The organism is Halorubrum marinum, assembly GCF_048381195.1.
Taxonomy (GTDB): domain Archaea; phylum Halobacteriota; class Halobacteria; order Halobacteriales; family Haloferacaceae; genus Halorubrum.
The window spans coordinates 497919-551870 of sequence record NZ_JBLWMM010000006.1 but is presented as its reverse complement, the minus strand read 5'-3'; the positions used below and the strand labels follow the sequence as shown (position 1 = coordinate 551870).

The following is a 53952-nucleotide window of genomic DNA, read 5'->3' as shown; positions in this document are numbered from 1 at the left end:
CGGCGCGAACACGCGGGAGCGACCCCGATATCGACACTCTCATCTGTTGCAGCCACGCGTTCGAGCGCTGCTCGATGTTCGCCGACGCCGCGTTGGTTCGCATCGCACTCCGTCAAAAATCACCGAATTCCGCACGCTTCCGGAGCAAACGGTATGCGCGGCTCAGCTACGTCTCTTCGTCGGACGGCGGACGCTTCGAGAGCCGATCGAATCGGTCCTGCGCCGCCTCCGATCGGGTCGCCGTCCGCTCGGGCTCGTACGAGGCGGACTCGATGCGCCCACCGCCGAGTGTCACCGAGAGAATAGCGTCGGCGTGCCGCGCGTTCGACGGGAGCCGAGAGTCCTCCAGAACCGCGTTCCCGACCTCCTCGCCGTCGCGTTCGAAGAACACGGTCGCGAGCCCGTCTTCGACGGTGTCGACGACCGCGGTGTACTCGCCGTCCGGGAGTTCGATATCAGTCATTCGTAGCGCACCTCGATCACGCGTTCTCCGTCGGCGTTCGAGAGTATCACTGTGTCGCCGTCGTTGTTCCAGACCGGCGAGCCCGATCCCCAGTACAGCTCGGTGTCGGTGTCGGTTCCGCTCCCGGTTCGCAGCGTCACCGTCGCGCCCGGATCGAGCGTGAACCCGTGCGGGAACTCGTAGCTCCGGGCCGCCTCGTCCTCGACGGTCCAGCCGGACAGATCGATCGGCTCGTCGCCCGCGTTTTCGAAGACGACGTACTCGTCGTTGAGGTTCTCCCAGTCGTTGCCCTCGGCGTCCGCGTTGATCGCGGCGATCGCCGGCACCCCGTCCGACTCCGTCGACGTCGTCTCGTTCCCCCCGGCGGTGTCGCCCGTCTCGTCGCCGTCGGCCGCAGTCTCGTCGTCGCCCCCACGCCCCTCATCGTCGGCCGCGAAATCGCTCTCGACCGGACCGCCGCCGAGCCGAGCGCGCTCGACGACGTCGCCGCTCGTGCCCGGCGCGATCGGGTCGCCGTCGCGGATCGCGAGCGCGTCGGTCGGCGCGTCACGCTGCGTCCGTACGGAGACGCCGCTCCCGTCGCTCACGAGCACGGTATCGCCGTGCGTCGCGGTCCAATACATCGGGATCGACCGATCCGAAAGCCGCCGTAGGACCTCGTCGTGCGGGTGTCCGTACTGCGAGTCGTACGCGCTCGAAACGACAACCGCCTGCGGCTGCACCGCGTCGACGAACGGCTCGCTCGACGAGCTCGACGAGCCGTGGTGGCCCGCCTTCAGCACGGTCGACCGGAGGTCACTGCCGTACGCGTCGACGAGGTACCGCTCTTGGTCGTCCTCGGCGTCCCCGGAGAGCAGGAAGCTCGTCTCCCCGTGCGTGAGCCTGAGGACGATGCTGTTCTCGTTTCGGGCTTCGTTTTCGAGGTACGGCTCGGGCGGCCCGAGCACGTCGACGTCGACGTCCCCGAACGAGATCGGGTCCCCCTCCCGCGTCTCGTACAGCGTCACGTCGTGTTCCTCGACGGCGTCGAGGTACTCGGCGTAGGTCCGCGTACTCGCGGCGATCCCCGGGTCGTATATCGCGCCGATCCCCTCCGCTTCCGTCTCGTAGTACTCGATGACCGCCGCGTTGCCGCCGATGTGATCCGCGTCGTTGTGCGAGGTGACGAGATGATCGATCCGGGTGATGCCGTGCCGCTGTAAGTACCGTAACACGCGCTCGCCGTCGTCGTTGTAATGGCCCGTGTCGACGAGCATCGTCTCCCCCTCCGGACCGACGACGAGCGTGCTGTCCGACTGCCCGACGTTGATGTAGTGAATCTCGACGGTCCCGTTCGCCGTTTCAACCGTCGATTCGTCGCTCGTGTTCGGTTCCGTCGGTGCTTGATCGGCGGGTACTGCGCCCGCACAGCCCGCGAGGAAGAGGATCCCCACTACCAGGAGAAGCTGTAACACACCTCCTGTTAGTTTCATATTCTGTTACTATTCTATACGGGCAAAGAGATACGGATCTGTTAACAACTCACATTCGGCCAGTTCGCGACCGGGTCTTCGAGCCGTGCCACGCTGTCCAGGGTGACGGGGCGATTACAAGCGCAGGAGTGTACCGACGCGAAGTGAGACACAGACGAGATCCCTCGCTCGCTTTGCTCGCTCGTTGAGGAAGGGGCCTTAGCACCTCAAGTCAGGTAAAAACGGATGCGGGAGAAGTGGGCCGGCACGAATGTTGAATCACGCGAGACTCGCTCCGCTCGTCTCGCTTGCTCTCGTTCGCTCCGCTCACGAGAACGTGGTACGGCCACCCGAAGGCCGTGGCTGGTCAGCGTAAAAACGGATGCGGGAGAAGTGGGCCGGCACGAATTTGAATCGTGGTTACGGCCACCCGAAGGCCGAAGGATACCAAGCTACCCCACCGGCCCGCATCTCACAGAAGGCCGCTCGTTCTTTTAATCCTTCCGAAAGCAGGGTCGACTCACTCGCCCGCGGCACGGCCAATCGCCCGAACGCGCCTTCGTGCCGCGCTCGATAGCGCCCTCCCGACGCACCCGATTCGCCCTCACGCCTCGAAGTACCGGTCCCGGTGCGCCCGACAGCCGGGGTTGAACGCGGCGCCGCACTCCGGGCACGCGTCGTCGTCGGGCTTCGCCCGGTGACAGTCGGGCGAGGCCCGGTTGCCAGAGGGACTCTGTCCCTCGCTGTCGTCGGACTGCGTCCGACTGCGAGAGGCGCGTTGGACCTCTCCGTCGCCGTCGAGGTACGCGGTCGCGGTCAGCGTCGCCCCGCAGCCCCCGCACAGCACCGCCGGCTCGTCGAACCGCTCGCGGGGCCACGGCTCCGGCTCGTGGCCCGTCGCGGCGTCGTGACACGCGTCACAGGGGTAGTAGACCTCACAGCAGCCGAACCGCAGCGCAATCACGTCGACCGGCGCGTCCCAGTGGGCACACCGCGTCTCGGGGTCGACGTCGACGCCGCGGAGGGGGACGACGAACCGGTCGTCAGTCGCCGGCGCGGTCGTGGTGCGGCGGTCGACCGACTCGGAGTCCGCGGTCGCGTCGACGTCGTCCGCCGGAGTGTCGGACATCGCCTGTCGCCCCCGTATCAGTACGACTCGTAGCCGTCGGTGTCGAGCCAGTTGTGGACGACCGCGATCGTGTCGTCGGCGTGGAGGAGTTCCGGCCCGACCCGCACCCGTCGGTCCGCGGCCGCCGACAGCGACGACTCCTCGTCCGCGGTGAAGTCGTTGTGATCGGAGAGGACGAACACCGGGTCCGCGGGCGGTTCGGCGTCCACGAGCGGGTCGCCCGCCTCGTGCAGTTGGACGAGCGTCGGGTCCGCGGGCCCGCCGTCGGCCCCGGCGTCGTCGCCGACCAGTCGGTCTAGCGTGGCCTCTAGTCCCATCCGTCGGAGCTCCACGCCGGGAGAGACGTCGGCCGGCATGTGGCCGATCGCGTCCGCTTTCGCGTCGATGGCGTCTCGGACGCGGGCGGCGACGTTGCGCTCGTCGGGGTGGAGATGTCGGAGCGTGTCCGCGTCGAAGGTGACGGTGAACGCGTCGGCGATCACGAGGTGAACCCGCACGCGTTCGCGGATGCCGTGCGAGAGGAACACCCCGGTCGAGACGCACCGACAGAGGAGGTCGAGCCGGCCCGCCCCGGGGATGTCCGACAGCGAGATCGCGTCCGGATCCGTCGGGACGTCGTGGCCGATGACGACGAACTGGCGCATACGGTGGGGTCGACCCGGGTCCTGATAAGGGACCCGACCGTAGAACGAGCATGAGCGTAACCGGACTCTGTCACGTCTGTGAGGCGGCGGTGGCGCGTCACAGCTGCTCGCAGTGCGGCCGGGCCGTCTGCGACGACCACTGGAACGACGGGGTGGGCGCCTGCACGGCGTGCGTCGGCGGACCGCGTCAGTGACACTGCGGGGCGAGAAACGGACCGGTCATCGCGGCCGAGCAGCGCGGCGACCGATCCGCTCTCAACGGAACTGATTCAGACGCTTTTTGAGGCGCTTCGCCGCGTCGCCGGCGGCACCGATATACGTGGCTTCCTCGGCCGGTCGGCTCGACTCCTCGCCCGCGAAGATGATCCCCCGAGAGGAGTTGACGAGCCCGACGTCGACGGCCGTGTCGGGATGCGGCGCGAGCCCGTGCTCGACGGCGGCCTCCGCGTCGCCGCCTTGCGCGCCCACGCCGGGAACGAGGAACGGGATCTCGGGCACGACCTCGCGCACGTCGGCGAGCTCGTCGGTCGTCGTCGCGCCGACGACGAGCCCGACGTTCGCGTTGGCGTTCCACACGTCCGCGAGCGCCGCGACCCGTTCGTACAGCGGCTCTCCCGAGGCGAGTTCGAGGTCCTGAAGGTCGCTCCCGCCCGGATTCGACGTCCGACAGAGGATGAACACGCCCTTGTCCTCGCGGTCGAGGAACGGCTGAAGCGAGTCCCGTCCGAGATACGGGTTCACCGTGATCGCGTCCGCGTCGTCGAGGGCCGCGGCGTACTGCCGGGTCGTGTTGCCGATGTCGGCGCGTTTCGCGTCGAGGAGGACGGGAACGCCCTTGCCGTGGGCGTACGCGATGGTCTCCCGAAGCGCGCGCCAGCCGTCCGCGTCCTCGTAGAAGGCCGCGTTGGGCTTGTAGCAGGCCGCGTGCTCGTGGGTCGCGTCGATGATCCGGCGGTTGAACGCCCACCGCGGCAGGTCCGCGTCGGCGACGAACTCTGGCAACCGGCTCGGGTCGGGGTCGAGGCCGACCGAGACGACGCTGTCGACGGCCTCGATCCGGTCCCCGAGCGTCTCGAAGAAGCTCATGGACGATGCTGCGAACGGGGGCGCGCTAAACGTTGCGTTCCGCGGGCGGAGCGTTCCGGGAGCGGTCACCCCCGGAACCCCCAGCGCCGCCGTCGCCGATCCGATGACCCGCACACACCGAGATCGTTCCGAAGAGGCGTCGCTCCCGTTCGACCGCAGACAGCCGGTCCTCGAGGGCCCGACACGACGCGGCCGTCCGCTCCGCGAGCCGATCGAGCGGATCCCGCGAGCCGGCGTCGAACAACCGACCGTTCAGGCGGGCGAACGCCCACAGCCCCGCGTTCGCCGCTCGGTTGCTTCCGGGGGCGAACCCGGCCACGACCACGTCGCTCGCCAGCTCGCACCACTCGCTCACGACCGCGTACGGGTCGGGGAACAGCGACGTGACGAACGTCGCCAGCACCCCGTCGACGGACCGGACCGGGGGATCCGTGGCGTCGCCACAGACCAGCGAGACGTTCTCCCACCCCCGTCGCTCGACCAGCCCGCTCGCCCGATCGAGCATCGCGGGCGTGAGGTCGACGCCGACGACGCGTCCCTCGGGGCCGACCGCCTCCCGGAGCGCCGGGAGGTTGGCTCCGGAACCACAGCCGAACTCGACGACGGTGTCGCCCGCCTCCAAACCGAGGGCGTCGACGCAGCCCGCCCGGACGCCCCCGACGGAGGCGGTCGCCCGCGCGAACCAGTCGTAGACGCGGGCCCACGCCGCGTAGCTTCTCCGAACGCGGTTCGCACGGTCGCTTTCCGGCCCGGCGGGTCGTTTCGGGTCGGTCGATCGTCTCGGCCCGCTCCGGCGTCCCGGGGTCACGGCCCTACGTCGATCGCCGCCGGTGAGGTCTTCGGCCACCACTGTTCCGGGCCGTCCCGCGCCACGGTGGAGTAGCACCGCTCGGTGTCGCCGCAGTCCCGCGGGCGCTGGTAGTCGATGCCTCGTTCTTGTAGGTAGGTCACGTAGCCGTCGTCGACCCGGTCGAGTTTCTCGTGGCACACCCACTTCTCGCCGCAGACGCGCGCCCCGACGTTTCGGTACGGGCAGGTGAACGTGGTCCGCTCCGCGCCGCCCTCGCTCGCGGTGTCGTCGATGTCGACGCCGACCGACCGATAGGCCAGCCGGAGCCGGCGGACGACGTCCTCCGGCGACGACGCGCCGAGGAAGAGCCCGTGTGCGAACACGTAGCCGAAGTCGTGAAGCGCACGCTCGAACCGGGTCAGTCCGGCGGGGTCGTCGTCGACGAGCGACCGGAGGGTGGCGTACCAGTCGGACACCGCCCGCACCTCGTCGGCCAAGTCCGCGGCCGTCGCCAGCGCTCGACGATTCTCCGGGAGCGGGGCCGCGCCGTCCGAGAGCCGGAACGAGGGCACCCCCTCGACGTGTTCGAGCACGTCCTCGCGCAGGCAGTCACCCGCGGCGAACGCCTCGGTCACGTCCCTGAGTTCGGGGTACCATTTCGTCGCCATCGTGCCGTAGGTCCCGTCGAGGAGGTCGTCGACGCGGTTGAGGCGATCAGCATCGCTCTCGTCGGGGAGGGACGGGAACCCGACGACGACGTGGCGGAGTTCGTCCGGATCGGGGCCTGCCATGGGTGTACATGGCATTCGATGCTCTTCAATCCGCAGGCAAATTACCGCAGTCGATCAGCGAGACCGAATCCGCAGTCGATCAGCGAGACCGAATCCGCAGTCGATCAGCGACCGAGTCGCTTTCGCAACCGACGCACCGCTCGACTCGCGCGCCGTCCGAGTTTCGTCGCCGCGAACGCCCCGCGAACGAACCAGTCGGTGGGGATCCGGTCCGGGAACGCGAGGGGACCGACGCGCGAGACGCCGACGGTCCTGGATTCGACGTACCGCTCGATCCCCTCGCGGCCGTGTCGTCGCCCGAGTCCGGAGTCGCCGAAGCCGCCCATCGGGGCGTCGGTCGCCCCCCACGTCGCGAGGAAGCCGTCGTTCACGTTCACCGTGCCGCAGTCGATCTCGCGGGCGATTTTTGCCCCTCGCTCGCGGTCGGCCGTCCAGACGCTCGCGTTGAGCCCGTACGGCGAGTCGTTCGCGGCCGCGACCGCGGCGTCGACGTCCCGGACCGGCGTCACGGCGACGACGGGGCCGAACGTCTCCTCGCAGGCGAGCGTCGAGTCCGGATCGACGTCGGTCAGCACCGTCGGCTCGTAGCAGTACGGGGCCACGTCGGGGCGGCCGCGACCGCCCGTTAACACCGTCGCGCCCGCCTCTCGCGCCCCGTCCACGTGGCTCTGAACCCGCTCCAGCTGGTCGGCGTCGATCAGCGAGCCGAGGTCGGCGTCGAAGTCGTAGCCGGTTCCGAGCGAGAGCCGTTCGGTCTCAGCCACGAACGCGTCACAGAAGGCCTCGAAGGCGGGTTCGACGACGTAGATCCGCTCTGCGGACAGACAGAGCTGGCCGGCGTTCGCGAAGCAGGCCTGGACCGCGCCGCGGGCCGCCTCCGCGACGTCCGCGTCGTCGAGCACGACGAGGGGGTTGTTGCCGCCGAGCTCCAGCGAGCAGTCGATCAGGTTCCGCCCGGCCCGCTCGGCCACGGTCCGACCGGTCGCCGTGCTCCCCGTGAACGCGACGTAGTCGACCCGATCGATCAGCGCCGGTCCGACGGTCGGCCCCTCGCCCGTGACGACCTGAAAGAGGTCGTCCGGCAGCCCGGCGACTTCGAGCAGCTCGGCGAGCGCGAGTGCGCCGTACGGCGTCTTCTCGTCCGGTTTCAGGACGACCGCGTTGCCCGCGACGAGCGCCGGAAGCGCGTCCGCCATCGACAGCGTGAGCGGGTAGTTCCACGGGGAGATGACGCCGACGACGCCCCGCGGCTCGTAGGTGACGGTCGCGGTCGTGATCCCGGGAGCCACCGGTCGCCGTCGCTCCTCGGCGAGGACGCCCGGGGCCGCGGTCGCGAGCGACGAGCACCCCATCGGTACGTCGAACAGCTCCTCGACGGCGGTCAGTCGCGATTTCCCCGTCTCCAGCTGTAGCAGATCGAGAAGCTCCGCTCGGCGACCCAGAACGAGGTCGCCGAACCGGTCGATGACGGCCGCGCGCTCGGCGACGGGCGTCTCCGCCCACGCCGACTGCGCCTCTCGCGCGCGCTCGACCGCGGCGTTGACATCGGGGGTGTCGCAGGCGGGTACTGACCCGATCCGTTCGTCGGTGGCTGGCGCGAACACGTCGAGCGTGTCGCCAGATTCGGCGGGGGTAACGCGGTCGGCGAGGTCTGCGAGTCGCCGGGCCGGGAGGTGGGGTGCGTCGCCGAGGGCGGCGGGCGTGTCCGTGGGGGACATCGGTTGTCAGGAATAACGGCGACAGCGGGAAAGCCGTACCGGTGGCGGCGCCGGGACCGAGCGCCCGCAGTCACTCGGGTGGTGACGGGAATCAACCGGTCGGCTCGAAGTCAGTCAGTCGCTGCGAAATCAGCTACCGGGCTCGCGGTCAGCCCCCCGACCCGGATCCGCCCTCGACATGCTCGGGGAGATCGTCGCGCTCCGAGAGGAGTTCGATGACCTCGATCAACAGCGACACGGTGAGGGGCCCGACGATGAGGCCGATCGGCCCGACGGTGAGGATCCCCCCGACGAACCCGACGAAATACAGTCCCGGCGAGATCTCTCCCGTCCGATCGGCGAGCTGGGTGCGGATCACCGCGTCGGGAACGAACGAGACGAGGACGAGTCCGAGCACCAACACCGCGACGGCCCGCGTCGTGGCACCGACGAGCAGATCGCTCGCGGCCAGCGTGACGACGAGCACGCTCGGCCCGACGACCGGAACGAACTGTAAGATTCCGGCGATCACCGCCAACGTGAACGGCGACCGGTATCCGAGCAGGGAGAACACGGCGAACCCGAGGACGAACGTCGCCGCGGCCGTCGCCGCTTGGAGGACGTAGATCGAGTACAGCGTCGTTCGCGTCCGAACGTGTAACCGCGTCGGGATATCGTGGTACGCCGGCGGGATCACGCGGAAGACGGCGGTCTCGACGGCACCCGGCCGATAGAGGAGCCCGTACACCAGAAAGGTGAACACGGCGAGTTCGAGGACGAGCCGCGGTGTCGCGGCGCTGGCGGCGATCGCGACCTCCCGGATCGCCGCCTGTGCGGACGTCACCAGCGGGGCCACCTCGATGGCCAGTTCGAACCCCCCGACGCTGATCGGGACGGTCTCGGGAACGCGTCCGAGGGCGTCTATCAGCTGCATTCGTTGCCGGTAGAGGACGAAGAAGACGGGCGCAATTAACGCGACGGCAGCGAGGAACGCGCACGCGGTGGCGGCAGCGCTGGCGATCCGGTGTGAAACCCCCCGGCGGACGAGCTGTTGTCGAAGTGGGTAGAGGACGTACGCGACCGTGATCGCGAAGACGACTGTCTGCAGGACGTCGGCGAGGACGACCGCCGTGAGCGCGGCCACAGCGACGAGCAGCGCGGCGAGGACTCGCTGGCGAGAATAGACCATGTCGCCGCCTCACAACCGCGAGTGAAAATCGTTCCGGCAGCGGAATTAACGCGTTCTTCCGGCACTCCCGCACGCGGCCGTTTCGGTCTCCCCGCACGCAGCCGCTTCGGCCTCCCCGAACGCGGTCCCGGACACTCGCTGACCGCCACGCGGAGGGACGAGACCGCAGCATCTAACGTCGCGCCGCTCCGAGTCGGCGTATGCACATCGACCCGTTCGGCCTCGAACGCTGGTTCGCGGAGTACGAGCACGAGGCCGACATCATGTTGGCCGAGAGCGGTATCCGGTCGCTCGACGCGAGCCGCTTCGACCTCGACCCGGGCCGACTCGACTACGTGATCCCGACGAACGGCGACCCCGAGTTCCGCGCCGCCGTCGGCGACCGCTACGGCCGGAGCGCCGACGAGGTCCTCTTCACCTGCGGGACCCAGGAGGCGAACTTCCTCGCGTTCCTCTCGCTTCTGGGCGACGAGGGGGGAGTGGACGAATCCGATACCGTCGGCTCCGGCACCCACGCCGTCGTCGTCACGCCCACCTATCAGGCCCTCCACGCGGTGCCCGACGCCTTCGGCGAGGTCACCCGCGTCGAGCTGGAGCCCCCCGAGTGGAAGCTCGATCCCGACGCGATCGCCGACGCCGCCCGCGACGACACCGCCGTCGTCGTCGTCAACAACCCGAACAACCCCACCGGACGGTATCACGACGAATCGGCGATGCGGGCGGTCTACGACGTGGCCGTCGAGCACGACGCCTACCTGCTGTGTGACGAGGTGTACCGCCTGCTGGCCGAGGAGCCACAGCCGCCGGTCGCGAGCTTCGGCGCGCACGGCATCTCCACGACGAGCCTCACGAAGGCGTACGGGCTCGCCGGGCTCCGCTTCGGCTGGATCGCCGGCCCGGAGGCGGTCGTCGAGCGCGCGTGGCGGTGGAAGGACTACACCACCATCTCGCCGAGCCTGTTCGGGCAACACGTCGCCGAGCAGGCGCTCGGTCGGCGCGAGACGCGGATCTTGCAGGAGAATCGCGAACTCGCTCGCGAGCACCGTCGCACGGTCGCCGACTGGGTCGACCGCCACGACCTCGACTGGTACGACCCCGTCGGCGTCAACGGCTTCGTGACGATTCCCGACGAGTTCGACGACGCCGAAGCGTTCTGTCGCACCGTCGTCGAGGCGGAGAGCGTCGTGCTCGCGCCGGGGACGCTGTTCGGCTTCCCCGACCGCTTCCGGATAGGGTTCGGGCTTCCCACCGAGGAGTTGGAGGAGGGGCTCAGCCGAGTGAGCCGGGTGATCGAAGCCGGTCCCGCGGATGGGACTGACCGCGGCAGCGCGGCCGACGGGGGTACCTGAGATGGGCCTGCTCGACGGGCTACAAGACGATGTCGTCGGATTCATCCGTAACCCGACGGACGAGCAGAAGATACTGTTCGTCGCCATCGTCGCGATGATCGTCGCCGACCGGTACTTCTGGTGGATCGACTTCCCGTTCGTCGTTCGGACGACGGCCGCCGTCGGGGTCGGCTTTCTCGTCATGTTCATCGTGAGCTACCTCCTCACCGGCGGGTTCGTCCCGCCGGACGGGAACGCAGACGACGAGGACGAGCCCGAGGAGTACGAAGACGAGTTCCACCCCTAACGCGCTCGCGTGCCGCTCTCGGCGAGGTCAACGACGCCGTCGCCGTCGTTCCAAACCGTTTATACCCGCGCCTCTGAAAGTAGCGCGTATGCCGCGAGAGCAGAAGCAGGTTCGCGAACTGCAAGAGGGCAGCTACGTCATGATGGACAGCTCGCCTTGCAAGATCAACCACTACAGCACAGCAAAGCCCGGCAAACACGGGAGCGCGAAGGCGCGCGTTGAGGGCAAAGGCGTCTTCGACGAGAAGAAGCGCTCGCTCTCGCAGCCCGTCGACGCGAAGGTCTGGGTCCCGATCATCGAGCGGAAGCAGGGCCAGGTCGTCTCCGTCTCCGGAAACGACGCGCAGGTCATGGATCTGGACACCTACGAGACGTTCACCATGCGCATCCCCGAGGGCGAGGACTTCACCTCCGACGACACCATCGAGTACCTGGAGTACGAAGGCCAGCGCAAGGTCGTCGGGTAGTCGAGGCCATGTTCCCCGGAGCGACGACGGACCGCGAGGCTGCTTCGTACGTGGTCGTCGGCGCTCCCCTCGACGCCACGACCACGTTTCAGCCGGGCACCCGGTTCGGACCGGACCGGATCCGGCGATTCGCGCACACCTACGACGATTACGACAACCGAACCGAGAGCGACTTCTCCGCGCTCGGCGTCTGTGACGCCGGCGACGTTCAGCCGTGGGACGACGTCGAGGCGTATCTCGACCACCTCGCCGCCGAGCTCCGGAGCGTCACGTACGACGGCGCGGTCCCGCTCACCCTCGGCGGCGAGCACACGGTCACGTACGCGGGCGTCGAGGCGGTCGATCCCGACGTGCTCGTCGTCTGTGACGCCCACCTCGACTTACGCGATACCTACGACGGGAACCCGTGGAATCACGCCTGCGTGACGCGCCGGTGTCTCGACGATCTCGGCGTCGACCGCGCCGTGATCGTCGGTGCGCGCACCGGCTCGAAGGCGGAGTGGGACCGCGCAGCGGAGGCCGACGTTGAGGTCGTTCCGCCGGAACGTGCCAGAGAGTGGCTCGACGAGATCGACGCGGACACCTTCACAACTGAGTCGGTGTACTGTTCCATCGATATCGACGGCCTCGACCCCGGCTTCGCGCCGGGAACGGGGACCATGGAGCCGTTCGGGCTCGACCCCCGCGAGGCCCGCGATCTCGTCCGGGCGGTCGCACCGCACGCGGACGGGTTCGATGTCGTCGAAGTGAACGACCGCGACGACGGGCAGGCGGCGGCGCTAGCGGGTAAGCTCCTCCGAGCGTTCGTTCGGACGCACGCCGCGGCGAGCGCGGACGACTGATCGTCGGCAGCGAACTACCCGAGTTCCGAGAGTCGTCGCCGAGCCGCGGTGACCGCCGCCATCGAATCGATCCACTCGCGGGGATCGGTACACCAGATGCGGTCGCCCTCGACGCTGACGCAGAACACGGAGTCGCTGGAGGGCGACAGGGTTACCCCGTCGACGTCCGAACGGTCGCCGAGGTGGGAGTCGATCAAGCGGCGGGCGGTCTCCGCCTCCGGCTGGAGGCGGCTGCCGGCGGCGTACTCGACGGCTATCTCTGCCATACCGATCCCTTCGTACTACACGATTAATAAGTACAGTTTACGGGCAGTCCTTGCGGCGTTTTCACGCGCTTCGCGACGGTCTCTGGGGCTTCTCACGATGCCCGCTTCGGATCGCCCGCAATCGACGGACGCCCCGCGTCGATCGCCCCCGCCTCATCGATCGTCGTAGACAATCTCGCCGTCGACGACCGTCATCGCCACGTCGATGTCGCGGATCGACTCGGAGTCGGCCCACGGCGACGCGTCGAGGGCGACGAAGTCGGCGCGTTTCCCGGGCTCGATCGTCCCGAGCCGGTCCTCGTCGAAGCCGGCGTACGCCGCGCCCGTGGTGTAGGCCCGCAGCGCCTCCGTCACCGCGAGCCGCTGTGCGGGGGCCGGTGCGTTGACCGCGTGGTGGACGCCGAAGAGCGGGTTCATCGGCATCCCGTCGGAGCCGAACGCGAGTCGGACGCCCGCGTCGAGCATGTCTCGGTAGCGGTTCGTCTCGGTCCGCCGGTCGCCGAGCCGGGCGTCGTACAGGCCGTCCTCGCCCGCCCACTTGAGGAAGTTCGGCTGGACGCTGGCGACGACGCCCGTCTCGGCCAGCCGCTCGATCGCCTCGTCGTCCGCGAACTCGACGTGTTCGATCCGGTGGCGAGCCTCGCCCGGGTCGGTCGCAGCGTCGCTTTCGTAGGCGTCGAGGACGGCGTCGACCGCGCGGTCGCCGATCGCGTGCGCGGTGAACTGGTAGCCGGCGTCGGTCGCGTCCGCGACCGTCTCGGCGAGTTCCTCGGGGTCGACGACCCACTGGCCGGTCTCGTCGGGGGCGTCCGCGTACGGCTCGGAGAGCCGAGCCGTGCGACCGCCGAAGCTCCCGTCGGTGTACGACTTGATCGCCCCGGTCTCGACCCGCTCGCTCCCGTCGTTCGTTCCGAGGCCGACCTCGCGCAGGGCGTCGAGGTGGTCGCTCCAGTAGTTGATCCGGACGCGCGCGGTCAGTTCTCCGGCCGCGTCGAGCTCGCGGTAGACGCGGGGCGCGCGTGACCCGCGAACCATGTCGTGAAAGCCCGTGATCCCGTGGCGCGCACAGTGGTCCAGCGCGGCCGAGGCGATCTCGCGGGTCTCCGCGGGTCCGGGTTCGACGGCCTGGTAAATCGGGTCGATCGCGCTCTCGAGGAGGACGCCCGTCGGGTCGCCGCCGTCCTCGATCGATGCGTCGTCGTGCGTGGGCACCGTCTCGTCTGGCACGGCCGCAAGCGCCTCGGCGAATCGGTCGAAGACGACGCCGTTGACCGCGGCGACGTGCATGTCCTCGCGGAAGGCCGCGACCGGCCTGTCGGTCGAGACGCGGTCGAGGTCGGCGCGGGTGAGGTAGCGTTCCTCGTCCCACGTCGACTCGTCGTAGCCGTAGCCGAGCACCCAGTCGTCGGAAGCGCTCGGGTCTCCACCCTCGCCCGGTTCCCCGTCTGTCACCTCTGCCGCGCGGGCCGTGAGCAGTGAGACGGCGTCGTCGGGTGAGTCGGCCGCGGAGAGATCGGCGTGGACGAGGTAGCGGCCGACCGTCGTCAGGTGCGTGTGCGCGTCGACGAAGCCCGGGAGGAGCACGCGGCCGTCGAGGTCGATCACCTCGGTTTCGACGCCGGCGAGGAACGCCACGTCGTAGGTGCGTCCCAGTCCGACGATCGCACCGTCCCGAACGGCGACCGCCTCGTGCGTCTCGTGCGGGGGCCCCGCGTCGTTAGCTCGGTCGCTGTCGACCGCGAGCGTGTAGACGTCTCCGTTAACGAACAGTCGGTCCGCGGCCTCTGTCATGGGCGGTTCGGGGTGTGGAAGCGTGTTAACCGTTCGGGAAACGGCGACCCTTTTATTCGATCGCCCGACGAATCCCGAGATATGTACGATCGGATACTCCTCCCGACCGACGGCAGCGAGGGCGTCGACCGCGCGATCGACCACGCCGTCGACGCCGCGGACCGCTACGGCGCGACGCTCCACGTGTTGTACGTCGTCGACAGCGACATCGTCAACGCGTACTCCGGCGACGAGTTCGTCGACGGCTCCGAGGGGGCCTCGGAGACGCTAGAGGAACTCGGTCGCGAGGCGCTCGATTCGGTAGCCGCTCACGCGGCCGACGCCGGGGTCGAAACCGTCACCGAACTGCTGTACGGGGTCCCCCACGAGGAGATCCTCCGGTACATCGAGAGCGAAGACATCGATCTCACCGTGATGGGATCGAAGACGCGGTCGGGCGGCTACCGGCGGATGCTCGGGTCCGTCACGGAGCGGGTGTCGCGACAGTCGTCGGCCCCGGTAAGCATCGTGAAAACGACGATTTCGGAGTGACCGGATCGCGGGGCGATTCATAAGTTATCGCCGGTATCCACCGACGCGTTATGCGCTATCGCCGACGTGCGTCACCGTTTTATAAGCCGTCGCGGATGTTCACCGCAGTTGCGCATTTATAAGGCGTCCAGCGTCGCCCGCTCGACCGCCTCGGCGGCCATCGCTTCGCCGCCGTACTCCTCGACGAACGCGTCGACGTCGTCGCCGTCGCTGAACGGGATCAGTTCGGGCCCCATCGCGCCCGCGACCTCGCTTCGCGCGACGACGGTGAGCGCCGGGAGCCGCGAGAAGGCGGCCGCCTCGACGTGCGAGGAGAACAGGGTGTCGTCGCCCTCGGAGAACGCCTCGTAATCGACGGTCGAGTAGTCGGTGAGGAACGTCGCGAGGGCCTCTCTCCCGTCGTCCTCGGCGTCGAACAGGTACGCGTACGTACAGGTGCTGCTGCAGAACTGCCCGGGACGACCCCCTTCGGGTTGGTCATCTGCGAAGTGGATCTGGCCGACCGGACCGGGGTGGTCCTCGATCACCATCCCGCACTGGTCGCAGGCGCGCTCGCCGTCGAGGGCGGTCGGCGAGACGTCGTCGACGGCGTCGTCGCCGAGACAGCCGGCGGCGGCGACCGCGGTCCCCGCGGCGAGGCCGGTCAGCAGTCGTCGTCGAGACAGCGCCGATAGGTCGAGTTCGGGCATACGTACTCGTCCGATTTCGGTGGTCTTAGGCCCTCGGGACGCGTTCATCGTCTCGTTCGAGGAACGAACCAGATCGGCTATACCGCGACCGGACAACGGTCTAGTGTGGCAGTTTTCGATCCGTACGGCGACCGGTCACGGCTCGCGCTCGTCGGGCTCGTCGCGGTCGTCGCAGTCGCCGCGGTCGCGACCGCGGGCGCGTTCCTCGCCGACCCCGCGGAGGCGACGCCCGACCCCGTCCGCTACGACGACACGGTCGCGCTCGGGCTCTCCGCGGAGACCGACGAGCTGATGGCCGCCTCCGCGCGGATCCCCCGCGTGCAGGTGTTCTACTCGCAGCTGCAGTACGTCGTCGGCTACAACGGCGTCGAGTCGTTCGTCGACCGACTCGGCGACGACCGAACCGAGCGCCAGTTCGGCTACCCCCTCGTCGCGTACGTCGAGACGTTCGACGGAACCGACCCGGGGACGACCGAGTCGGGCTTGTTCCGGACCGCGGCCGGACGCGCCCCCGCGTGGACGCCCGCCGACGAGGCGGCGTACGTCGTCGACAGCGACGCGCGGACCCCTTCCGGCGAGACCGTGATCCCGTTCGCGGAGCGGGACGCCGCCGAGGCGTTCGCCGCGGTACACGACGGCGCAGTCGTCGATTGGGAGACGGTTCGCGCCCGCTCGTTCGCGGTCGACTCGGCCGAGACGGTCCGCGAGACGGCCCCGGCGCGGTGGGCCGCGGCCGACGACCGCGTCGCGGCGGCCGAGCGGACCGCCGACCGGCCCGTCACGGTCGTCGTCGGGGAGGACGCGCCGACGATCGCGGCCGCGCTCGACGAGGCCCCGCCGAACACCGCGGTCGTCGTCCCGCCCGGTCGCTACGAGGAGACGCTCGACGTGACCAAGCCGGTGACGATCGCCGGCGACGACAGCCAAGCCGCCGGCGACGACGCCCGGATCGTCGGCGACGCGAACGGCTCCGTGATCACCGTTCGCGCACCGAACGTGACGATCTCGGGGGTTTCCATCGACGGCACGGGCGACCAGACGCGGGACCCGGACGCGGCGCGGGAGGCCGCACGGGCGGCCGACGACGAGACGTGGGACACGAACATCCAGCTCGGCTACGGCCACGGCGACGCCGGGATCCGCGGGCTCGGCGCGCCCGACCTCTTCGTCGACGACGTGGCGGTCGCGACGAACGCCAGCGGCGTGCTCCTCCGCGACGGCTCCGACGCGGTGATCCGCGACCTCCGCGTCGACGGGGCCGACGACTGGCGCGACGGGTTCATGGGCGTCACCGGCATCGAGTCGCGCGTGACGGTCACGGACAGCCGGTTCGCGGACGGTCGCGACGGCGTCTATCTCCACCGGGCCGACGGCTCGGTGATTCGGAACTCGACGTTCACGGTGAACCGCTACGGAACCCACCTCATGTACACCGGCGACGCCCTCGTGGCGGACAACGCCTTCCGTGACATGTCGTACGGCGGGATCACGGTGATGACACGGCCCGCGAACAACGCCATCGTCGGAAACGACGTCCGTCGCTCCGGCGCGGGGATCCAGGCGTCCGGCACCGGGACGTACGTCGGCTACAACGCCCTCTCGAACAACCGGCTCGGGCTCTCCACCAGCTCCCGCGGCTCGCTGTACGAGCGCAACGTCCTCGTCGACAACGAGATGGGCGCCCGCGCGACGACCGTCGTCCCCGCCAGTCGCGTCGTCGCCAACGACTTCGTCGGGAACGACCGGCACGCGAGCGCCGGGGCGGGCGCGCTGCGCGTCTGGGCCGACGGCGACCGCGGTAACTACTGGGAGGGCGCCGACGTCGGCCTCCACGCGCCCGGCGAGCGAGCGTACCGTCCCTCGTCGCCGGTCGACGCCGCTCTCCACCGAGAGCCCGCGGCGGTCGCGCTCCGCGAGTCGCCGGCGAGCGCGCTCCTCGACCGCCTGCGCGGCACCGTCCCCGGTGCCCGCTCGGGGAGCATCATCGACCCGGTACCGGCCACGGAGCCGCACGCGCCGGACCGGGTCGCCGCCGCGGCCGACCCGGACGGACCGCCCGCACACGCCGACTGGCGGGGCGAGTTCGCCGCGACCGCGGGGACTGCGAACGCGACTGCGACCGCGACCGCGGGGGTGAGCAGTCGATGACGACCGGCGACCGCCGCCCGATCGCAGCGCTCGACGACGTGACTCGTACGTACGGCGGCGTCCCGGTGCTCGACGGGGCGTCGCTCGCGGTCGAGCCCGGCGTCACCGCCGTCGTCGGCCCGAACGGCTCCGGGAAGTCGACGCTGCTCGGGCTGCTCGCCGGCACCGTGACGCCGACCACGGGGACGGTGCGGCGACCGGGCGCGGGCGAGAGCGGCGACGGAGTCGGCGCCGCGAAGCCGATCGGCTACCTCCCGCAGCGGGTGCCGTTCCGCGGGGGGTTCACGGCGCGCGAGACGCTCGCGTTCTACGCCCGGCTGGTCGGCGCGGACCCCGACGCGGCGCTCGACCGGGTCGGACTCAGCGACGCGAGAGACCGGCGCGTCGAGGCGCTCTCGGGCGGCATGAAGCGGCTGCTCGGTATCGCGCAGGCGACCCTCGGCGACCCGTCGCTCGTCGTCCTCGACGAGCCCGCGAGCGGGCTCGACCCGGGGATGCGCGAGCGCGCGTTCCGGACGGCCGCCGAGACGGCCGCCGGGTCCGACGGCGGCAGGGCGGTCGTCCTCAGTTCGCACGACCTCGGCCTCGTCGACGCGTACGCCGACACCGTGGTCCTCCTCGCTCGCGGAGGGATCGTCGCCGCGGGGGCGCTCGACGTGCTCCGTGCGGAACACGACGTCGGCGACGCCGCCGGGCTCTACCGCGCGCTGGCGGTCGGCACGGGAGACGAGGAACCGGACGAGAGCGGAGTCGAGACCGGCGACGGCTCGGACGGGACGGAGGGCGGGCGGGAGACCGTCCACGTGACGGGGGTGTCCGAGGAATGACCGACGCGTCCGGAGGCGTCGGGGTCGGACGGCTCGGGGCGATGGGGACCGTGTTCCGCCGCGAGCTCGCTACGGTGCTGCGCACGCCCGGGTACGCCGCCCTCGCGGTCGGGCTGCTCGCGGTGCTCGGCGGGCTCGTCGCCGTCGGCGGCGGCGGAGCGACGGGGTTCGTGCCGGCTGTCGTCGACCTGCTCCTGCCGACGGAGGTGTTGGTGCCGCTTTTCGCCGTCGCGTTGGGATACCGCTCGCTGCTCGCCGACGCCGCGAGTGGCGAACTCGCCGTGATACGAACGTATCCCGTGAGCGTCGGGAGCTACGTGCTCGGCGTGCTGCTCGCGCGGTGCGTCGCGCTGCTCGCGGTCGTCGGCGTTCCGTTCGCGCTGGTCGGGACGTACGTCTGGGTCACGGCAGCGCCGGACACCGGTATCTTCGCGACTCACACCGGCGTCGACTCGCCGCTCTTGTACCTCCGGTACCTCGCGCTCGTCGCGCTCCTCGGCGCGGCGTTCCTGTCGCTGTCGGCCGCGGTCTCCGCGGTCGCGTCGAGTCGGCGAAGCGCGCTCGCGCTCGCGGTCCTCGCGCTGGTGGCCGGGGTGCTCGGCGGCGACCTCGCGCTCCTCCGGTCGCTGGCGGAGGGGACCTCGGCGGCCGCGATACCGGCTCGGATCGCGCTCACGCCGAACGGAGCGTTCCGCGGGCTCGTCTTCGAGCACGTGATCGGCGTCGCGTTCGCCGACGACGGCGGCGTGGTCGACACCCGGCGCGCGCTCGGATCGCTCGTCGGGTGGACCGTCGCCGGCGTCGCCGTCTCGGTCGGCACGCTCGCAGTCGGCGGCCGAGTCGACGCCGCGGTCGAACGCGTTCGGACTCGGCTCGAGTGAGAGCTCGCCGCGACCGATTCTCGTTCACGACTCGCCGGGAACGGTCCCCGGCGCGTGCGCGTACACCGCGTAGAGGATCGTCGCCGCGATCAGGAAGTCGAGGCTGTGCTCGACGAAGTGGTGCACCGGCATGGGCACGTGCCCGAGGACCGTCCCGGCCCCCACGACGGATCGAGCCAGCAGGGCACCGACGGCGACGCTGATGAGCAGGTACTGCCTGCTCCGGCGGCGGCGGTACGCGACGAGGCTCACGGCGAAGAGCACGGCCGTACCGATCCCGGCGACGGCGATCACCGCGAGCAGCGCAAGCGACCCCTCTACGCCCCACTCTTCGATGGTCAACAGCCCCAACGGCGCGAGCGTCGCGATCACGGTGCGTCCGCTTGGGGCGGGCGCGGTAAGAATACACCTCCCGACCGCTCCCGCCCGAAGAGAAGCCGCGCGCGCTTTTTATACACCGCTCCGCTACGCGATCTGTCTGCACATGGCGACGACCAGAACTCGGGTGCGACGGCACGTCCGCGACACGCCCGGGACCCACTTCAACCGCGTCGGCCGCGAGCTCGACATCGCCACCGGTCAGGTGCAGTATCACCTCCGGCGGCTCGTCCGTGACGGCGAGATCGTCGTCGAGCGCGTCGGCGGTCGCTCGCACTACTTCGAGCCCGCCTTCGAGCCGTGGGAGCGTCGAACGCTCGCGTTCCTCCGCCGCGAGACCGCCCGCGAGATAATCGTCCGGCTCCACGCCGACGGTGTGGTGCGACAGGCCGCGCTGACGGACGAGCTCGGGCTCGCGCGGAGCACGGTGTCGTGGCACGTCTCGACGCTCGTCGACGCCGGTGTCGTCGAGCGCTCCGCGGATCGCTCGGTGACGCTGACGCTGGCTCGCCCGGACCGGACCGCCGAGCTCCTCGATACGGTGTCCCCCTCGCTGCCGGACCGGATCGTCGACCGGTTCGTGCGGACCGTCGACAGCATCCTCGAGTGACCGTCGGTCCCGTTCGACGGTCCGACGGCGGCGTTCGGCGTTCGCACCAGATCCGTTAGGACCGCACGCCTCGAAACCCGAGCATGCGCGCGTTCGCGGGCGGCGTCGAATCGCTCCTGACCGCGATGACTGCCCCCCCGTTACCGCCGCGGGTCCCGCTCACGACGTGTGAGCCGTCGGGAACCATCCATTCGAGCGAGCCGATCGGGCTCGCCGTCTTCGCGCTAATCGGCCTGCTCGGCGGCGCTCACTGCCTCGGGATGTGCGGTCCTCTCGTGTCCACGTACGCGGATCGAATGCGGACCGACGGTGCCGGCGGTACTCGAAGCGGGGGCGGAAGCGGCGGGGATGGCGAAAACGGTGGCAACAGGAGACCCGCCGGGCGGCGCGACGACCACCTCACCGTTCGGCAGGTCCGCCAGCACGGCCTGTTCAACCTCGGACGCGCGGCGAGCTACGCGGCGATCGGAGCGCTGTTCGGACTCGCCGGAAGCCTGGTGTTCGTCACCGGGCGGACCGTCACGGCGGTCGCCGCCGACGTCCACGCGCTCACCGGGATCGCCGTCGGTGGGGTCATCGTCGCCATCGGGCTCCGGTACGCCCTCCGACTGGAGATGCAGTCGCTGCCGGTCCCGGGACTCGACGCGGCGTCGGGGTTCGTCACCGGGCGGATCGTCCCGCGCGTCGACGCGTGGGTCGGCGACTGGCGGATCGTTGGTCTCGGCGCGGCACACGGGTTCCTTCCCTGTCCGCTGTTGTATCCGGCGTTCCTCTACGCGTTCGTGCAAGGGAGCGCGCCCGGCGGCGCGGTCGCGCTCGGCGCGCTCGGCCTCGGAACGGTTCCCGCGATGTTCCTCTTCGGGACGGTGTTCCAGTCGGTGAGCGTCGCGACTCGCTTGCGGCTACACAGGGCGCTCGGCGTCGCGTTCGTCGCGCTCGGGTACATCCCCCTGCAGCACGGGCTCGCGACGCTCGGCGTGCCCCTGCCGCACCCGCCGATTCCCTACTACGCGCCGTTGTGAGTTCACGTCCGCCGCCGCGCCCCGTCCCGTTCGACGGTCGCACCAGACGCGTTATCGGTCCGGAGTCCGTCGATCGCACCATGAGACGGCGGGCGCTGCTCGGCGGAATCGGCGCGATGGCGACCGGGAGCACCGCGGGCTGTACGTCGCAGCTGTTCGACGACGGGCCCGACGGCGTCGTCCTCGATCCCCAAGACGATCAGATCGCCGACAGCGAGGCCCTCGCGTACCCCGCGTACGGACAGCGGCTCCCCGCCTTCGAGCTTCCCGACCCCCTGACGGGGACGACGCTAGACAGCACCGAACTGGACCGGACTGCCGTCGTGACGGGCGTGTTCACGACCTGCCCGGTCGAGTGCGACGTGCTCCTCCGTCGGCTCGTCGGCGTCCAGCAGCGGGTCGCGGACGCGGGACTGACGGACGACGCCGCCTTCCTCCCGATCACCTTCGACCCGGTGCGCGACGACGAGGCCGCGCTCAGGGAGAACGCCGAGCGAATCGGCGTCGACCTCGATGCGGGCAACTGGCACTACCTCCGGCCCGAGACCCGCGAGGACGCGAAGCGGATCGTCGACGAGCGGCTGGGGATCGGGTTCGAGCGAACGACCGAGAGCGACCGCCTGGAGGGGTACGATTTCACCCACGTGGTCGTCACGATTCTCGCCAATCCCGATGGGGTCGTCGAGCGGGCGTATCGCGGCGAGCACGTCGACCGCGATCGGGTCGCGAGCGATATCGACGCGATCGCGACCGCCTTCGACTCCGCGTGACTCGCTGTCGGAGCAGCGATACCGGTCCCCGCCGCGTGACGCGGCGATCGCGGGATCGGCACCGACCCCCCACGTTGCGCTGTCCCCGCTCGTTGCGCTGTCCCGATGACTGCCGGATGGGGAACGCACAAGCCACCGGCCGGCGTCCGGGTCCACATGAACGTGGACATTCTGCTGTACGACGGCTTCGACGAACTCGACGGGATCGGCCCGTACGAGGTGTTCGACTACGCGCTCGGCTACGCCGGTGAAGACGGGGATCGAGCCGGGCGCGTCCGGTACGTCACGCTCGACGAGCGCGAGACGGTGACCGCGAGCCACGGGACCCGAGTCGGGATCGACGGGACGCTCCCGGCACCGGGCGACGCCGACGCGCCCGACCTGCTGGTCGTCCCCGGCGGCGGGTGGAGCGCGCGCGACGAGGAGGCGAGCGCGTGGGCGGAAGCGCAGAAGGGGGACGTGCCGCGCGCGCTCGCCGATTATCACGCTGCCGGAACGCGGATCGCTTCCGTCTGCACCGGGTCGATGCTGCTCGCGGAGGGCGGCGTGACGGACGGGCGAAGAGCGGTCACGCACGCGGCCGCGATCGACGAGCTCCGGGCGTCGGGCGCGAACGTGGTGGACGCTCGAGTGGTCGACAACGGCGACCTGCTCACCGCTGGCGGCGTGACCTCGGGGATCGACTTGGCGCTGTACATCGTCGGCCGGGAGTTCGGCGAGGAGATCGCCGACCGCGTCGCGACCGTCATCGAATACGAGCGGCAGTACGAGGTCGCACGGGAGGAGTGATCGTTTCTGGGGCGCCGCCGCACGGGAAGAGGAGCCCGCAGCGATGATGCTCCCCGCGCCGCGCCCGACAGGGGGTCAGCGATTGCTTAGTCGTCCGCCGTGTCGTCCGGCAGCGGCGGTTCGTCCACGCCCGCGCCGTCGACGGTCGTGGTCTCGCCGTCACCGTCGACGGTGATGACGGTGCAGTCGAGTTCGCCCCGAAGGAACGAGTCGATGTCGGGGTCTGAGAGCAGTTTCTGAACCATCCGCCGCCACCGTCCCGCCTGCTTCGAGCCGATGACGACGACGTCGGCACCCTCGGCGACGATCTCTTCCAGGATCGTCTCCTCGACGAGAAAGCCGCGGCGGACGACGTATCGCGCGCGGTCCACCTGACCGATGCGCCGCTCGACCGCACGCTTGAGGTCGCCCCGAGAAACGCCGCCGGAGTTCTGGTACAGATCTACGTGGAGGATCGTGAGGTCGGCGTCGCGCTCTTCGGCGACGCGAACGGCCTCCCGCAGGGTCGCCTCGGAGTGCGACGACGGCGGGTACCGGACCGGCACCACGACGAGAGTCATGTCTGATCGGTTGCATTCGAGACGTAAATACGCTGTCGATGCGAATGATCGAGTTGAGAATTAGGAGCCCGCTCTTCACGCAACGGGAGCCCCCGTGATCGCGGCGAACTGCTCCGGGTCGAACCGAACCCCGCCGACGGCGTCGATCCACGGCAGCCCCTTCAGCCGCTGAGCTCGGCCGAACGGGAGCCGAACGACGGCGAACCCGGATCGGTGGTGAAGCACGAGCCGACCCGCAGTCCCCACCAGTCCGAGGAGCCCGGCGACGAACGCGTCGTGGTCGACCTCGTCCCGCCGCGTAACGAGGAAGAACCCCTCCGTCTCCGGATCTGGTCCCGTTATTTCGATCGACGCGCCGAACCGCTCCGCAAGGGTCATGCACCCTTTGCCATCCGCTGTGCCTGTTCGATCCAGTCCCCCGTCCGGCTCGTCGACACCCGCGCGACGTCGGCGACCGTCTCCGGGTCGAGCGTTGCGAGCTGTGAGGCGTTCTGGACGCCCGCATCACGAAGCCGGCTCGCGTACGTCGGCCCGATTCCCGACACCGCTTCCAAGGCGATCGGCTCGCGGTCGCCGCCGAGTCCCTCCTGAAGGGCGACGATACGGTCGGCCGGAATCGACAGCGTCTCCGCGAGCTCCTCGGGGTCCGGTCGGATCAGCGACTCGAGATCGGTCACGCCGGCACGGCGCAATCGATCGACGACCGCGTCACCGTTCTCGGGGTCGACCTCGGCGATCGCGCGCCGGAACGTCTCCATCCGGGCGCGCTCATCGTCACCGGACTCCCGGTCGTCGTCTTCGAGATCCGTTTCTCGGTCGTCTTCGGGATCCGTTTCTCGGTCGTCTTCGGGATCCGTTCGCGTGTTGGAGGCGTCGTTCGCGTCCGCGTCGCGCCCGGCGGGTTCGTCCGCGTCGTCGCTCGCCTCGTGCTCGTTCTCGTCCTCGGACTCCGGCTCCGCTGCAGGCTCGGACTCCGGCTCGGACTCGGCGGCGAGCACGAGATCGACCGGTGCCTCGGGCTCCGCGACCGTGTAGGGCTCGGGGAACTGCTCGACGACGGTTCCGGGCGCGGCGTCCGGGTCGGCGATCCGGTCGACCGCTCCGACGGCCAACTCGGCCGAAGCGAGGCGCCGCGCCGCGACCTCGCGCGACAGTCCGCGGAGGTCGGGCACGTCCGTGTATCTCGGTCGCTCGCGCTTCGGCTCCCCCCGGGGTGCGCGCAGCCGGAAGGAAACCTCGCTGAGATTCGCCGACGCGGAGGTCTCGTCCAGCGACGGAAGATGCATCCGCAGTCCGTCCTCCGTCTGGATCACGTTCGTCTTGAGCGTGAAGTCGACGTCGTCGACGCGGTAGCGCTCGCCCTTGAGGTCGTCGTCGACCTCTTGGAGCGCGGCGCCGAGGTTCGCGAACACCGTCTTCGGCTCCAGCGCCGGTCTGTTGGCTTCGAGCTCACGGATTCGGTCTTGGAGCCGTCCGCGCTCGTCTTCGAGGGTCGAGAGCTGGCGCTCCAGCGCGTTTCGCTCGGTTTTGACCTCGAGCACGTCGGTCTGGAGTCGCACGAGCGACTCCTGCTGGCCGGTGATCAGTCGCTCGATGGCCGCCCGCTCGATGGTCTCGAGCTTCTCGACTTCGAGCTGGCGAATCTCCTCCAACTGAAACGCCTCGCCGAGACGGACCGTGTCGTCGCGGGTCTCGTACCAGTCGCTCATGGCTGACGGGTCTCGGGCGGGACCGGCGCGATGCGGAGTCGCACCTCGCTCGCGAGCTCGGCGTCGACGTCGTACTCGTGTTTGACGCGGTGGTTCAGCGGCAGCGCGCTCACCACCGGTTTATACCCCCGGACCTTCTTCGTCTCGGGGTCCCGGATCTCACGACCCTCGATCGAGAGCGTCAGCTCCAGGTCCGCCTCGACCTCCGAAAACCGGAGCCACGACGCGTCGAGGTCGTAGGCGAGACTCCCGTCTTCGATCTCCCGTTCGATCGCCCGCTGGGACTGCACGGCTCGGCGGTCCATTTCCTCTTGGCCTTCCGCGACGGAGAAGGCGACGGCGCGAATGAACTCCTTGAGCGGTCGCTCGAGCCACCGATCAGTCGCCACGGAGATCCCCCTCGACGGCCTCGAGCTCGGCAGTCGGTCTGGCGGGGCTCGGCAGCGGCGTCGGTTGGAGCCGCGCCGCGAGTCGGGCGTTTGCGCTGGCCTCGCGGTCGAAAGACCGTCGGTCGATCACGCGCTGCGTTCCCGCCTGTAGCTCGAGCGGTCGCTCCGTGTGTTCTCCCTCACGGTCGAGATCGCGTCCGTCTCGCTCCGTGACGCTAACGTCGACCTCGACCTCGATCGTCGCGTCGCTGAACTGATACCGGGCGGGCGTGAGTCCGAGTTCGAGCAGGGAGCGGGACTCCGCGGGGGCGGTCGCCGTCGTCATCGATCCGTCGACGTCGATAGTGCGGGTGACGCTGGGAACGACGTCGACCGTCGTCTCCGCGAGGGTGTCGAGCATCTCCGCGGTGTGAGCGTCGAGGGCCGTCTGGGCGTCGGCGACGCCCTCGGCCAGCAGGTAGACGAGGTCGTCGAACGGGACGTCGGCGATCGGTCGCGTCGGTCGGTCGGAGGCGGTACTGCGCGGCGGTAGGTGATGGGCGCGTAGTGGCATGAATGTCGTGGCACGAGTGTCGTGATGACGTTTCGCGGATCGGGAGACGGTCAGTCGCCGTCGACCCGGAGCGGACGGGGGCTATCACTCGGTCGGTCGGTTGTCAACCGTCTCGACTTCGGGGAAGAGGTACGGCGGCTCCGGCACCGGGACCATCGTTGTCTTCAGTTTGCTCGTCCCGTGGACCTCCTTGCCGAACTTCCGGTTGTGGCTCACGTCGGTCTGGATGCTGCCGCCCCAGAGACCGAATCCGGCCCTCGCTTTGGCGCTCACGTCGATGTCGGTCTCGCGCTCGGTCGTCGTCTTGATGTCCATCTCGACCTCGATGACGGCCTCGGAGAACTGGTAGAACGTGGGGAACAACCCCGCCTGTAACAGTGAGACGTCGATCGGATCCGCGGAGTCGTAGGTGACGTCGCCGTCCGAGCCGATCGTTCGCGTGATCGCCGGGACGACCTCGATCTCCGTCTCGGCGAGGATCTTCGCCACCTCCACCGAGTTCATGTCTAACTGGTTCTGGGCGTCAGCGATGCCCTGCCCCATGCTGGCCACCATCTCGGGAAACGGCACGTCGAGGAGTTCTTGTCCTACAGACATTCTTAATCAATTATCGTAATAAATATTAAAGTAGTATGTAAGAAATTGGATAGAATACTGCCACTACGTTGGCAGTGCGCGGGCCGTGAGAGCTTGAGGAGTTGTCTGTCGTATTGGACCGTCTTCCGAGCCCTCGTTCGCTACGCTCGCGAGGACGAGGGGACAAGTCGGTCCACAGTCGGCTACGAATCGCTTTGAGAGAAAGTCCGCCCTCCCCGAATTGAACGGGGGACAAGCCGATCTACAGTCGGCTGCTCTACCAGGCTGAGCTAAGGGCGGGCAAGCTATTCTACCCGCTGGATCCGACTTAAGGGTTCCCTTTCAGTGCAGGTGTGATCCGACGTACCGCGGCACGGATCGACCGCCCGAGGGGCCATCGACGACCGACGCGATCGACGCCCGCGCGGGATTTTTAAGTCGCTCGCGGCGGGAGCGAACGTATGGCCGACGGCGACGACAGACAGGCGACGTTCGGGTCGGACGGGAGCTTGGAGACCGACACGACGCCGGACGCGACCGGCGAGAACGACTTCGGCGAGCCGAAGGAACCGAACGAGACCGACGGCGGGTACGGCCGCTACGTCGTCTCCAGCCTCCTCCAGAAGGCCGTGCGCCGCTCCGACGAGGAGGTCGCCGCGTGGGCCGCGTGGGAGCTCGCCCGCTCCGGCTACGCCTGGAACCTCTGGGACCGCCTCACCCTCTACGTCGTCGAGGACCTCCGCGCCGGCAGCGACGTCGCCCTCGCGATCGAGCGCTACGAGGAGCTCGCCACGGAGCGCTGGGAGCCCGCCGAGTGGAAGGGCCGACTCTGCGCGATCCACGCCGCGCTGGCGGCCGCCCGCGCAACTTCGACGCGCGAGGCCTCCAACGCCGACGCGTACTTCTCGGCCGTCGCCGACCGCCGCGCCGAGGCCCGCGAGCGCGGCGAGGAGCCCGCCCACGACTTCCCCGTCGGCAAGCTCGAACCGGAGGGGACCTTCGACGCGATCTTCGACGGCCACACCGGCGAGGGGGCGCGACTCGGCCGCGGTACGCGCTTTTTCAAGACGCACGGTGCCCGCGTCGGCCCGGAGGGCGAGGACGAGCAGAGCGCGCGGTGGCAGCGTCTCGCGATGCTGCTGGACGAGGACCACGACTACGACGCCGACGAACTCGACCGGGCCGTCGAACCCGTCGATCCCGACGATCCGTGGGGTGAGCCGGACGAGACGGATAGCGGCACGGACGAGACGGACGTCGACCAACCAAGCGGCACGGACGAGACGGACGTCGACCAACCAAGCGGCACGGACGGAGAGCCAGCAGACGACACGCCCGGCGGCTCACTGAGCGACTTCACGGAGTAACCGGGTCGGAGCGCCCCGCCGACGTCGCGCTCAGCGGTCTCCCGGTCCCCTTCTCGTACGTCGGACGAGCGACGCAGCCGCAGCGAGTGACACGACCGCGACGAGCGGTCCGAATCCGGGGATATCGTCGTTCGTCTGTGCATCGTCGGCGACACCGTCTTCGACGCCCTCGGCGGTACCCCCACCGCTCTCTGTCGGCTCCGGTTCCGGGGGCGTCGCCTCTACGGCGGCCGCGACGGCGGCGGGCGCGTCGGCGACCCCGTGACCGTATCGGGCGTCCGGGCTCGACGCGCCGGTCGGGTGAACCGCGGTGTCGACGATCGCGGCCTGCAGATCCGCGTCGGTGACCCGCCCGTCCGTGGCCGCGACCGCGAGCGCCGCGATCCCGGAGACGTGCGGGGCCGCCATGCTGGTCCCCTGTCGGCGGACGTACCCGTCGGTCGTTCCCGCCGCCGCGCTCACGACGCCGACGCCGGGTGCCGTCACGTCCGGCACGACGTAGTGCTCGGGCCAGTCGTCTGGGTACGCTCCGAACGCGGCGGTGGCGTTGATCGGCTGCCCGCTGGAGAACGCGGCCACCGCTCGGTCGTGATCGACCGCACCGACCGCGAGCGCGTCATAGACGTTTCCGGGACCCGACGAGGTGTCCGGCCCCTCGTTTCCGGCCGCCGTGACGACGATCGATCCCGTCGCGCGGGCGTTGCGGACCGGAGCGATGAATCCCCGGAACGTTCCGTTGGCGCCGAGGCTCATCTGGAGCACGTCGGCGTCGTTCTCGACGGTCGCGTGTTCCATCGCCGCGAGCACGCCCGCGAACGTCGCTGACCCGTCCTCGCCGAACGCGTCGATCGCGTACAGGTCGGCGTCGGGTGCGACCCCGATGTGTGTCCCCGAGGCGTTCCCCCCGCTGACCGTTCCGGCGACGTGGGTACCGTGGCCGTCGGGGTCGACCGCGTCCGCGCGATCGTCGCTCAGGAGGGTCCCGTTCTCGTCGAACGACGCCCAACCGGCGACCGTGATATCCCGATGTGCGGGGTCGACGCCCGTGTCGATGACGGCCACGCTCGCGCCCGCACCACGGGTGCCGAAGCGCTCCCACGCCGTCGGCGCGTCGACGAGGCGTAGCCCGGCCGTGTGCGTCCCCGACGGCTCGGCGTCGATCTGCGGCGGATGGGGTACAGCCCGAAACGCGGCCGGTTGCGAAGCACTCGCCGCCACCCCGCCGTCAAGCGTCTCGATCGCGACGTTCTCGTGAATTCGGGTGACGTTCGCGACCGCGAGCAGGTCCGCGGTATCGACCGCGTCGGCGTCGACCGTAACGAGCATCGCGTTCGCCAGCCAGAACTCGCGCTCGACGGTGACCCCCGGACGCGCGTCGGCGAACGACTCGAAGGCCGTCTGCTCCGCGGCGGCGTGCTCGCGGAGGTCGCTGACTGCTTCCGATCCGTCACCGTCGGACGATCCGAGCTCGTCCGGCTCCTCGACGGGTGTGAACCGGACGATCACCGTCGTCGTCCCGTTCGCGTCGTCGAGCGGAGTCGAGTTCGCGGCGTCAGTGCCGTCTCCGAGCGTCTGAATCCCACTGTCGACCCCGGCTGCGGCGGCCGCGGATCCCGCGAACCCGACGAGGAGGACGAGCAGGGCGAGAGCGACGACGAGCAGCGAGACTCCGCGAACGAGGGCCTTCGATCCGGGAGCGTAGACCGACACCACCGGCGGAGCCGCGTTCATACATTAGACAATATCGACGAGTGGAAGTAACTTCGGCTCCGTGCCGGTCATCCGAACGCCCGCCGCGGTCGAGTCGGCTGATTGTCCGGATACTGTCGGCGCTCCGAATACCGTCGACCCTCCGGATCACCGGTTTCACCAGCGCTTATCACGCACGCGACCATTTATCACGCACATGGTAGACGTAGCTATCGTCGGCGGCGGACCGGCCGGACTCAGCGCGGGACTGTTCGCGGGAAAGAACGGACTTGAGACGGTTCTGTTCGACACCGATAAGACGTGGATGCACAAGGCGCATCTGTTCAACTATCTCGGCATCGGCTCGGTCGGCGGCAGCGAGTTCATGGCGACCGCCCGCCAGCAGGTCGACGACTTCGGCGTCGACCGCCGCGAAGACGAAAAGGTCACCGAGGTCGAGTCGTCCGGCGACGGGTTCGCGTTGACCACGGAAGACGGTGAGTACGAGGCCGACTACGTCGTGTTAGCGACGGGCGCGAACCGCGACCTCGCCGAGTCACTCGGCTGCGAGTTCGGCGACGACGACACCGTCGACGTCGGGGTCTCGATGGAGACGAGCGTCGCGGGCGCCTACGCGACCGGCGGGATGGTCCGCGCCGAGGAGTGGCAGGCGGTCATCGCGGCCGGCGACGGCGCGGCCGCCGCGCTCAACATCCTCTCGAACGAGAAGGGGGAGCACTACCACGACTTCGACGTGCCCGACACCGCGAGCGCGGTGTTCGGCGGGCTCATCGACGACGAGTAGTCACCCGACGATTCACTCCCTAGCTGCGGAGACGACGTCGGCGTCGGTCGGGTTCGCGCCGCCGTAGCGCTCGACGAACGCGTCGAGCTGCGCCGGGTCGTCGGCGCCGGGGAGGGGTTCGGTCGCCGTCTCACAGGACGCGTCGACGCCCAGCCGTTCACAGACGCGGTCGGCGGTCACTTCGGCCATCTCTCGATACGTCGTCAGTTTACCGCCGACCACGCTGAACAGGTTCGGTACCCCTTCGTCGCCGTGATCGATAAGCGTGAATCCTCGGGAGATTCCCCGTCGGTTCGCCCCGGCCTCGTCGGGGCCGTACAGCGGCCGGACGCCCCACCAGGTCCTGACTTCGGGCGCGTCGGCGACTCCCGGGAGCATCGCCGCGCACTCCTCGACGGAGCGCTCGACCTCCCAGTCGGCGGTCTCGTAGTCGTCCGGATCCGAGACCGGAACGCTCGTCGTTCCGAGTACGACCTCGCCGTCGTGGGGCACGACGATATCGCCGTCGTCGGGGTCGCGACACCGGTTCAACACCGGACCGAGACCGTCGTACTCGACCGAGACCATCACGCCGCGGCTGGGGGCCATCCCGACCTCGACGCCGGCCAGTCCCGCGATCCGATCGGCCCACGCCCCGGTGGCGTTGACGACGTACGCCGGGTCGAGTGTCGCGTCGACATCGCCGCCGACGTGGACCGCCGAGACGCCGCCTCCGTCGGCGTCTTCCCCGTCGTGAGCCGTCTCGATCTCCTCGATCGGGGCGTGGGTGTGGACGGTCGCTCCGTGGCGTTCCGCGTCGGCCGCGTTCGCGGCCACGAGCCGCGACGGATAGATGACGCCGTCCGGGACGCGGAAGGCCTCGGCGACCTCATCGGCGAGTCCAGGGACCAGTTCCCGTGCGGCGTCTCCGTCGATCCGCTCCGTCTCGATGCCGATCTCTTCGCAGGCGCTCAGTTTTTCCTCGAAGTACTCGGGATCGTCGCCGTCGAGTCGAACGAACAGCCCGCCCGTCTCGCGGACGCACGCGCCGGCGATATCGCGGAGCGTCCGGTTCTCGGCCAGACACTCCGCGGCGCCGGGCGCGTCGGCCTCGGCGTACCGCGCCCCGCTGTGGAGCAACCCGTGCGAACGCCCCGACGTGCCGCCCGCGAGCCCGCCGCGTTCCGCGAGCGTCACGTCGACGCCGCGCAGCGTCAGATCGCGGGCGATACCGGCGCCGGTCGCGCCGCCGCCGATCACGAGGACGGTCGGATCGTTCGGGTCGTCACTCACGCAACTACACCCCTGTTGACGGGAGCGAGTCGATTCTCACGGCCCGTCACGTCCCGCTGTCGCTCCGGTCGAGCGTCCATATGTATGTTACGAGTGAACACACTTGAGGCTGCCGTCGACGGTGGAACGGATCCGAAAATCGGCTACGAGGCACCCCCCTCGCGACAGAACCAGACTCGTTTTCAGTCCCTGTGACGCGTCGGCTGCGACCCGCTCCTGCGATACGGCAATCTAGTTTACTTCGAGTCGCCGGGCGACACCGAACAGGTGTCGACCCCGATCAACGAGTAGAGCCCGCAGGTTCCAGTCGCCGCCGTCGCGAGCATCGCGGTGGCGGCGATACCGAACACGAGTGCGGCGATACTCGGAAGCGGAACGGCTCCCGCAAGTACGCTCAGCGAAAGGGCGCCGAACACGGCGCCGAGGGCCGTCCGAACGCGCTTATCTGTCACACCGACATTCTGATTCATACATGTTCCAATACAATGCACAACCGTAAATACGTTCTTACTACCGCCCCGCGCGGCCGTGTCAGTCGAATGTATCGGGAGCGTCTGGTGGCTAGCAGTCGCGTTCTCGCCGCTGCGACCGTCGCCGTCGCTGGCCTTGCAGCCGCCGCGGGGTCAACGACCGACGAGACATCGACCGACGGGGACTCACACTTAGCGGATCACCGTCACGGGAACGTCGGCCTTGTCGACAACGCTCTTCGCGACGCTGCCGACGACTCGCTCGCGCTCCTCACTCAGCCCGCGGTGGCCGACGTAAATCGCGGCCACTGGCTGTTCGCGAGCGTACTCGGTGATCGAATTGGCCGGCCGTCCGGTGAGTAGCTGCGTTTCGATGTCGATCGGCTCGTCGCCGACCGCCTCCTCGGCGATCCGTCGCGCGTTCTCGAGGATTCCCTGCCCGGCTTCGACGGCCGCCTCCTCGCCCGGCAGGATGATCGTCCCGTCAACGAGCTCCGAGTCCGGAGTGAGTACGTGCGCGATTTCGAGTGTCTCGTAGAACGCGACCGCCTGCCGTGCCGCGTATCGGACCGCCTTATCGCCCTCGGTGGAACCGTCAGTGGCAACCAGATAACTCATACGTGAGTGTAGTGAGGACGGCACCATAACTCCTGTCCGGCGTTCTCATCGGGTAGCATCGACACCTCGTTCATATAGTCGACGGCGGAAACGTGTCTCGGCAGTATCGCGCCACAAATCGACCCCTGTCGTCCCGCGAGTCCAACGCCTACCGTCCAGCAAGTTCGACCCGGTCGCCGTCCGACGCGTGGATCGCGTCGAGTACCTCTTGCACCCGGGTCGCCTCGTCGAACGACACGAGGTCGCCCGACTCACCGTCTATCGCGGCCGCGAACTCGTCGAGCAGCGTCGCCGTGGTGTCACCCCGCTCGTCGACGAGGGCCGACTCGCTCTCGCGACCGCGGTCGCGAACGAGCCGGTGCCACGCCGTCAGCGTCAGCGACCCGTCCTCGCCGACGACCGTAATCGCGTTCGCCTCGTCGCCCTCGTGGTCGCACAGCAGGTCGAGCGTGCCGCGGACGCCGCCGGCTCTGAACGTCCCGACGACGTCGTCTTCGTACGTCTCCGGCCCGGTGTAGCCGACGTCGGCGCTCACGGCGTCGACGGAGTCGAACAGTTCCTGCACGCCGAACAGAAAGTGCGTTCCGACCTCCCGCAGCGGGCCGCCCTGCTCGCGGGATTCGAGCCAGGAGACGTCCTGCCACTCGCGGGGCCACTGCGGGAAGCGGAACCGCAGTTCGACGCGGCGCGGGTCGCCGATCGCCCCGTCGGCGACCAGCTCCCGCAGGCGGACGAACCCCGGCGTGTACCGGAACGGGAGGTTCACGGCCGTGACGCGGTCCGTCTCCGCGGCCAGCTCGGTCATCGCGCGCCCGGTCTCGGCGTCGGCGGCGATCGGCTTCTCGCAGATCACGTGTCGGTCCGCGGCGAGCGCGCTCGCGACGACTTCCTCGTGAGCCAGCGGCGGGACGCCGACGTACACCGCGTCGAGCCCGTCGAGATCGACGAGCGTCTCGTGGTCGGTCGTCGTCACCGTGTCGTCGGTTCCGTGGTCGGCCGCCAGCGCCGCGGCTCGATCGGCGTCGAGGTCGCAGGCGGCGGCGAGCGCGAACCGGTCGTGGGCGTCGATCGCGGCGGCGAGTCGGTTCCCGATCACGCCGCAGCCGACGATGCCGATGTCGTACATGGATCCGCAGAACAGACTGGGAGGTTTGTAGTTTCGGGGACGGCGCCTACGGGGACCCGGATCGGTTGCCGCCGAGCGGCTGCCAGATCAGTCGTCGTTCAGCGGCCGCGCGACCATCTCGCCCCACGAATCGAACCCGTGGCGGTCGTAGAACGCCTGGGCCCGCCCGTTCGCCGGATCGACGTCGAGCGCGATCCGGTCGAGCGGGAGGGCCTGATCGCCGGCGAGGTCGACGGCGGCGGCCATGAGGTCGTCGGCGACTCCCGTCCCGCGGTGCGCGGGCGCGACGTACAGCTCGTTGATCACGGCGGCGTCCCAGATCATCGCGAGGCGCTCGGGGAGGACGAAGACGTAGCCGACGATGTCCTCATCGGTGCCGGGGTCTCTCCGCTCGTCGGCGTCCAGATCAGCCGTCGCGTCGACCGCGACCGTCACGCACCGCTCGTCGTCGGCGACGCAGCGACCGACCCACGCGAGCCATCGGTCTCGGTAGTCGTCGGTAAGCTTCTCCTCGTACGCCGCGGCCTTCTCGTCGCCGCCGGTGTTCTCGCCGAGGCCGCGCTCGAAAGCGAGCTTGCAGTCGTACAGGCCGTCCGCGTCGGTCTCGGGGTCGTACGGTCGGAGCGAGACGGTCACGTTACTCACCGTCGGCACAGTGGCGGTCGTGATCGGCGGCCCCGTCGAGTCCGACGTTCTCGTCGGTCATCTCCGCCTGGTCGAGCACGAACTCCGCGAGCGTGGGGACGAACGTCCCGATGTCCGTGACCATCCCGACCGCCTGCGCCGAGCCGCGATCGAGCAGCTGCGTGACGGTGGCGGGGTTGATGTCGACGCAGACGGTCTTCGTCGTCGACGGCAGGCAGTTCCCGACCGCGACGGAGTGCAGCAGCGTCGCGAGCATCAACACGATGTCGGCGTCGTGCGCCTGATCGCGGATGGCGTCCTGCGCCTCGACCGCGTCGGTGATGGTGTCCGGAAGCGGTCCGTCGTCGCGGATCGAGCCCGCGAGCACGGTGTCGACGTCGTTTTTCACGCACTGGTACATCACGCCCTCACCGACGATCCCGTCTTCGACGGCCGCCTCGATCCCGCCGGCGCGGATGATCTCCGAGATGGTCCAGATGTGGTGTTTGTGCCCTTTCCGCGGGTGTTCGAGCGTCTCCACGTCCATTCCGAGCGAGGTGCCGTACAGCGAGCGCTCCAAGTCGTGGGTCGCGAACCCGTTCCCGGCCGAGAGCGCGTCGACGTATCCCGCCTCGACCAGCTTCGCGAGCGCGTCGCCCGCGCCCGAGTGGATCACCGCGGGGCCGGCGACGACCATCACGTTCCCGCCCGATTCGCTCACCGCTCGGAGCTCCTCGGCGACCTCGCGGATCGTCGACTCGGAGGGGCGCTCCGAGGAGACGCCGCCCTGCATGAACCCGAACGCGCCGCCGCCGCTCCGCGGACGCTCCGGGGGTCGCACCCGGATCCCGGACTGGTCGGTCGCGATCAGGTCTCCCTGTTTGACCGCGTTAAGCACCTTCGTGTACGCTCGGGGGCCGCCCGCGGGACCGTCTGGTTCGACGACCAGCGCGCAGTCCATCTCGATGCGCTCCACCTCGATCCACTCGCCCTCGTACAGCACCTCGGTCGGGTGGTTCGTGGTCGAGTAGAAGTTCGGCGGGACGACCTTGTCCGCGGGCGCGGCGACGAGGTCCACGTCGGTCGGGTTCTCTAACACCGCGCCGTTCTGGTGAAGCTCGTGGAGGATCGCCTGAAGCGTCTCCGCGTCGTCTGCCGAGACGGCCATGCGACAGTACGACTCGGCCTCCTCGTGGGTCCCCACGTCGAACTGCTCGACGTCGAAGGAGCCGCCGAGGTCCATCACCGCGCCGAAACAGCGCTGCATCGTTCCGCTGTCGATGATGTGGCCCTCTATCTCGACAGTGCGTGAGTGGCTCATACGTCACCGTTTCGCCGCGCGGAGAAACCGGTTTCCCATTCGGCGAACGTCGCGGTCACGCCGAAAAAGCGCGATGGCGACCGTCGAATCGGCCGGCGCCGACCCGCTCAGATCAGCCCGAATGCCCCGAGTATCTGATTCCCGAAGATCATCGCGATCAACCCGAACAGCATCACGAGCCCGGACGACACCGTTATCGTGCGGACCGCGGCGTGGCGGTCGCCGAGCGGGACTCGGCTCATGACCGCCTCGGCGACCATCCGGAGGATCCGCCCCCCGTCGAGCGGGAATGCGGGGAGGCAGTTGAACAGCGCGAGCTGGATGTTGATCCACCCGGTCCAGAACAGCAGGTTCGCCAGGAGGAACACCCCGCCGCCGAGGACGGCGAGTGACCCGTCGACCATATAAAAGTTGGTGAGCTCACCGGTGAAGCCGGCGAAGTTGAACGGAAGCCCGAACAGACTGCCGAGCGGGAGGATGAGCGCCACGAACACGAGGCCGAGCGGCGACTCCGTGAGCCCCCCGAGCGCGAGTCCGTCGGTCGCGCCCTCGCCGCCGTCGCCGCCGAGTAGTTCGAGATACGCGCCAGCGGGGTACTCCGACACGCCGACGTCGTCGAGCGCGAGCCCGCTCGTTCCCGGGAAGACGTTAACCCCGATGAACCCGCCGTCGCGGTTCGGGTGTTCCGCGAGTTCGACGTCGTAGCTCACGCGCTCGTCGGCGGCGTCGTACGCGACGACCTCGACCGTGGTACCGGGCTCCCGCTCCCCGAGCACCGACGCCAGGTCGTCGTTGTCGCGGACGCGGTCCCCGTCGATCTCGACGACCGTCATCGGCTCGCCGAGCGAGGCGCCCGCGTCGTGGATCGCGCCGCCGTCTTGTACGCCAACGATGTACGCGCCGATCGGGATCTCAGTCCCTGACGCGGCGGCGTCGCCCACGGCCGACTCGGGCCCCTCGACCGCGACGGTCGCGCGCTCGTCGTCGCCGACAGCGGCGAAGAAGCCGCGCTCGGTCGCGACCGTCTCGCCGTTCACCGACGTGACCGTCACGGGCGCGTCGGTGATGGTCACACCGAGCGGGTTCCCCCCGGCGGATCCGATCACCTGGAGCCGCCGATCCAGTTCGACCGAGCGCGAACCGTCGCCGTCGTCGACCGTGAGGGTCACGCTGTCGCCGGCGTCGGCGATCGCGCTCTCGAACTCGGCGGCGGTGTCGACGGGCGTCCCGGCGACCTCGACGATCCGATCGCCCTGCGTGACGTCGGCGGCCGCGGCCGGCGATCCGGGGGTCACCTCGCCGACCGCGTAGCCCGGTGCGGGCGAGATCGCGCCGACGACCGGCCCGAAGAGCAGGGCGAACACGACGATCGTGAGGAGGGTGTTCGCGGTGACGCCGGCGGCGAACATTCGCGCGCGAGCGCCCCGAGAGGTCGCTTGCGTCGCCTCCTCGTTCGGTTCGACGAAGGCGCCCACGGGGAGGAACGTGAAGAAGACGAGCCCCATCGACTCGATGTCGATCCCCTCGACGCGACAGAGGAGTCCGTGTGCGCCCTCGTGCACGATCATCGCGATGGCGAGGCCGACGACGATCTCGAGGGCGACCGAGAGCGGGAGGAAGTCGTTGACGCCGGGGATGATGAGGAAGTTCTGCGGCTGTTGGATCGCGGCGGGCTGCGGGCTAGCGAGCGTCGAGATCGCCGAGGTGACGATGAGGACGAACGATCCGATCATCGCGACGAGCGCGCCGCCGAGCCCGAGGTTCGCGACCGCACGCCAGAACCGCTTCGGCCCGGAGAGCCGGTCGAGGAAGACGCGTCCGCGGAGGGTGCGGAGCGTGAGTACCGGTCCGGAGACCCCGACTGAGTCGGGGAGAATCCCGTTGTTCCGGAGCCACATCGCGGCCGCGGAGTACGCGAGGATCCCCGTGAGGACCCACAGCAGCGTGTTCTCGGCGACCAGCGCCGTCAGCGTGTTCATTACGGGTAGATCCGTGGCGGCCGTGTGTAAGCCGTTCGGTTACCGGAGAGGGAGATGGTCGTGCGGGCTCGGGAATCTCGTTTTCGTCGCTCGGAGTGCGACCGCAGAACGACCGCGAACTCAACACCCAAGTACCCCCCGGATCAACGACCGCGTATGATCGCGCTCATCGATTTCGTCACGCGGGTAGTCGGCGACGTCGGTCGATTCCTCGACATCTTCCTGAACGACCTGATCCTCGGTGCCGGAGATCCGCTGTCGGTGCTGCTGGTCCTCGTCGGACAGGTGCTGCTTCTCGCCGCCGTCGCGGTGTTCGGGTACGCTGCCGTCGGCGCACTACTCCGCGAAATCGGCGTGAACCTGCCCTCACTCGGCGGTCGCGGCCGAAGTGAGTAGGCCCCGGACAGGAGAGTCAGATCGGGAGCGGAAGAAGATCAGATAGGTCGGCCGTCGTTCAGTCGTCGGCCGTCGTTCAGTCGTCGGCCGTCGTTCAGTCGTCGGCCGTCGTTCAGTCGTCGGCCGTCGTTCAGTCGTCGGCCGTCGTTCAGTCGTCGGCCGTCGTTCAGTCGTCGGCCGTTTCACTCGCGGTTCTCGCACCCGCCTCACCGGCGCTCAGCCCGCGCTCTGTGCGCTCGGCCGTCGGGACGGTGAACGCGTCGAGCGTCGCCAGCAGCTCGTCCGACTGATCGGAGAGGGTGTGCACCCGCCGAGTCACCTCCGAGACGGTCGCCGTCTGCTCTTCGGCCGCCGCCGCGACCGTCTCCGACTCGGTGGCCGTCTGCCGACTGACCGCAGCGATATCGTCGACCATATCGACGACCTCCTGTGTCGTCCGGGCCTGATCGTCGGTCGCGTCGCTGATCTCTTGGACCGTCTCGTCGACGGTCGTCACGTCCTCGACGACCCCCTCGAACTCGCGGAGCGTGGACTCGATCGTGTCTACGCTCTCGGCGACCTGCGCCTCCATCGTCTCCACGTCGGTCGCCGTCTCCGTCGACGCCGTCTGCACCTCGTCGATGCGCCCGGAGATCGCCGCGGCCTCCGCGCGGGTCTCCTCCGCCAACGCCTTCACCTCGTCCGCGACCACCGCGAAGCCGTCGCCGGAGCCGTTCGCCCGGGCCGCCTCGATCGACGCGTTCAGCGCGAGCAGGTTCGTCTCCTCGGCGATCCCGTCGATGACGGAGGCGATCTCGTCGATCTCCTCGATCCGGTCGACGAGGTCGGCCACCGCGGTCGCCGTCTCCGCGATCCGCGCCTCCAACCGCTCCAGTTCCGCGATCGCCTCGACCGCCTCCTCGCGGCCCGCTTTCCCTCGCTCGGCGGCGTTCCGCGCGGTCGCGGCCGCGTCGTCGGCCGACGCCGCGATCTCCTCGACGGTCGCCGAGAGCGTGCTCATCTCGCCGGAGACCGCCTCCAGTTGATCGGTCTGTGTAGCGGCGCCGTCGGAGATCTCTTGGACCGAGCGCGCGACCTCCTCGCTCGCGTCGTCGACCTCGTCCATGCTCGCCCGCACGTCGTCGCTCGTGTCCGCGACGTCATCGGTGAACGCGTGGACCTCGCCGACCGTTCCGCCGAGAGTGGCGACGAGCCGGTTGTAATTTCCGACGAGCGCGGCGTATCTGTCCTCCGCTGTCGCCAGCGCGTCGGCGTCGATCGTCGCCGTGAGGTCGCCGTCCTGCGCGCGCTTCGCGGCGTCGGCGAAGGCGTCGACGACCGATTCGAGCTCCGTCGTGTACGCCTCCATGTCGGCCGCCATCGCCGCGAGCGACTCGCCGAACGCGCCCGGGACGTCCGCGTCGACCGCGGGGTCGTCGAACCGTCGATCCGCGAGCGCCTCTGCCTGCGCCGAGACGGTTCCGAGGTACTGCTGAACGTCGGCGAAGGCGTTCACGAGGCTACCGATCTCGTCGGGCTGGTCGCTGCCGGTGAGTTCGATCGCCTCGACGTCTCCGGCCGCGATCGCCTGGGCACCCGCCTCCAACTGGTGTAGCGGGGCGACGAAGTCCCGGCGCACGATGAGCAGCGTGTTGTAGATGGCGACGACCGCGCCGAGAAACAGGACCCCCGAGACGACGTACATCCGTGTTCCGGAGAACAGAAACGGAGAGAGAAAGATCGCGACGGTGATCAGAAACTGGATCCCGACTGCGGTGACCACCTTTCGCTCTATCGACGCCGAGACTCCCAAGCGGTCCATCGTCGCCCAGAGGAACGACTCGTATCGACCTCGGAGGCCCGACGATCGCTGTCGCGTGTTCGACATACCGCTAGCTCGACGGAACCGGGTTATGAACCTCTCCCCGGAGTTATCAGCGGCGATTCTCGATTCCCGGGGCGTGAGAATCCGAGGCGTGTTGGACGTGGATTCCGGGGAGGTTAGAACAGTCCGTCGAGCGCGTCGGCCGCGAGGTCGACGCTCGCCTCCAGATCCGGGCCGAGCGGCGACCCGACGACGAGCCCGTCGGCGTGCTCGGCCACGCTCGCGGCGCGCTCGTGGACCGCGTCGGGATCGCCCGCCATACAGAACGCGTCGACCATCTCGGGCGTTACCAGCTCGAAGGCCGCCGAGAACTCGCCCGCCGAGACGCGCTCGCCGATTTCGGACGCGGCGTCGGGGTCGATCCCGTGTCGCTGCAGGACCGGAGGTGCCGCCCCCGCGGTGATGAACGCGACGGGCGGGCGAGCGGCCTCGCGGGCGGCCGCCTCGTCCTCGTCTATCGAGACCGCGGCGTAGGCGACGAGGTCGAAGTCGCCGCGACCCTCGGGGCGGTCGGAGAGCCCGTCGTCAACCTGGTCGCGGGCCCACGCGAGGTCATCGGGATGCGAGCCGTTGTACAGGAGTCCGTCGGCGTGTTTCGCGGCCATCCGACACATGTGCGGGCCCTCGCCGCCGACGTGGACCGGGATGTCCGCGCCCTGCGGGGGCTCGTAGTTGAGCCCGGCCTCGCTGGCGTCGAACGTCCCGTCGTGGTCGACGCGCTCGCCAGCCCACAGCGTCTGGGCGGTCTTGAACGCCTCAAGCACCGAGCGGAGGCCGCGCTGGTCGGCGAGCCCGAGGTTGCGGAGCGTCGAGGGGTCGCCGGGACCGAGTCCGAAGACGGCGCGCCCCTCCGACAGCTCGTCGAGCGTGGCGACTCGCGAGGCGAGCGTCACCGGGTGCGTCTCGTAGGGGTTGGCGACGCCCGGACCGAGCCGGACGGAGTCCGTCGCGGTCGCGAGCTGCGAGAGGAACGCCCACGGGTCGCGGTTGTTGTAGTGACACGTCGAGTAGACGGCGTCGTAGCCGGCCTCCTCGGCCCGGACGCCGAGGTCGACGAGGCGGTGCAGGTCGTGTTCGGGGGTGAGTTCGATACCGAGCATGGTTACCTTTCAAACGTCCACTGTCGGAGCGCCTGCCGCACGAAGTCGCCGTCCGCCTCGCGGAAGTGATTGTCCGAGCCCTCGTGGTCGCCGAACGACCAGTCGCGAACGACGACGACGGGGGTGCCGCCGTCGCCCTCCCCGGCGACGAGGTTGGCCGCCGCCGCGAGCTCGTCGATCACGTTCTGGACGGTGACGCCCATCTCGCGGCCGTCGCGGTCGCGCTCGCCGCGCCAGTCGCGGCTCGCCGGGATACCGGCCCAGCCGATGGCGACCCCGCGCTGGCCGTGTCTGAACGGGCGGCCGCAGGTGTCGCTGACGACGACGCGGTCGGCCGCGATCCCCTCGCGGATCCGCGCCGCGCTCTCCGAGGGGCGCTCCGGGAGCAACAGCAGGTCCCCGCCGGGGACGTTCGACCGATCGATGCCCGCGTTGACGCCGATGTGACCGAACCGAGTCGCCGTCAGGAGGAACGGTGCCTCCATGATCAGTTCCGTCGACTCCTCGATCACGGCCTGCGCGAAGCGCGGGTCCTTCTGTTCGCCCGCGATCGCCGCGAGCCGGTCGGCCACCTCGTTCGCGCGGGGGCTCGGCTGGAAGTCGCCGAGGTCGCAGGTGCGGCCCTCCGCCTTGGAGACGACGGTGCTGGCGACGACGACGACGTCGTCCGCGCGGAGATCGACGCGCTCGTCGATCATCGCCGCGAGGTCGTCTCCCTCCCGGATCTCAGGGAGGCCGGGCACCGCGAACAGCTCCATGCGATCACATGCGGGGCAACGAGGAAAAACCCCGCCGGTACCGGGTCGGTTTGACGGTATCCAGAGCGCGGTGCGAGACGACTAACGATCGTTGTCGAATACAAGGAGAGTCCGAGTCTGACAGAAATATAGACTCAAATACAGTAATAAATCTCATACTAGTAAACGTGTATTAGGAGATCGGCGGAATAACTGTTGTTTTAGCTGAACTCTTTTGTACGGTGAAACGCGAGTGACGACCGCGATGAGCGAACCAACACCCGAAGACGAATCGGATCCGATCGCGACGCAGACGCGCGTCCCGTCGGAAAGCGACGACCCCGAGTCGATGGTGACGCAGACCCGCGCGCCGTGATCGGGCGCAACCGACGGCCCCGAGCATTTTTGCTGACTCCGTCCGCACGCCTTATAAACGACTCACCCAAACTCGCACGTGTGGACCTTCACGTCCGGTACGAAGGGGACGACGACCCCGACAAGTGCACGGCCCGGAAGCTCGCGCGATTCGACCTCGCCGAGCTCCACCGGTCCGACCGCGCCACGCCCTACGGCGTCGTGTTGAACCCCCACGCCGAGCGCGCGCTGTCGCCCGCCGACGCCGACGTCGCCCGCGAGAACGCGCTCGTCGCGCTCGACTGCTCGTGGGAGTCGGCCGGTGAGAAGATGTTCTCGCTCCCGGGCGAACACCGGGCGCTCCCGTACTTAGTCGCCGGCAACCCCGTGAACTTCGGGCGACCGATGCGGCTCACCACGGTCGAGGCGTTCGCGGCCGCACTCATCATCCTCGGCGAATCCGACCACGCCGAGCGGATCATGGCGAAGTTCACGTGGGGCGAGACGTTCCTCGAACTCAACGAGGAGCCGCTCCGTCGGTACGCCGACTGCGAGGACTCGGCCGAAGTCGTCGCCGTCCAACAGGAGTACCTCGACCGCGAGTGACGTCTACGGCCGTCGAGACACGTCCTGTATCACTCATCGATGTGGTGACCGCTCACTTCACCGGAAGGCCCTCCGCACATTCAGCGTCGAAAAAGAGGGTGACCGGAGGATATCATTCCTCTTTTTCGTACGGTTCGCCGACTGATGACGGCATCCGCGTTTTTCCCCAGACGGTCAACACGACCACGACTGCGGCGTACGGGAAGAGGTTGACAAGCCTGCTGGGAACCTCGATGCCGACCGTTTGGAACTGGATCTGAAGCATGTCTAAGCCGCCGAATAAGACCGCGGCCATCGCCGCACCGAGCGGGTTGTAGTTCCCGAACAGGTACGCGACGATGGCGATCCAGCCGCGGCCGTCGACCATTGTCGGGCCGGTTCCGACGAAGTTCCCCGCGTGAGCGAACAGAACCGCGCCACCGGCACCGGCCATCGCGCCGGAGAATATCACCGTCGCGTACCGCACACGGTTGACGTTGATACCGGCCGTGTCGAGCGCAGTTGGGTTCTCACCGGCCGCCTGTATCCAGTAGCCGTACCGCGTCCGGTAGAGGAAGACCCACGAGAGGAGTACAACACCGATAGTCAACAGCACGAGCGGCGATTGATCGAAGAGGATTTGACCGACCCACGGCAGGTCGGCGAGATACGGGACCGCGAAACTGTCGACGCTCGCGAGGCCTGGACTGTTTCTACTTCCCCACACGTAGGTCGCGAAGAACGGCCCGAACCCGAGCCCGATAAACCAGACCGCCAGCCCGGCGACGATCTGATTCGCTTGGTACCGAATCAGAAGCAGCGCAAACACGACCGTCAGCGCCAAACTCGCGAGGATCGCGGTGAAGACGGCGACCCAGATGTCCGCCTGTGTCGGTGACGTGCCGCCGAGTGCGAACACCACGCTCGCACTGGTGATCGCACCGATGATCATGAACCCCTCCAGTCCGATGTTGAACACACCGCTTTTTTCGGCGTACAACCCGCCGATCGCGGCGAGAGCGATCGGCGTCGCCATCTGGAGCGACCGGTTCACGTACCCGACGGTAACCAGTCGACCGAGTTCCCAGTCGGCACGGACGACACCGTACACGCCGAGGAGACCGAGAACGACAGCGAGCGCGACTCCCACCCGAAATCGGGTCGTCGCGGCATCGCCGGAATCGCTCATCGGTCGTCCCCCGTGATACCGAGACGAAGCGCGGCCATACGGAACAGTTCCGGTGCAGCGACGAACAACACCACGAGGCCGATGATTCCGTCGATGAGTTGGACGGGGACGTTACTGGCGATCTGGATGTGTGATCCCGCCGAGTTCAACCCGCCGAACAACAGCGCGGCGGGAACCACACCGATCGGGTTGTTCGCGGCGAGTAAACTGACGGCGATCGCGTCGAATCCGTAACTGCCGATCCCCGACGGGTCAGTGAAGTACCCCTGGATCATGATGGCGAAGACGGCGCCGGCGATGCCCGCGATCATTCCCGATAGCGTCATCGTCGTGACGATCGTTCGCTTAGCGTTCACCCCGGAGTAACGGGCTGCCGAGGCTTGGATCCCGCTGGTGACCATATCGTAGCCGGTGTTGATCCTCGTCATGAGGAACGCGACGACGACGACGACGACGAGCGCCAACCCGAGTCCGACGATCGAGAAGTTCGGGTCGTCGAACACGATCCGCGGGAACGTCACGTACTCGGGAAGCCGTTCGGTTCGCACCGACGTCGCGTCGGCCCCGCGGAGCCTGCCGCCGACGAGCCATCCGCCGACGCCGATCGCGATGAAGTTCAGCATGATCGTCGTGATGATCTCGTTCGCGTCGGCGTACGCCTTCAGCGCTCCGGGGAGCGCACCGTAGAGTCCCCCAGCCACCGTCGCAACGAACAGCCCAAAGCTGATCAACAGCACACCGCCGACAGGCCCGGTGGGGAGTGCCGGCGCAGCCCACACGATGGCGACGACGCTGGCAAGTCCGCCGACGACGAACTGTCCTTGGACCCCGATATTGAACACCCCAGCCCGAAACGCGACGGCCACCGCAACACCGGCCAGAATAAACAGCGTCGTGAACCGGAGCGTGCGTGCGACAGCACGTTCGCTCCCGAACGCGCCGACCGCTAACTGAGCGGCAAACCGGGCCGGATCATAGCCCGCGATGCCGACGATGAGGATCCCGATGGCGAGTGCGAGTCCCGCAGATGCCGCCGCAATCGCGACCCGTTCAACGACAGTAGCCGCGGTCAGTCGCGCCATAAGGCGTTTAGCGCCGGCGAATACGCGTTGTCCGCCGGTTGCGCTCATCGGTCGTCACCGCCCTCAGCGAGCTGCTCGCCGGTTGTGCGATCGGCCGGTAGCTCTTGGCCAGCCATCAGGAGACCGAGGTCCTGTTCGGTGACGGCCTCGGGATCGACGACGTCGATAAACTCTCCCTCGTACATGACCGCAATGCGGTCGGAGAGCTTCTGAACTTCCTCGAGTTTCGAAGACACGAGAACGACCGCGAGTCCCTCGTCGCGGAGCGAGAGCATCCGGTCGTGAATGAACTCGATGGCACCGATATCGACGCCACGAGTGGGGTGCGCAGCGATCATCGCGTCCGGACCGTGCTCGATTTCTCGACCGACGATGAATTTCTGCTGATTACCGCCCGACAGCGATCGTGCCTTCGTCTCGGCGTGGGGGGGCTGCACGTCGTACGCGTCAACGATCTGTTCGGCGTGGTCCGCGACCGCCGACCAATCGATGATCCGGTTCGACACGAACGGCTCGATCGTCTGATTACCCAAGAGTGCGTTTTTGACGAGGTCGTACTCCATAACCACTCCCTCTACCTGCCGGTCCTCTGGGATGTACGCGATGCCGTCCTCGATCCGGGAGCGTCGGCTGTTAGTCGTGATACGGTCGCCGTGGAACACCACCTCACCGTCAGTCGGTGTCCGAAGGCCGGTCAGCGCCTCGACCAACTCCGTCTGACCGTTGCCCTGTACGCCAGCGATACCGAGAATTTCGCCTTCACGGACCGTTAGTCCGACATCGTGAACCTGTTCGAGCCCACGGTCACCACGGACGTGGAGCTGTGTTGTTTCGATAACTGGCTCGCCGAGTGAGGTCTCTCGTTGCTCCCGTTCCGAAGTGATCTCTCGACCGACCATCATTCGTGCGAGATCGGTTTCGGTGGTCGAAGCCGCGTCGACGGTCCCGATCACGGAGCCGTCGCGGAGCACGGAAATCTCACTCGCCGCCTTCAGCGCTTCGTCGAGCTTGTGTGTGATGAAGATCAGCGAGTGGCCGTCGTCCGTGAGATCGCCCATGAGCTCGATCAAGCTGTCCACTTCCTGGGGCGTGAGCACCGCGGTCGGCTCATCGAGGATGAGGATCTCCGCGCCGCGGTAGAGGCTCTTGACGATCTCGACGCGCTGTCGAATCCCGACGTCGAGATCTCGAACCATCGTGTCGAGATGCCGTGCCACGTCGAATCCGTATCGAGAACTAAGCGCTTCGATATCTCGCCGCGCCGAATCCTCGTCGATAAGCCCGTTTGTGACGGGTTCGTGACCCAAGATGATGTTCTGGAGGACGGTCATCGGCTCGACCAGCTGGAAGTGCTGATGGATCATCCCGATACCGGCATCCATCGCGTCCCGTGGCGAGTCGAATGATCGTTGCGTGCCGTGGACCGCCACGGTTCCTTCGTTCTGTTGATACAGTCCGTACAGAACGCTCATTAGCGTCGTCTTACCCGATCCGTTCTCACCGAGTAAGGCGTGGACAGCGCCCTCTTGAAGGGTGAAATCGACGTCGTCGTTGGCCACGACGTCGCCGAACCGTTTCGTGATCCCCTCTAACCGGACGGCAGGCGGCGTGTCGGTGGGTGTGCTCATGTAGTGCGGAGATTCTCAGTGGTCGTCGTCGATACACGTCGACTGGAGTCGAACCGTCGATGGGGGACGGTACACCCCCCTTACGCGACGTGGTTAACAGCCAGTCGGACCGCAGGTCAGCTCGATTTCCCCGTCGATGAACGCCTGTTTCGCTTCCTCGAGCGAGTCGTCGAGGGCCGCGGGGAGGGCTCCCTCGAACTGTTGGCCGGTGATAAAGTCGATCCCACCTTGCTCGATGCTGAGGTTCTGTTCACCCGAGACGCTTCCCCAGTCGTCCTGTGCCGCTGCAGCACCGACCTGATACGTCGCTTCGTTGAGTGCCTTGACGGCCGAGCCGAGGATGACGTCCGCGTACTGCTCCGCGGTCACTGACTGATCGACGTCGACGCCGAGGGCGAACCGGTCCTCGTTTTGCGCGGCGGCGAACACCCCGCGGCCGGCGGCCGACGCCGCGTGCCAGACGATATCCGCTCCGTCGTCGATCTGTGATTCCGCGACGTCGCGCGCCGCGCTCGTGTCGGAGAAGCTCCCGCCGTACCCCGTGAGAACCTCGACGTCGTCGTTTACCCACTCGACGCCCTCGATGTACGATTGCTCGAAGGCGTTGATCAGGTCGATATCCTCACCGCCGACGAAGCCGACGGTCGTTCCCGACGGATCGGTACTGCTACCGGCGTGAGAGATGTCTGCAGTCGTCAGCGTTCCCGCAGCAACGCCCGCGAGGAAGGACATCTCGTTGTTCATTTCGATCCAGCCGGAGACGTTGTCCTGTCCCTCGACGTGGTCGTTGATCAGCATCCAGTTCTGATCCTCGTACTCGACGGCGTTCGTTTCGAGCGCGTCGAAGTGGTTGAACCCGACGAGAACGATGACGCTGTATCGTTGTTGTTCGGCGAGCTCCGCCTGCACGGACTGGTACTCCGCTTCTTCGGTTTCCTCGACAGCGTTGACCTCGCGGTCGAACTCCTCGGCCGCTTCTTCGAGCCCCTCCAGCGCGTTGTCGTTGAACGCGTTGTCGTCGAATCCGGCAGGGCTCGACACGATCGCGAAGTCATTGCGGTCACCCGCCTCATCGTCACCCAAGCATCCGGCGAGTGCCCCGGCCCCGACTACTGCGGCACCGGTTCCAAGGAACGACCGCCTGTTCAACCGTGCTGACGAGCGCTGAATGTCACCGTGGTTTGGCGTTGATGAGTCTTGCATTTCATGACGAAAAACCATGGTATACCATATAAGTACTCGTTTTCTAACAGGACATTCGCGATCTCAGAAGCCGGCACCAGTCCGAGCGAGCGCTCCAGCACGGCGGCCGTGGCCGACGAGTCGTCGGCGACGAGCGTACCACGACCGCGGCGAGCGCGCCGACGACCAGTTCCCGAGCAGGCCGTTGAGCAGCATCGTCATCGAGGCTCGATCTCAACGCTGACGTCGTCGACGTAGTGAGCGGCGTCGCCCTCCCAGATCACGGCGTGGCCGATCGCGACGTAGAGGGTGTCCGTCGAGAGCTCCGGCGTCGTCCATTCGAAGCGATACTCCCGCCAACCGTCGGTAAGCCACAGCGGTTCCCGAAGCCCACCGTAGGGCGCCTCCCCGAGATCGGTCGTGTTCACTCCTGGGTGTGGAAAATCCTCCTCGACTGCCGGTGGGTCGGGACCGAGATACATCACCGCGTCTCGAAGGGTGTTGAACGACTCCGACTCGCTCCAGATCTGGGCGGACACCGTCGCCTCGTATGCCTGCCCGGCCTCGATCGAAACGGGGTGGACGCCCCAGGTCACGCCGTCGTCGTAGTCGCCTTCGTTCCAGATCCGCAAGGAGTATTCACCCGACGCCGCCTCCGCTTCGGAGATTCCGAACTCCCACTCGAACTCCTCGAGGTCGACCTCGGGCCCGATAGCTGCGCCGCTCTCCCACTCGCCGAGACCGTCCTCGAAGCCCTCTTCGAACGCGGGCTCCCTTGATTCCCCCAGACAGCCGGCAACGGTCACCGCTCCGGTCGCCGCACCGAGCTCGAGGTACTCTCTTCGTCGCATGGGACCACTTCACAAGAGACGCACATAAAATCGAGTTTCGACCGAGAAGTCCGGGTTCTCTGGTGACAGAAGATGCCTCACCAGATCGAGGAATCGGTGGACTGCGGCGGGAAAGACGTTGCCGCAGTGAAATTGTGATGCTTCCTCGCGCTCGCGGCCGCGGATGTCCGGGTTCGTAGTCGTCTACGTCCGAGCGAGTCGAAGACGTCCGGAATCGACGATACGGATTTACTGCTTGGGAATCTATCGCGACTGATGACACAACGATCCCTCCTCGTTCGCGCGCTGTGGTTCGTGTTCGTCGGCTGGTGGGTAACACCGATCGTCGTCAACACTGCGTGGCTGCTCAACGTCACGGTTATCCTGCTGCCGATAGGCATCAAGCTGATCAACCTCGTGCCGACGGTGCTCACGCTCGCGGAGCCGCGGTCGCTTTCGGAGCCTGAGTCGGCGCGAGGACAACGCTCGCTCGCCGTCCGGGCGATCTACTTCGTCCTCGTCGGGTGGTGGCTGAGCCTGCTCTGGGCGAACGTGGCGTCGGTCCTCGCAATCACGGTCGTGGGGCTCCCGGTCGCAATCTGGATGCTCAACCGGCTGCCGTACGTCACGTCGCTGTACCGGTTTCACGGGTGACCCTGGCGGTCACTGCCCGGTCGGCGTCGTCCGAGGCGGACCTCAAACCGAACGAAAGCGTGTCGTGACGTGGGCACGGATTCTGCGTGACGAGCGCGTCGGTCGGGTCTTCGAGCGGATATGTCTTTTATACAGAACTTCGGCAGTGCCAATTTTCGCAGTCCCCTTGAGAAACGGCACTCGCTACTGTTCGGTCGAACTGTTGTACATCGCATCGAACACTTCCTCACCGCGGATCAGGTCGTCGACGCCGTTTGTGAGCGTCACCTCGCCGAACACCGTCGCTCGGTAGTACGTGTAGAGGCCGTCTGCTCCTCGCTCGGTGTGTTGACGTTTTTCGACGAGTCCCACGTCGACGAGTTTGTTGAGGTGGTAGTGGAGGGTACTGTCGTCGATGTCGATCGCTTCTTCCAGTTCTTTGGGGCTCATGTCGCCGCTGTGGACGAGCCGATAGAGGATTTCGTATCTGGTGCGGTGCCCGACCGCTGCGTGCATCGCTAGGTACTCGTCAAGGCTGAGGACGCTCTCCTCCGGCAGTAGGTCTTCGGGATCCTCCGGGAATCCCCCTCCGGCCGTCTCCGTGTGGTCCGTCGCCATCTTAGTCTACGGTACGGGAGAGAGAGTTTTAGGCTTTCTCAAGCCGAATCCTCTCAAAAATTGGGTCTTTTAAGTATTTTCAGCGGGCACGATCGCTCAGGACTATGGAGATTACGCGCGACTTGATTGCCGAACGGTTAGGTCACGTGACGTACGACCGGTTTCTCTTCTACTTGATGGGCCCATACAAATCGTTCAATCTCAACTACGTCCTCAGCGAGACGGAGCGCCAAGAGATTGACGTGGAGGACCTCCCGGGGCCGCTTCGCCAGTTGTTTCAAAACAAAGAAGAGATCGACGCGGCGCAGGCACTCTTGCGACGGGTGCAGGGAGCACTTCGCGTGAAACCCGGAGTGAACGCATTTCTCGCTCTAGACGTTGACGTGGATACTGATGATGTGGACGCGGCGACTCAAAGCGTCGAGTACACGCAGTGTAGCAACGCGACTGCGTTCATCTTGCCGTTTCTCGGCCATAATTTCGGCGTCGGAGAAGAAGCAGGGAGTATTCTGGAGGCGCTTTCGGAAACCCACGGTGACCGGTTGATCTTCATTCACGAGGACGATGTCACGAGTGCGATGATACGGTCCGCACAGGTGCGATGGGACTTGCGAGTAGCAACATACGAGACCGAGTCAGAGCTCATTTCGAAACTTCGGCTGTTCGCCGGTGGTATCATGCATCGAGAACGCCGGGGAGATCTCGAGCTGTTGGATTGATTTGGCGCTGTTGAAATCCTCAGTAGGCGATCCACTTTGACTCCTTGTGCGGTCAATACAGGGGACTCAGATACCGATGTAGAGCGCTACGCTCCCGACGGTACCCCGGGTTATTGTCCCTCGATTTCGACGATCGCAAGACTGCGGGGGGTTTACCCCGGTGACTGTAGATGCCTCACTATATCGGAGAATCGCAGGACGGAGGCGGGTTCGATACACTTTCTGAGTCGCATTGCGCGTGAACATGGGTTTACCTCTGGTTAGTTCACAGCGAAAATCGGGAGAAGGCGTCGGATTAGAATGCTCCGGCTGGGATTCGAACCCAGGTCATTGCCGTGAGAGGGCAATATGATTGGCCGGACTACACCACCAGAGCGCGCGTCCGTTTGACGCAGTTACGGATACAACAGGATATTGTAAAACAGTTCCGTTTCGGCCCTGCTGTGCCCCGGTTTGTCGTGGTCCAGTTCGGTCAGTTGCGGCGAGGGGCACAGCGCTCAGATGTCGACAGCGAAGGGACCAGCCGCAGCCGTCTCGGCGGCGATCGCGGCCAGTAGATCGGCGACCGCATCGAGATCGTCGAGGTCGACGACTTCGACGGGCGTGTGCATGTACCGGTTCGGAATCGAAACGTTGAGCGACGGGACGCCGCCGCGCGAGGTGTAGAAGGCGTCGGCGTCGGTGCCGGTCCGGGTGCCCGCGGCCTGCAGCTGCACGTCGATGTCGGCGTCCATCGCGGCCTGCCGGGCGAGATCGACGAGAACCGGGTGGTTCGCGCTTCCTCGCGTAATAACCGGTCCCGCACCCAGCTCGACAGGGCCGCGACGTTCGCGGTCGACATCCGGGTTGTCGGTGGCGTGCGTGACGTCGACGGCGACGAACGCGTCCACGTCGTCGAGGTCGACCCCGACCATCCGGGCGCCCTGTAGTCCGACCTCCTCTTGAACCGTGGAGACGGCGTAGACGGTGGCGTCAACATCGGCGGCGGCCGCACGGCGGAGCCCCTCTGCGGCCGCCCAGGTCCCGGCCCGATTGTCGATTCCGCGGGCGGCGATGCGGTCACCGACCAGCTCCTCGATGTCCGTGGAGAAGGTGACCGGGTCACCGACCTCGACGTGCTCGCGGGCCTCTTCGGGGTCGTTCGCTCCGATATCAACGAACTGTTCGGGGATCGCCTCGTACTCGTCGTCTTCGGGGTCGCGCAGGTGGATCGCGGTCTGGCCGATGACGCCCTGCACGGGCTCGTCGGCGTGGATCGTGACGTGTTGACCCTTCGAGACGGTTCGATCGGAGCCGCCGATCCGACCGATCCGGAGGAAACCGTCCGCAAGCACGTCGCGGACGATGAACCCGATCTCGTCTGCGTGGCCTGTCACGGCGATCGTCGGTGCGTCGGGGGCGCCTTCGTGGACGGCGATGGCGTTGCCGTAGGCGTCGGTCGAGACCGCGTCGGCGAACCCGCGGACGTACTCGGTCCAGACGCGCTGGCTCGCCGTCTCGAATCCGGAGGGACTGGCGGTCGCGAGCAGATCACCGAGGAACGCTCGCTCTGGCTCGTGCATGGTCGTGGGTCACCCGGGAGCAGACAAGAACCCGCCGATCAGGACCCGCTACCGGCGGCACTAATAAGCCGATCGCAAGAGAACGAACCGGTATGAGCGACACATCGTTCACGATACTCGAGGTGCACCTCGGCGACGGTGACATCCAGATCGGTCCCTTCGGGCTGGATGTCGCCCCGGGCGAACAGGCGGAAGTCGCGGGAGAGCCCGCGAGTGACGAGGAAGATGAGACCGAAACTGGCGGCAAAGGCGGGCGCTGTTCGGTGAAGTCGATCGTCGGCGTCGTGCTCGCCATGGGGCTACTCGCGGCGGCCGCTATCGCCGCGACAAAGTTCCTCGGTGACGACGAGAAGGCCCCGTCGGGCACTGCTAGCGGCGCCTGAGAGGTCTGCGTGCGGCGTGGACGACCACTACGAACCGACGCAAGCGATTTGGGTCGGGCATCCCTCCGTGTTGTATGGACATTCTCCGAAGCCTCCGTGCGGTATCCGAGGCCTCCGGCCCGGGCGTTATCGACTGGGACCGAGCCGCGGCGGCCGCGAAAGCGGGCACCGACTCGGGGTCCCTCGCACTCACCGCCGCCGAGCGGCAGGGCTACGCGGCCGACGTACGAGATGCACGGACACGCCTCCGCGACGTCGCCGGGATCGAGTTCGACGTGCCGGACACGATCGAGATCCAGAACCGCCACCACTGGATCGACGCGAGCGTCGACACGTTCCGGAACGTGATGGCGCCGGTCGAGGCCGCCGCGACCGGACGGCAGGACGCGGACGGAGATCCGTTCGGCAACGCCGTGATCGGTCCCGTCGACGGACCGATCGGCGGCCCGACAGGCGGCCCCCTCGGAGCGTTCTCACAGGACCTCTCGCGGGTCGCCAACACGGGAACGATGGCGTTCACCCTCGGCTTTCTGGCGCGTAACGTGCTCGGACAGTACGACCCGCTGTTGCTCGCCGACAAGCCCGATGCCGACCACGGCCTCTACTTCGTCCATCCGAATATCGTTACCGTCGCCGCCTCTCTCGACGTCGACTACCCCCGGTTCAGGCGCTGGATCGCGTTCCACGAGGTGACCCACGCGGCGGAGTTCGGAGCGGCCCCGTGGCTACCGGAGTACCTGGAGTCGCGCGTCGAACGCGGCGTCGACGAGCTGACGGCCGGCGGGCTCGACCGCGAGTCGTTCGCGGAGCTGCAGACGGCGATGACCGCGGTCGAGGGATACGCCGAGATGCTGATGGACCGCGCGTTCGACGACGCGTACGACGACCTTCGACGCAAGCTCGACGAGCGGCGTGGCGGCGGCGGACCGATTCGTCGACTCGCGAGCCGGCTGCTCGGTCTCGGGCTGAAACGGCGGCAGTACGAGCGCGGTGCCGCCTTCTTCCGTCACGTCGCCGACGCTCGCGGGATCGAGGCCGCCGGGGCCGTCTGGGAGCGCCCCGAGAACCTCCCGACGAGCGCGGAGATCGAGGACCCCGACGTGTGGCTGGTGCGGGTCGATCCGTCGTAGTCCGCGTCGAACCGGGA

At 68.0% G+C, this 53952-nt stretch carries 58 protein-coding genes and 3 tRNA genes; 20 read left to right on the top strand and 41 right to left on the bottom strand.

Annotation, left to right across the window (positions count from 1 at the left end; all coding sequences use genetic code 11):
• Positions 1-166 precede the first annotated feature (166 nt).
• The 10 genes from ACNSN4_RS12190 to ACNSN4_RS12145 form a co-directional block, all read right to left on the bottom strand.
• Positions 167-463, bottom strand: coding sequence for a DUF3006 family protein (locus ACNSN4_RS12190; protein WP_418286086.1), 297 nt, complete (start codon positions 461-463; stop codon positions 167-169).
• On the bottom strand, positions 460-1935 hold the full coding sequence (locus tag ACNSN4_RS12185; RefSeq protein ID WP_418286085.1) for a lamin tail domain-containing protein: 1476 nt from the start codon (positions 1933-1935) through the stop codon (positions 460-462). The genes ACNSN4_RS12190 and ACNSN4_RS12185 overlap by 4 nt, the downstream gene beginning before the upstream one ends.
• 373 nt (positions 1936-2308) lie before the next feature.
• Positions 2309-2381, bottom strand: a tRNA-Pro gene (locus ACNSN4_RS12180).
• A 137-nt stretch (positions 2382-2518) separates the two neighbouring features.
• Positions 2519-3043, bottom strand: coding sequence for a CHY zinc finger protein (locus ACNSN4_RS12175; RefSeq protein ID WP_418286084.1), 525 nt, complete (start codon positions 3041-3043; stop codon positions 2519-2521).
• Positions 3044-3060: 17 nt separating this feature from the next.
• Positions 3061-3687 carry a tRNA (pseudouridine(54)-N(1))-methyltransferase TrmY gene (gene trmY, locus ACNSN4_RS12170; RefSeq protein WP_418286083.1) on the bottom strand — a complete coding sequence of 209 codons (627 nt, stop codon included), beginning with the start codon at positions 3685-3687 and terminating at the stop codon, positions 3061-3063.
• A gap of 255 nt (positions 3688-3942) precedes the next feature.
• Entirely contained in the window at positions 3943-4773 is an 831-nt protein-coding gene (gene pyrF / locus ACNSN4_RS12165; protein ID WP_418286082.1) for an orotidine-5'-phosphate decarboxylase, read from the bottom strand.
• A 25-nt stretch (positions 4774-4798) separates the two neighbouring features.
• Complete coding sequence (locus tag ACNSN4_RS12160; protein WP_418286081.1) at positions 4799-5623, bottom strand: class I SAM-dependent methyltransferase; 825 nt, start codon at positions 5621-5623, stop codon at positions 4799-4801.
• A complete protein-coding gene (locus ACNSN4_RS12155) occupies positions 5578-6354 on the bottom strand; it encodes a hypothetical protein (RefSeq protein WP_418286080.1) in 777 nt (258 codons plus the stop codon). The genes ACNSN4_RS12160 and ACNSN4_RS12155 overlap by 46 nt, the downstream gene beginning before the upstream one ends.
• Positions 6355-6458: 104 nt before the next feature.
• On the bottom strand, positions 6459-8072 hold the full coding sequence (locus ACNSN4_RS12150) for a succinic semialdehyde dehydrogenase (RefSeq protein WP_418286079.1): 1614 nt from the start codon (positions 8070-8072) through the stop codon (positions 6459-6461).
• A 148-nt stretch (positions 8073-8220) separates the two neighbouring features.
• Positions 8221-9240, bottom strand: a complete 1020-nt coding sequence (locus ACNSN4_RS12145) for an AI-2E family transporter (protein ID WP_418286078.1) — start codon at positions 9238-9240, stop codon at positions 8221-8223.
• 200 nt (positions 9241-9440) lie between these two features.
• Here ACNSN4_RS12145 and ACNSN4_RS12140 point away from each other — a divergent pair, with 200 nt between their 5' ends.
• From ACNSN4_RS12140 to speB, 4 genes are all read left to right on the top strand, one after another.
• Positions 9441-10589 carry an aminotransferase class I/II-fold pyridoxal phosphate-dependent enzyme gene (locus tag ACNSN4_RS12140; RefSeq protein WP_418286077.1) on the top strand — a complete coding sequence of 383 codons (1149 nt, stop codon included), beginning with the start codon at positions 9441-9443 and terminating at the stop codon, positions 10587-10589.
• 1 nt (position 10590) lies between these two features.
• The gene (locus ACNSN4_RS12135; protein WP_418286076.1) at positions 10591-10875 is read left to right on the top strand and encodes a hypothetical protein; all 285 of its coding nucleotides are present in this window, start codon (positions 10591-10593) and stop codon (positions 10873-10875) included.
• Between the two features lie 88 nt (positions 10876-10963).
• Positions 10964-11341 (top strand): translation initiation factor IF-5A, encoded by a 378-nt coding sequence (locus ACNSN4_RS12130; protein WP_379770243.1) that lies wholly within the window; start codon positions 10964-10966, stop codon positions 11339-11341.
• A gap of 8 nt (positions 11342-11349) precedes the next feature.
• Positions 11350-12183, top strand: coding sequence for an agmatinase (gene speB, locus ACNSN4_RS12125; RefSeq protein ID WP_418286075.1), 834 nt, complete (start codon positions 11350-11352; stop codon positions 12181-12183).
• 14 nt (positions 12184-12197) lie between these two features.
• Here the strand turns inward: speB and ACNSN4_RS12120 are convergent, their stop codons facing one another.
• Together ACNSN4_RS12120 and ACNSN4_RS12115 are read right to left on the bottom strand one after the other, a co-directional pair.
• On the bottom strand, positions 12198-12449 hold the full coding sequence (locus ACNSN4_RS12120; protein ID WP_418286074.1) for a SelT/SelW/SelH family protein: 252 nt from the start codon (positions 12447-12449) through the stop codon (positions 12198-12200).
• 153 nt (positions 12450-12602) lie between these two features.
• Entirely contained in the window at positions 12603-14240 is a 1638-nt protein-coding gene (locus tag ACNSN4_RS12115) for an amidohydrolase (protein ID WP_418286073.1), read from the bottom strand.
• A gap of 81 nt (positions 14241-14321) precedes the next feature.
• Here ACNSN4_RS12115 and ACNSN4_RS12110 point away from each other — a divergent pair, with 81 nt between their 5' ends.
• The gene (locus ACNSN4_RS12110; protein ID WP_418286072.1) at positions 14322-14771 is read left to right on the top strand and encodes a universal stress protein; all 450 of its coding nucleotides are present in this window, start codon (positions 14322-14324) and stop codon (positions 14769-14771) included.
• A gap of 116 nt (positions 14772-14887) precedes the next feature.
• On the opposite strand, the gene ACNSN4_RS12105 is transcribed toward ACNSN4_RS12110, so the two are convergent.
• Positions 14888-15460, bottom strand: a complete 573-nt coding sequence (locus ACNSN4_RS12105; protein WP_418286071.1) for a nitrous oxide reductase accessory protein NosL — start codon at positions 15458-15460, stop codon at positions 14888-14890.
• Between the two features lie 105 nt (positions 15461-15565).
• On the opposite strand from ACNSN4_RS12105, the gene ACNSN4_RS12100 reads away from it, so the two are divergent.
• Genes ACNSN4_RS12100 through ACNSN4_RS12090 form a run of 3 tightly spaced genes read left to right on the top strand, consistent with a single transcriptional unit; the run spans position 15566 to position 19316 of the window.
• On the top strand, positions 15566-17608 hold the full coding sequence (locus ACNSN4_RS12100) for a NosD domain-containing protein (RefSeq protein WP_418286070.1): 2043 nt from the start codon (positions 15566-15568) through the stop codon (positions 17606-17608).
• Positions 17605-18435 (top strand): ABC transporter ATP-binding protein, encoded by an 831-nt coding sequence (locus ACNSN4_RS12095; protein ID WP_418286069.1) that lies wholly within the window; start codon positions 17605-17607, stop codon positions 18433-18435. Before ACNSN4_RS12100 ends, ACNSN4_RS12095 begins: the two co-directional genes overlap by 4 nt.
• Positions 18432-19316 carry an ABC transporter permease subunit gene (locus ACNSN4_RS12090; protein ID WP_418286068.1) on the top strand — a complete coding sequence of 295 codons (885 nt, stop codon included), beginning with the start codon at positions 18432-18434 and terminating at the stop codon, positions 19314-19316. Before ACNSN4_RS12095 ends, ACNSN4_RS12090 begins: the two co-directional genes overlap by 4 nt.
• A 24-nt stretch (positions 19317-19340) precedes the next feature.
• Here ACNSN4_RS12090 and ACNSN4_RS12085 read toward each other — a convergent pair whose 3' ends face one another.
• Positions 19341-19685 carry a DUF7471 family protein gene (locus ACNSN4_RS12085; RefSeq protein ID WP_418286367.1) on the bottom strand — a complete coding sequence of 115 codons (345 nt, stop codon included), beginning with the start codon at positions 19683-19685 and terminating at the stop codon, positions 19341-19343.
• 115 nt (positions 19686-19800) lie between these two features.
• Between ACNSN4_RS12085 and ACNSN4_RS12080 the strand changes: the two genes are divergently transcribed.
• From ACNSN4_RS12080 to ACNSN4_RS12065, 4 genes are all read left to right on the top strand, one after another.
• Complete coding sequence (locus ACNSN4_RS12080; protein WP_418286067.1) at positions 19801-20304, top strand: winged helix-turn-helix transcriptional regulator; 504 nt, start codon at positions 19801-19803, stop codon at positions 20302-20304.
• An 83-nt stretch (positions 20305-20387) separates the two neighbouring features.
• Entirely contained in the window at positions 20388-21326 is a 939-nt protein-coding gene (locus ACNSN4_RS12075) for a sulfite exporter TauE/SafE family protein (RefSeq protein ID WP_418286066.1), read from the top strand.
• Positions 21327-21406: 80 nt separating this feature from the next.
• Entirely contained in the window at positions 21407-22096 is a 690-nt protein-coding gene (locus tag ACNSN4_RS12070) for an SCO family protein (protein ID WP_418286065.1), read from the top strand.
• A 156-nt stretch (positions 22097-22252) separates the two neighbouring features.
• Positions 22253-22885 carry a DJ-1/PfpI family protein gene (locus ACNSN4_RS12065; RefSeq protein WP_418286064.1) on the top strand — a complete coding sequence of 211 codons (633 nt, stop codon included), beginning with the start codon at positions 22253-22255 and terminating at the stop codon, positions 22883-22885.
• Between the two features lie 86 nt (positions 22886-22971).
• Here ACNSN4_RS12065 and ACNSN4_RS12060 read toward each other — a convergent pair whose 3' ends face one another.
• The 7 genes from ACNSN4_RS12060 to ACNSN4_RS12030 form a co-directional block, all read right to left on the bottom strand.
• Positions 22972-23445: a universal stress protein gene (locus tag ACNSN4_RS12060; protein WP_418286063.1), complete on the bottom strand. Its 474-nt coding sequence runs from the start codon at positions 23443-23445 to the stop codon at positions 22972-22974.
• A gap of 75 nt (positions 23446-23520) precedes the next feature.
• Entirely contained in the window at positions 23521-23823 is a 303-nt protein-coding gene (locus ACNSN4_RS12055; RefSeq protein WP_418286062.1) for a hypothetical protein, read from the bottom strand.
• Positions 23820-25154, bottom strand: coding sequence for a helix-hairpin-helix domain-containing protein (locus tag ACNSN4_RS12050; protein WP_418286061.1), 1335 nt, complete (start codon positions 25152-25154; stop codon positions 23820-23822). The genes ACNSN4_RS12055 and ACNSN4_RS12050 overlap by 4 nt, the downstream gene beginning before the upstream one ends.
• Positions 25151-25543, bottom strand: coding sequence for a hypothetical protein (locus tag ACNSN4_RS12045; protein ID WP_418286060.1), 393 nt, complete (start codon positions 25541-25543; stop codon positions 25151-25153). Before ACNSN4_RS12045 ends, ACNSN4_RS12050 begins: the two co-directional genes overlap by 4 nt.
• Positions 25533-26096, bottom strand: a complete 564-nt coding sequence (locus tag ACNSN4_RS12040) for a hypothetical protein (RefSeq protein ID WP_418286059.1) — start codon at positions 26094-26096, stop codon at positions 25533-25535. Before ACNSN4_RS12040 ends, ACNSN4_RS12045 begins: the two co-directional genes overlap by 11 nt.
• Positions 26097-26180: 84 nt before the next feature.
• Complete coding sequence (locus tag ACNSN4_RS12035; RefSeq protein ID WP_418286058.1) at positions 26181-26693, bottom strand: hypothetical protein; 513 nt, start codon at positions 26691-26693, stop codon at positions 26181-26183.
• Between the two features lie 205 nt (positions 26694-26898).
• Positions 26899-26972: transfer RNA gene (locus ACNSN4_RS12030), tRNA-Tyr, on the bottom strand.
• A 161-nt stretch (positions 26973-27133) separates the two neighbouring features.
• Between ACNSN4_RS12030 and ACNSN4_RS12025 the strand changes: the two genes are divergently transcribed.
• Positions 27134-28039 carry a hypothetical protein gene (locus ACNSN4_RS12025; RefSeq protein WP_418286057.1) on the top strand — a complete coding sequence of 302 codons (906 nt, stop codon included), beginning with the start codon at positions 27134-27136 and terminating at the stop codon, positions 28037-28039.
• A 30-nt stretch (positions 28040-28069) separates the two neighbouring features.
• Here ACNSN4_RS12025 and ACNSN4_RS12020 read toward each other — a convergent pair whose 3' ends face one another.
• Positions 28070-29770, bottom strand: a complete 1701-nt coding sequence (locus ACNSN4_RS12020; RefSeq protein ID WP_418286056.1) for a S8 family serine peptidase — start codon at positions 29768-29770, stop codon at positions 28070-28072.
• Positions 29771-29945: 175 nt separating this feature from the next.
• Here ACNSN4_RS12020 and ACNSN4_RS12015 point away from each other — a divergent pair, with 175 nt between their 5' ends.
• A complete protein-coding gene (locus ACNSN4_RS12015) occupies positions 29946-30533 on the top strand; it encodes an NAD(P)/FAD-dependent oxidoreductase (protein WP_418286055.1) in 588 nt (195 codons plus the stop codon).
• 12 nt (positions 30534-30545) lie between these two features.
• Here the strand turns inward: ACNSN4_RS12015 and ACNSN4_RS12010 are convergent, their stop codons facing one another.
• From ACNSN4_RS12010 to ACNSN4_RS11980, 7 genes are all read right to left on the bottom strand, one after another.
• Positions 30546-31805 (bottom strand): FAD-dependent oxidoreductase, encoded by a 1260-nt coding sequence (locus tag ACNSN4_RS12010; protein WP_418286054.1) that lies wholly within the window; start codon positions 31803-31805, stop codon positions 30546-30548.
• A 236-nt stretch (positions 31806-32041) separates the two neighbouring features.
• Complete coding sequence (locus tag ACNSN4_RS12005; protein ID WP_418286053.1) at positions 32042-32275, bottom strand: YgaP family membrane protein; 234 nt, start codon at positions 32273-32275, stop codon at positions 32042-32044.
• Between the two features lie 192 nt (positions 32276-32467).
• Positions 32468-32893 (bottom strand): universal stress protein, encoded by a 426-nt coding sequence (locus ACNSN4_RS12000; RefSeq protein ID WP_418286052.1) that lies wholly within the window; start codon positions 32891-32893, stop codon positions 32468-32470.
• A 148-nt stretch (positions 32894-33041) separates the two neighbouring features.
• Complete coding sequence (locus ACNSN4_RS11995) at positions 33042-34019, bottom strand: Gfo/Idh/MocA family protein (protein WP_418286051.1); 978 nt, start codon at positions 34017-34019, stop codon at positions 33042-33044.
• 87 nt (positions 34020-34106) lie between these two features.
• Positions 34107-34655, bottom strand: a complete 549-nt coding sequence (locus tag ACNSN4_RS11990; RefSeq protein ID WP_418286050.1) for a GNAT family N-acetyltransferase — start codon at positions 34653-34655, stop codon at positions 34107-34109.
• A 1-nt stretch (position 34656) separates the two neighbouring features.
• Positions 34657-35964: an ornithine cyclodeaminase, nickel-pincer nucleotide-dependent gene (locus ACNSN4_RS11985; protein WP_418286049.1), complete on the bottom strand. Its 1308-nt coding sequence runs from the start codon at positions 35962-35964 to the stop codon at positions 34657-34659.
• Between the two features lie 107 nt (positions 35965-36071).
• On the bottom strand, positions 36072-37943 hold the full coding sequence (locus ACNSN4_RS11980) for a site-2 protease family protein (RefSeq protein WP_418286048.1): 1872 nt from the start codon (positions 37941-37943) through the stop codon (positions 36072-36074).
• A gap of 156 nt (positions 37944-38099) precedes the next feature.
• On the opposite strand from ACNSN4_RS11980, the gene ACNSN4_RS11975 reads away from it, so the two are divergent.
• The gene (locus ACNSN4_RS11975) at positions 38100-38339 is read left to right on the top strand and encodes a DUF8024 family protein (protein WP_418286047.1); all 240 of its coding nucleotides are present in this window, start codon (positions 38100-38102) and stop codon (positions 38337-38339) included.
• Between the two features lie 166 nt (positions 38340-38505).
• Here the strand turns inward: ACNSN4_RS11975 and ACNSN4_RS11970 are convergent, their stop codons facing one another.
• From ACNSN4_RS11970 to ACNSN4_RS11960, 3 genes are all read right to left on the bottom strand, one after another.
• Positions 38506-40140, bottom strand: coding sequence for a methyl-accepting chemotaxis protein (locus ACNSN4_RS11970; protein WP_418286366.1), 1635 nt, complete (start codon positions 40138-40140; stop codon positions 38506-38508).
• Between the two features lie 179 nt (positions 40141-40319).
• On the bottom strand, positions 40320-41303 hold the full coding sequence (locus ACNSN4_RS11965; RefSeq protein ID WP_418286046.1) for a 5,10-methylenetetrahydromethanopterin reductase: 984 nt from the start codon (positions 41301-41303) through the stop codon (positions 40320-40322).
• Positions 41304-41305: 2 nt separating this feature from the next.
• Complete coding sequence (locus ACNSN4_RS11960; RefSeq protein ID WP_418286045.1) at positions 41306-42061, bottom strand: coenzyme F420-0:L-glutamate ligase; 756 nt, start codon at positions 42059-42061, stop codon at positions 41306-41308.
• 435 nt (positions 42062-42496) lie between these two features.
• On the opposite strand from ACNSN4_RS11960, the gene ACNSN4_RS11955 reads away from it, so the two are divergent.
• On the top strand, positions 42497-43000 hold the full coding sequence (locus ACNSN4_RS11955) for a DUF367 family protein (RefSeq protein ID WP_418286044.1): 504 nt from the start codon (positions 42497-42499) through the stop codon (positions 42998-43000).
• Between the two features lie 112 nt (positions 43001-43112).
• On the opposite strand, the gene ACNSN4_RS11950 is transcribed toward ACNSN4_RS11955, so the two are convergent.
• The 6 genes from ACNSN4_RS11950 to ACNSN4_RS11925 form a co-directional block, all read right to left on the bottom strand.
• Positions 43113-44168: an ABC transporter permease gene (locus ACNSN4_RS11950; RefSeq protein WP_418286043.1), complete on the bottom strand. Its 1056-nt coding sequence runs from the start codon at positions 44166-44168 to the stop codon at positions 43113-43115.
• Positions 44165-45250: an ABC transporter permease gene (locus ACNSN4_RS11945; RefSeq protein ID WP_418286042.1), complete on the bottom strand. Its 1086-nt coding sequence runs from the start codon at positions 45248-45250 to the stop codon at positions 44165-44167. Before ACNSN4_RS11945 ends, ACNSN4_RS11950 begins: the two co-directional genes overlap by 4 nt.
• Positions 45251-45294: 44 nt before the next feature.
• Complete coding sequence (locus tag ACNSN4_RS11940) at positions 45295-46878, bottom strand: ABC transporter ATP-binding protein (RefSeq protein WP_418286041.1); 1584 nt, start codon at positions 46876-46878, stop codon at positions 45295-45297.
• Between the two features lie 93 nt (positions 46879-46971).
• The gene (locus ACNSN4_RS11935; protein ID WP_418286040.1) at positions 46972-48081 is read right to left on the bottom strand and encodes a BMP family lipoprotein; all 1110 of its coding nucleotides are present in this window, start codon (positions 48079-48081) and stop codon (positions 46972-46974) included.
• 63 nt (positions 48082-48144) lie between these two features.
• The gene (locus tag ACNSN4_RS11930; protein WP_418286039.1) at positions 48145-48282 is read right to left on the bottom strand and encodes a hypothetical protein; all 138 of its coding nucleotides are present in this window, start codon (positions 48280-48282) and stop codon (positions 48145-48147) included.
• Complete coding sequence (locus ACNSN4_RS11925; RefSeq protein ID WP_418286038.1) at positions 48279-48911, bottom strand: hypothetical protein; 633 nt, start codon at positions 48909-48911, stop codon at positions 48279-48281. Before ACNSN4_RS11925 ends, ACNSN4_RS11930 begins: the two co-directional genes overlap by 4 nt.
• Before the next feature lie 255 nt (positions 48912-49166).
• Here ACNSN4_RS11925 and ACNSN4_RS11920 point away from each other — a divergent pair, with 255 nt between their 5' ends.
• Positions 49167-49544: a YccF domain-containing protein gene (locus ACNSN4_RS11920; protein ID WP_418286037.1), complete on the top strand. Its 378-nt coding sequence runs from the start codon at positions 49167-49169 to the stop codon at positions 49542-49544.
• A gap of 183 nt (positions 49545-49727) precedes the next feature.
• On the opposite strand, the gene ACNSN4_RS11915 is transcribed toward ACNSN4_RS11920, so the two are convergent.
• Entirely contained in the window at positions 49728-50141 is a 414-nt protein-coding gene (locus tag ACNSN4_RS11915) for a winged helix-turn-helix domain-containing protein (RefSeq protein WP_418286036.1), read from the bottom strand.
• 104 nt (positions 50142-50245) lie between these two features.
• Between ACNSN4_RS11915 and ACNSN4_RS11910 the strand changes: the two genes are divergently transcribed.
• Positions 50246-50860, top strand: a complete 615-nt coding sequence (locus ACNSN4_RS11910) for a DUF7509 family protein (RefSeq protein ID WP_418286035.1) — start codon at positions 50246-50248, stop codon at positions 50858-50860.
• 301 nt (positions 50861-51161) lie between these two features.
• On the opposite strand, the gene ACNSN4_RS11905 is transcribed toward ACNSN4_RS11910, so the two are convergent.
• Positions 51162-51236: transfer RNA gene (locus ACNSN4_RS11905), tRNA-Glu, on the bottom strand.
• A 121-nt stretch (positions 51237-51357) separates the two neighbouring features.
• On the bottom strand, positions 51358-52422 hold the full coding sequence (locus tag ACNSN4_RS11900; protein WP_418286034.1) for a M20/M25/M40 family metallo-hydrolase: 1065 nt from the start codon (positions 52420-52422) through the stop codon (positions 51358-51360).
• Between the two features lie 92 nt (positions 52423-52514).
• On the opposite strand from ACNSN4_RS11900, the gene ACNSN4_RS11895 reads away from it, so the two are divergent.
• Positions 52515-52805 carry a hypothetical protein gene (locus tag ACNSN4_RS11895; RefSeq protein WP_418286033.1) on the top strand — a complete coding sequence of 97 codons (291 nt, stop codon included), beginning with the start codon at positions 52515-52517 and terminating at the stop codon, positions 52803-52805.
• Positions 52806-52879: 74 nt separating this feature from the next.
• Positions 52880-53935, top strand: coding sequence for a zinc-dependent metalloprotease (locus ACNSN4_RS11890; RefSeq protein ID WP_418286032.1), 1056 nt, complete (start codon positions 52880-52882; stop codon positions 53933-53935).
• Positions 53936-53952: the final 17 nt, after the last annotated feature.

Excerpts from the sequence above, each read along its gene's own strand:
- ACNSN4_RS12095 (WP_418286069.1), top strand. The coding sequence starts at position 17,605 with ATGACGACCGGCGACCGCCGCCCGATCGCAGCGCTCGACGACGTGACT.
- ACNSN4_RS11960 (WP_418286045.1), bottom strand. The coding sequence starts at position 42,061 with ATGGAGCTGTTCGCGGTGCCCGGCCTCCCTGAGATCCGGGAGGGAGAC.
- ACNSN4_RS12000 (WP_418286052.1), bottom strand. The coding sequence starts at position 32,893 with ATGAGTTATCTGGTTGCCACTGACGGTTCCACCGAGGGCGATAAGGCG.
- ACNSN4_RS11985 (WP_418286049.1), bottom strand. The coding sequence starts at position 35,964 with ATGAGCCACTCACGCACTGTCGAGATAGAGGGCCACATCATCGACAGC.
- ACNSN4_RS12110 (WP_418286072.1), top strand. The coding sequence starts at position 14,322 with ATGTACGATCGGATACTCCTCCCGACCGACGGCAGCGAGGGCGTCGAC.
- ACNSN4_RS12015 (WP_418286055.1), top strand. The coding sequence starts at position 29,946 with ATGGTAGACGTAGCTATCGTCGGCGGCGGACCGGCCGGACTCAGCGCG.
- ACNSN4_RS11895 (WP_418286033.1), top strand. The coding sequence starts at position 52,515 with ATGAGCGACACATCGTTCACGATACTCGAGGTGCACCTCGGCGACGGT.
- ACNSN4_RS11975 (WP_418286047.1), top strand. The coding sequence starts at position 38,100 with ATGATCGCGCTCATCGATTTCGTCACGCGGGTAGTCGGCGACGTCGGT.
- trmY (WP_418286083.1), bottom strand. The coding sequence starts at position 3,687 with ATGCGCCAGTTCGTCGTCATCGGCCACGACGTCCCGACGGATCCGGAC.
- ACNSN4_RS12090 (WP_418286068.1), top strand. The coding sequence starts at position 18,432 with ATGACCGACGCGTCCGGAGGCGTCGGGGTCGGACGGCTCGGGGCGATG.
- ACNSN4_RS12145 (WP_418286078.1), bottom strand. The coding sequence starts at position 9,240 with ATGGTCTATTCTCGCCAGCGAGTCCTCGCCGCGCTGCTCGTCGCTGTG.
- ACNSN4_RS12060 (WP_418286063.1), bottom strand. The coding sequence starts at position 23,445 with ATGACTCTCGTCGTGGTGCCGGTCCGGTACCCGCCGTCGTCGCACTCC.
- ACNSN4_RS12120 (WP_418286074.1), bottom strand. The coding sequence starts at position 12,449 with ATGGCAGAGATAGCCGTCGAGTACGCCGCCGGCAGCCGCCTCCAGCCG.
- ACNSN4_RS12155 (WP_418286080.1), bottom strand. The coding sequence starts at position 6,354 with ATGGCAGGCCCCGATCCGGACGAACTCCGCCACGTCGTCGTCGGGTTC.
- ACNSN4_RS11935 (WP_418286040.1), bottom strand. The coding sequence starts at position 48,081 with ATGCAAGACTCATCAACGCCAAACCACGGTGACATTCAGCGCTCGTCA.
- ACNSN4_RS11930 (WP_418286039.1), bottom strand. The coding sequence starts at position 48,282 with ATGACGATGCTGCTCAACGGCCTGCTCGGGAACTGGTCGTCGGCGCGC.
- ACNSN4_RS12050 (WP_418286061.1), bottom strand. The coding sequence starts at position 25,154 with ATGAGCGACTGGTACGAGACCCGCGACGACACGGTCCGTCTCGGCGAG.
- ACNSN4_RS11915 (WP_418286036.1), bottom strand. The coding sequence starts at position 50,141 with ATGGCGACGGACCACACGGAGACGGCCGGAGGGGGATTCCCGGAGGAT.
- ACNSN4_RS12115 (WP_418286073.1), bottom strand. The coding sequence starts at position 14,240 with ATGACAGAGGCCGCGGACCGACTGTTCGTTAACGGAGACGTCTACACG.
- ACNSN4_RS12190 (WP_418286086.1), bottom strand. The coding sequence starts at position 463 with ATGACTGATATCGAACTCCCGGACGGCGAGTACACCGCGGTCGTCGAC.
- ACNSN4_RS12055 (WP_418286062.1), bottom strand. The coding sequence starts at position 23,823 with ATGACCCTTGCGGAGCGGTTCGGCGCGTCGATCGAAATAACGGGACCA.
- ACNSN4_RS12035 (WP_418286058.1), bottom strand. The coding sequence starts at position 26,693 with ATGTCTGTAGGACAAGAACTCCTCGACGTGCCGTTTCCCGAGATGGTG.
- pyrF (WP_418286082.1), bottom strand. The coding sequence starts at position 4,773 with ATGAGCTTCTTCGAGACGCTCGGGGACCGGATCGAGGCCGTCGACAGC.
- ACNSN4_RS11970 (WP_418286366.1), bottom strand. The coding sequence starts at position 40,140 with ATGGACCGCTTGGGAGTCTCGGCGTCGATAGAGCGAAAGGTGGTCACC.
- ACNSN4_RS12175 (WP_418286084.1), bottom strand. The coding sequence starts at position 3,043 with ATGTCCGACACTCCGGCGGACGACGTCGACGCGACCGCGGACTCCGAG.
- ACNSN4_RS12080 (WP_418286067.1), top strand. The coding sequence starts at position 19,801 with ATGGCGACGACCAGAACTCGGGTGCGACGGCACGTCCGCGACACGCCC.
- ACNSN4_RS12005 (WP_418286053.1), bottom strand. The coding sequence starts at position 32,275 with ATGAATCAGAATGTCGGTGTGACAGATAAGCGCGTTCGGACGGCCCTC.
- ACNSN4_RS11940 (WP_418286041.1), bottom strand. The coding sequence starts at position 46,878 with ATGAGCACACCCACCGACACGCCGCCTGCCGTCCGGTTAGAGGGGATC.
- ACNSN4_RS12025 (WP_418286057.1), top strand. The coding sequence starts at position 27,134 with ATGGCCGACGGCGACGACAGACAGGCGACGTTCGGGTCGGACGGGAGC.
- ACNSN4_RS11920 (WP_418286037.1), top strand. The coding sequence starts at position 49,167 with ATGACACAACGATCCCTCCTCGTTCGCGCGCTGTGGTTCGTGTTCGTC.
- ACNSN4_RS11890 (WP_418286032.1), top strand. The coding sequence starts at position 52,880 with ATGGACATTCTCCGAAGCCTCCGTGCGGTATCCGAGGCCTCCGGCCCG.
- ACNSN4_RS12130 (WP_379770243.1), top strand. The coding sequence starts at position 10,964 with ATGCCGCGAGAGCAGAAGCAGGTTCGCGAACTGCAAGAGGGCAGCTAC.
- ACNSN4_RS12040 (WP_418286059.1), bottom strand. The coding sequence starts at position 26,096 with ATGCCACTACGCGCCCATCACCTACCGCCGCGCAGTACCGCCTCCGAC.
- ACNSN4_RS11980 (WP_418286048.1), bottom strand. The coding sequence starts at position 37,943 with ATGAACACGCTGACGGCGCTGGTCGCCGAGAACACGCTGCTGTGGGTC.
- speB (WP_418286075.1), top strand. The coding sequence starts at position 11,350 with ATGTTCCCCGGAGCGACGACGGACCGCGAGGCTGCTTCGTACGTGGTC.
- ACNSN4_RS12140 (WP_418286077.1), top strand. The coding sequence starts at position 9,441 with ATGCACATCGACCCGTTCGGCCTCGAACGCTGGTTCGCGGAGTACGAG.
- ACNSN4_RS11900 (WP_418286034.1), bottom strand. The coding sequence starts at position 52,422 with ATGCACGAGCCAGAGCGAGCGTTCCTCGGTGATCTGCTCGCGACCGCC.
- ACNSN4_RS12150 (WP_418286079.1), bottom strand. The coding sequence starts at position 8,072 with ATGTCCCCCACGGACACGCCCGCCGCCCTCGGCGACGCACCCCACCTC.
- ACNSN4_RS12075 (WP_418286066.1), top strand. The coding sequence starts at position 20,388 with ATGCGCGCGTTCGCGGGCGGCGTCGAATCGCTCCTGACCGCGATGACT.
- ACNSN4_RS11925 (WP_418286038.1), bottom strand. The coding sequence starts at position 48,911 with ATGCGACGAAGAGAGTACCTCGAGCTCGGTGCGGCGACCGGAGCGGTG.
- ACNSN4_RS11995 (WP_418286051.1), bottom strand. The coding sequence starts at position 34,019 with ATGTACGACATCGGCATCGTCGGCTGCGGCGTGATCGGGAACCGACTC.
- ACNSN4_RS11910 (WP_418286035.1), top strand. The coding sequence starts at position 50,246 with ATGGAGATTACGCGCGACTTGATTGCCGAACGGTTAGGTCACGTGACG.
- ACNSN4_RS12070 (WP_418286065.1), top strand. The coding sequence starts at position 21,407 with ATGAGACGGCGGGCGCTGCTCGGCGGAATCGGCGCGATGGCGACCGGG.
- ACNSN4_RS12135 (WP_418286076.1), top strand. The coding sequence starts at position 10,591 with ATGGGCCTGCTCGACGGGCTACAAGACGATGTCGTCGGATTCATCCGT.
- ACNSN4_RS12065 (WP_418286064.1), top strand. The coding sequence starts at position 22,253 with ATGAACGTGGACATTCTGCTGTACGACGGCTTCGACGAACTCGACGGG.
- ACNSN4_RS12105 (WP_418286071.1), bottom strand. The coding sequence starts at position 15,460 with ATGCCCGAACTCGACCTATCGGCGCTGTCTCGACGACGACTGCTGACC.
- ACNSN4_RS11945 (WP_418286042.1), bottom strand. The coding sequence starts at position 45,250 with ATGGCGCGACTGACCGCGGCTACTGTCGTTGAACGGGTCGCGATTGCG.
- ACNSN4_RS12020 (WP_418286056.1), bottom strand. The coding sequence starts at position 29,770 with ATGAACGCGGCTCCGCCGGTGGTGTCGGTCTACGCTCCCGGATCGAAG.
- ACNSN4_RS12185 (WP_418286085.1), bottom strand. The coding sequence starts at position 1,935 with ATGAAACTAACAGGAGGTGTGTTACAGCTTCTCCTGGTAGTGGGGATC.
- ACNSN4_RS11950 (WP_418286043.1), bottom strand. The coding sequence starts at position 44,168 with ATGAGCGATTCCGGCGATGCCGCGACGACCCGATTTCGGGTGGGAGTC.
- ACNSN4_RS11965 (WP_418286046.1), bottom strand. The coding sequence starts at position 41,303 with ATGCTCGGTATCGAACTCACCCCCGAACACGACCTGCACCGCCTCGTC.